General features: G+C 62.0%; 54 protein-coding genes and 1 tRNA gene (1 of these 55 only partly in view). 23 read left to right on the top strand and 32 right to left on the bottom strand.

Annotated features, from left to right (window positions below; translation table 11 throughout):
- The first annotated feature begins 46 nt into the window (after positions 1–46).
- The 4 genes from OYT13_RS19015 to rfbC are packed head-to-tail and all read left to right on the top strand — an operon-like array spanning position 47 to position 3,211.
- A complete protein-coding gene (locus OYT13_RS19015) occupies positions 47–628 on the top strand; it encodes a peroxidase-related enzyme (protein ID WP_268566820.1) in 582 nt (193 codons plus the stop codon).
- Between the two features lie 31 nt (positions 629–659).
- Complete coding sequence (gene rfbB, locus OYT13_RS19010) at positions 660–1,724, top strand: dTDP-glucose 4,6-dehydratase (protein ID WP_268566819.1); 1,065 nt, start codon at positions 660–662, stop codon at positions 1,722–1,724.
- Between the two features lie 7 nt (positions 1,725–1,731).
- Positions 1,732–2,619, top strand: coding sequence for a glucose-1-phosphate thymidylyltransferase RfbA (gene rfbA, locus OYT13_RS19005; protein ID WP_017232855.1), 888 nt, complete (start codon positions 1,732–1,734; stop codon positions 2,617–2,619).
- Between the two features lie 43 nt (positions 2,620–2,662).
- Entirely contained in the window at positions 2,663–3,211 is a 549-nt protein-coding gene (gene rfbC / locus OYT13_RS19000; RefSeq protein ID WP_017232856.1) for a dTDP-4-dehydrorhamnose 3,5-epimerase, read from the top strand.
- Positions 3,212–3,267: 56 nt separating this feature from the next.
- Here rfbC and OYT13_RS18995 read toward each other — a convergent pair whose 3' ends face one another.
- From OYT13_RS18995 to OYT13_RS18925, 15 genes are all read right to left on the bottom strand, one after another.
- Complete coding sequence (locus tag OYT13_RS18995) at positions 3,268–4,551, bottom strand: cation diffusion facilitator family transporter (protein WP_268566818.1); 1,284 nt, start codon at positions 4,549–4,551, stop codon at positions 3,268–3,270.
- Between the two features lie 30 nt (positions 4,552–4,581).
- On the bottom strand, positions 4,582–6,051 hold the full coding sequence (gene rng, locus OYT13_RS18990) for a ribonuclease G (RefSeq protein ID WP_017232858.1): 1,470 nt from the start codon (positions 6,049–6,051) through the stop codon (positions 4,582–4,584).
- Positions 6,052–6,096: 45 nt separating this feature from the next.
- Positions 6,097–6,696, bottom strand: coding sequence for a Maf family protein (locus OYT13_RS18985; protein ID WP_017232859.1), 600 nt, complete (start codon positions 6,694–6,696; stop codon positions 6,097–6,099).
- 214 nt (positions 6,697–6,910) lie between these two features.
- Positions 6,911–7,690: a glycerophosphodiester phosphodiesterase gene (ugpQ, locus tag OYT13_RS18980; RefSeq protein ID WP_017232860.1), complete on the bottom strand. Its 780-nt coding sequence runs from the start codon at positions 7,688–7,690 to the stop codon at positions 6,911–6,913.
- Entirely contained in the window at positions 7,687–8,784 is a 1,098-nt protein-coding gene (locus OYT13_RS18975; protein ID WP_017232861.1) for a sn-glycerol-3-phosphate import ATP-binding protein UgpC, read from the bottom strand. Before OYT13_RS18975 ends, ugpQ begins: the two co-directional genes overlap by 4 nt.
- A 2-nt stretch (positions 8,785–8,786) precedes the next feature.
- The gene (gene ugpE, locus OYT13_RS18970) at positions 8,787–9,632 is read right to left on the bottom strand and encodes a sn-glycerol-3-phosphate ABC transporter permease UgpE (protein ID WP_017232862.1); all 846 of its coding nucleotides are present in this window, start codon (positions 9,630–9,632) and stop codon (positions 8,787–8,789) included.
- Positions 9,629–10,525 (bottom strand): sn-glycerol-3-phosphate ABC transporter permease UgpA, encoded by an 897-nt coding sequence (ugpA, locus tag OYT13_RS18965; RefSeq protein ID WP_017232863.1) that lies wholly within the window; start codon positions 10,523–10,525, stop codon positions 9,629–9,631. Before ugpA ends, ugpE begins: the two co-directional genes overlap by 4 nt.
- Positions 10,526–10,682: 157 nt before the next feature.
- On the bottom strand, positions 10,683–12,014 hold the full coding sequence (gene ugpB, locus OYT13_RS18960; protein ID WP_017232864.1) for a sn-glycerol-3-phosphate ABC transporter substrate-binding protein UgpB: 1,332 nt from the start codon (positions 12,012–12,014) through the stop codon (positions 10,683–10,685).
- Between the two features lie 263 nt (positions 12,015–12,277).
- Positions 12,278–12,748 carry a 23S rRNA (pseudouridine(1915)-N(3))-methyltransferase RlmH gene (rlmH, locus tag OYT13_RS18955; RefSeq protein ID WP_017232866.1) on the bottom strand — a complete coding sequence of 157 codons (471 nt, stop codon included), beginning with the start codon at positions 12,746–12,748 and terminating at the stop codon, positions 12,278–12,280.
- A gap of 27 nt (positions 12,749–12,775) precedes the next feature.
- Positions 12,776–13,216, bottom strand: coding sequence for a ribosome silencing factor (gene rsfS, locus OYT13_RS18950; RefSeq protein ID WP_017232867.1), 441 nt, complete (start codon positions 13,214–13,216; stop codon positions 12,776–12,778).
- Positions 13,217–13,278: 62 nt separating this feature from the next.
- On the bottom strand, positions 13,279–14,010 hold the full coding sequence (locus tag OYT13_RS18945) for a nicotinate-nucleotide adenylyltransferase (protein WP_017232868.1): 732 nt from the start codon (positions 14,008–14,010) through the stop codon (positions 13,279–13,281).
- Positions 14,011–14,023: 13 nt separating this feature from the next.
- Positions 14,024–14,959, bottom strand: coding sequence for an oxygen-dependent coproporphyrinogen oxidase (gene hemF / locus OYT13_RS18940; protein ID WP_017232869.1), 936 nt, complete (start codon positions 14,957–14,959; stop codon positions 14,024–14,026).
- Positions 14,960–15,084: 125 nt separating this feature from the next.
- Positions 15,085–15,969 (bottom strand): mechanosensitive ion channel family protein, encoded by an 885-nt coding sequence (locus OYT13_RS18935; RefSeq protein WP_268566817.1) that lies wholly within the window; start codon positions 15,967–15,969, stop codon positions 15,085–15,087.
- Between the two features lie 303 nt (positions 15,970–16,272).
- Complete coding sequence (gene purD, locus OYT13_RS18930; RefSeq protein ID WP_017232871.1) at positions 16,273–17,550, bottom strand: phosphoribosylamine--glycine ligase; 1,278 nt, start codon at positions 17,548–17,550, stop codon at positions 16,273–16,275.
- A gap of 1 nt (position 17,551) precedes the next feature.
- Positions 17,552–18,277, bottom strand: a complete 726-nt coding sequence (locus tag OYT13_RS18925) for a YebC/PmpR family DNA-binding transcriptional regulator (RefSeq protein WP_017232872.1) — start codon at positions 18,275–18,277, stop codon at positions 17,552–17,554.
- Positions 18,278–18,744: 467 nt separating this feature from the next.
- Between OYT13_RS18925 and OYT13_RS18920 the strand changes: the two genes are divergently transcribed.
- Positions 18,745–20,241, top strand: a complete 1,497-nt coding sequence (locus tag OYT13_RS18920; RefSeq protein ID WP_261939841.1) for a DUF853 domain-containing protein — start codon at positions 18,745–18,747, stop codon at positions 20,239–20,241.
- Between the two features lie 118 nt (positions 20,242–20,359).
- The gene (locus OYT13_RS18915; RefSeq protein WP_261938081.1) at positions 20,360–21,295 is read left to right on the top strand and encodes a DMT family transporter; all 936 of its coding nucleotides are present in this window, start codon (positions 20,360–20,362) and stop codon (positions 21,293–21,295) included.
- Between the two features lie 53 nt (positions 21,296–21,348).
- Here the strand turns inward: OYT13_RS18915 and upp are convergent, their stop codons facing one another.
- Positions 21,349–21,999 carry a uracil phosphoribosyltransferase gene (gene upp, locus OYT13_RS18910; protein WP_017233957.1) on the bottom strand — a complete coding sequence of 217 codons (651 nt, stop codon included), beginning with the start codon at positions 21,997–21,999 and terminating at the stop codon, positions 21,349–21,351.
- Positions 22,000–22,210: 211 nt separating this feature from the next.
- Here upp and OYT13_RS18905 point away from each other — a divergent pair, with 211 nt between their 5' ends.
- The 3 genes from OYT13_RS18905 to OYT13_RS18895 are packed head-to-tail and all read left to right on the top strand — an operon-like array spanning position 22,211 to position 24,450.
- Positions 22,211–22,990: an SDR family oxidoreductase gene (locus OYT13_RS18905; RefSeq protein WP_017233956.1), complete on the top strand. Its 780-nt coding sequence runs from the start codon at positions 22,211–22,213 to the stop codon at positions 22,988–22,990.
- 19 nt (positions 22,991–23,009) lie between these two features.
- The gene (locus OYT13_RS18900; protein ID WP_017233955.1) at positions 23,010–23,423 is read left to right on the top strand and encodes a methylglyoxal synthase; all 414 of its coding nucleotides are present in this window, start codon (positions 23,010–23,012) and stop codon (positions 23,421–23,423) included.
- Positions 23,424–23,475: 52 nt separating this feature from the next.
- On the top strand, positions 23,476–24,450 hold the full coding sequence (locus tag OYT13_RS18895) for a quinone oxidoreductase family protein (protein WP_150562687.1): 975 nt from the start codon (positions 23,476–23,478) through the stop codon (positions 24,448–24,450).
- A gap of 133 nt (positions 24,451–24,583) precedes the next feature.
- On the opposite strand, the gene OYT13_RS18890 is transcribed toward OYT13_RS18895, so the two are convergent.
- Positions 24,584–24,874 (bottom strand): YkvA family protein, encoded by a 291-nt coding sequence (locus tag OYT13_RS18890; protein WP_017233953.1) that lies wholly within the window; start codon positions 24,872–24,874, stop codon positions 24,584–24,586.
- Positions 24,871–25,188: a hypothetical protein gene (locus OYT13_RS18885; RefSeq protein WP_232424617.1), complete on the bottom strand. Its 318-nt coding sequence runs from the start codon at positions 25,186–25,188 to the stop codon at positions 24,871–24,873. The genes OYT13_RS18890 and OYT13_RS18885 overlap by 4 nt, the downstream gene beginning before the upstream one ends.
- 35 nt (positions 25,189–25,223) lie before the next feature.
- On the opposite strand from OYT13_RS18885, the gene OYT13_RS18880 reads away from it, so the two are divergent.
- Positions 25,224–26,633: a gamma-glutamyl-gamma-aminobutyrate hydrolase family protein gene (locus OYT13_RS18880; protein ID WP_268566816.1), complete on the top strand. Its 1,410-nt coding sequence runs from the start codon at positions 25,224–25,226 to the stop codon at positions 26,631–26,633.
- 113 nt (positions 26,634–26,746) lie between these two features.
- Here OYT13_RS18880 and OYT13_RS18875 read toward each other — a convergent pair whose 3' ends face one another.
- Together OYT13_RS18875 and OYT13_RS18870 are read right to left on the bottom strand one after the other, a co-directional pair.
- Positions 26,747–27,907: a porin gene (locus OYT13_RS18875; protein ID WP_017233951.1), complete on the bottom strand. Its 1,161-nt coding sequence runs from the start codon at positions 27,905–27,907 to the stop codon at positions 26,747–26,749.
- Between the two features lie 832 nt (positions 27,908–28,739).
- Positions 28,740–29,972: a sigma-54-dependent Fis family transcriptional regulator gene (locus OYT13_RS18870; protein WP_157211460.1), complete on the bottom strand. Its 1,233-nt coding sequence runs from the start codon at positions 29,970–29,972 to the stop codon at positions 28,740–28,742.
- A 181-nt stretch (positions 29,973–30,153) separates the two neighbouring features.
- Here OYT13_RS18870 and OYT13_RS18865 point away from each other — a divergent pair, with 181 nt between their 5' ends.
- Positions 30,154–31,098, top strand: coding sequence for a LysR family transcriptional regulator (locus tag OYT13_RS18865; protein WP_017233949.1), 945 nt, complete (start codon positions 30,154–30,156; stop codon positions 31,096–31,098).
- A gap of 26 nt (positions 31,099–31,124) precedes the next feature.
- Here the strand turns inward: OYT13_RS18865 and OYT13_RS18860 are convergent, their stop codons facing one another.
- The 3 genes from OYT13_RS18860 to OYT13_RS18850 all read right to left on the bottom strand — a co-directional run bounded on the left by OYT13_RS18860 (position 31,125) and on the right by OYT13_RS18850 (position 34,880).
- On the bottom strand, positions 31,125–31,880 hold the full coding sequence (locus tag OYT13_RS18860) for an SDR family NAD(P)-dependent oxidoreductase (RefSeq protein WP_017233948.1): 756 nt from the start codon (positions 31,878–31,880) through the stop codon (positions 31,125–31,127).
- A gap of 102 nt (positions 31,881–31,982) precedes the next feature.
- Entirely contained in the window at positions 31,983–33,845 is a 1,863-nt protein-coding gene (locus OYT13_RS18855) for a TRAP transporter large permease (RefSeq protein WP_051060184.1), read from the bottom strand.
- 15 nt (positions 33,846–33,860) lie between these two features.
- Positions 33,861–34,880 carry a TRAP transporter substrate-binding protein gene (locus tag OYT13_RS18850; protein WP_017233946.1) on the bottom strand — a complete coding sequence of 340 codons (1,020 nt, stop codon included), beginning with the start codon at positions 34,878–34,880 and terminating at the stop codon, positions 33,861–33,863.
- 585 nt (positions 34,881–35,465) lie between these two features.
- Here OYT13_RS18850 and OYT13_RS18845 point away from each other — a divergent pair.
- The 4 genes from OYT13_RS18845 (at position 35,466) to OYT13_RS18830 (ending at position 39,235) form a co-directional block, all read left to right on the top strand.
- Positions 35,466–36,632 carry an acetyl-CoA acetyltransferase gene (locus OYT13_RS18845; protein ID WP_268566815.1) on the top strand — a complete coding sequence of 389 codons (1,167 nt, stop codon included), beginning with the start codon at positions 35,466–35,468 and terminating at the stop codon, positions 36,630–36,632.
- Between the two features lie 82 nt (positions 36,633–36,714).
- A complete protein-coding gene (locus OYT13_RS18840; RefSeq protein ID WP_254440925.1) occupies positions 36,715–38,292 on the top strand; it encodes an acyl-CoA synthetase in 1,578 nt (525 codons plus the stop codon).
- Complete coding sequence (locus OYT13_RS18835) at positions 38,289–38,825, top strand: hypothetical protein (protein WP_026131953.1); 537 nt, start codon at positions 38,289–38,291, stop codon at positions 38,823–38,825. The genes OYT13_RS18840 and OYT13_RS18835 overlap by 4 nt, the downstream gene beginning before the upstream one ends.
- Complete coding sequence (locus OYT13_RS18830) at positions 38,822–39,235, top strand: PPC domain-containing DNA-binding protein (RefSeq protein WP_017233942.1); 414 nt, start codon at positions 38,822–38,824, stop codon at positions 39,233–39,235. Before OYT13_RS18835 ends, OYT13_RS18830 begins: the two co-directional genes overlap by 4 nt.
- 80 nt (positions 39,236–39,315) lie before the next feature.
- Here OYT13_RS18830 and alaC read toward each other — a convergent pair whose 3' ends face one another.
- Complete coding sequence (gene alaC / locus OYT13_RS18825) at positions 39,316–40,533, bottom strand: alanine transaminase (RefSeq protein ID WP_017233941.1); 1,218 nt, start codon at positions 40,531–40,533, stop codon at positions 39,316–39,318.
- 175 nt (positions 40,534–40,708) lie between these two features.
- Between alaC and OYT13_RS18820 the strand changes: the two genes are divergently transcribed.
- Positions 40,709–41,038: a DMT family transporter gene (locus OYT13_RS18820; RefSeq protein WP_261938084.1), complete on the top strand. Its 330-nt coding sequence runs from the start codon at positions 40,709–40,711 to the stop codon at positions 41,036–41,038.
- Between the two features lie 60 nt (positions 41,039–41,098).
- On the opposite strand, the gene rocD is transcribed toward OYT13_RS18820, so the two are convergent.
- Entirely contained in the window at positions 41,099–42,316 is a 1,218-nt protein-coding gene (gene rocD, locus OYT13_RS18815) for an ornithine--oxo-acid transaminase (RefSeq protein WP_268566814.1), read from the bottom strand.
- A gap of 187 nt (positions 42,317–42,503) precedes the next feature.
- Here rocD and OYT13_RS18810 point away from each other — a divergent pair.
- A tRNA-Arg gene (locus tag OYT13_RS18810) sits at positions 42,504–42,580 on the top strand.
- A 129-nt stretch (positions 42,581–42,709) separates the two neighbouring features.
- Here the strand turns inward: OYT13_RS18810 and OYT13_RS18805 are convergent.
- From OYT13_RS18805 to OYT13_RS18790, 4 genes are all read right to left on the bottom strand, one after another.
- Positions 42,710–43,048, bottom strand: a complete 339-nt coding sequence (locus tag OYT13_RS18805; protein ID WP_268566813.1) for a hypothetical protein — start codon at positions 43,046–43,048, stop codon at positions 42,710–42,712.
- Positions 43,049–43,377: 329 nt separating this feature from the next.
- Positions 43,378–43,674: a hypothetical protein gene (locus OYT13_RS18800; RefSeq protein WP_268566812.1), complete on the bottom strand. Its 297-nt coding sequence runs from the start codon at positions 43,672–43,674 to the stop codon at positions 43,378–43,380.
- 40 nt (positions 43,675–43,714) lie between these two features.
- Positions 43,715–44,185, bottom strand: coding sequence for a hypothetical protein (locus OYT13_RS18795; RefSeq protein ID WP_268566811.1), 471 nt, complete (start codon positions 44,183–44,185; stop codon positions 43,715–43,717).
- 36 nt (positions 44,186–44,221) lie between these two features.
- The gene (locus tag OYT13_RS18790) at positions 44,222–44,770 is read right to left on the bottom strand and encodes a hypothetical protein (protein WP_268566810.1); all 549 of its coding nucleotides are present in this window, start codon (positions 44,768–44,770) and stop codon (positions 44,222–44,224) included.
- 413 nt (positions 44,771–45,183) lie between these two features.
- On the opposite strand from OYT13_RS18790, the gene OYT13_RS18785 reads away from it, so the two are divergent.
- A complete protein-coding gene (locus OYT13_RS18785; RefSeq protein ID WP_268566809.1) occupies positions 45,184–45,609 on the top strand; it encodes a transcriptional regulator in 426 nt (141 codons plus the stop codon).
- Between the two features lie 129 nt (positions 45,610–45,738).
- Here the strand turns inward: OYT13_RS18785 and OYT13_RS18780 are convergent, their stop codons facing one another.
- Entirely contained in the window at positions 45,739–46,692 is a 954-nt protein-coding gene (locus tag OYT13_RS18780; RefSeq protein ID WP_268566808.1) for a lysozyme inhibitor LprI family protein, read from the bottom strand.
- 297 nt (positions 46,693–46,989) lie between these two features.
- Between OYT13_RS18780 and OYT13_RS18775 the strand changes: the two genes are divergently transcribed.
- From OYT13_RS18775 to OYT13_RS18755, 5 genes are all read left to right on the top strand, one after another.
- Positions 46,990–47,136: a hypothetical protein gene (locus tag OYT13_RS18775; RefSeq protein ID WP_017232910.1), complete on the top strand. Its 147-nt coding sequence runs from the start codon at positions 46,990–46,992 to the stop codon at positions 47,134–47,136.
- Positions 47,137–47,255: 119 nt separating this feature from the next.
- The gene (locus OYT13_RS18770) at positions 47,256–48,221 is read left to right on the top strand and encodes a DUF932 domain-containing protein (protein WP_268566807.1); all 966 of its coding nucleotides are present in this window, start codon (positions 47,256–47,258) and stop codon (positions 48,219–48,221) included.
- Positions 48,222–48,298: 77 nt separating this feature from the next.
- Entirely contained in the window at positions 48,299–49,300 is a 1,002-nt protein-coding gene (locus OYT13_RS18765) for a YqaJ viral recombinase family nuclease (RefSeq protein WP_268566806.1), read from the top strand.
- Positions 49,301–49,315: 15 nt separating this feature from the next.
- Positions 49,316–50,218, top strand: coding sequence for a recombination directionality factor (locus tag OYT13_RS18760; RefSeq protein WP_268566805.1), 903 nt, complete (start codon positions 49,316–49,318; stop codon positions 50,216–50,218).
- Between the two features lie 971 nt (positions 50,219–51,189).
- Positions 51,190–52,331, top strand: a protein-coding gene (locus OYT13_RS18755; protein ID WP_181321408.1) for an IS3 family transposase whose coding sequence is annotated in 2 segments (ribosomal slippage) — positions 51,190–51,427 and positions 51,427–52,331 — 1,143 coding nt in all. Because the reading frame shifts where the segments join, the coding sequence is not laid out codon by codon here.
- A gap of 64 nt (positions 52,332–52,395) precedes the next feature.
- Here the strand turns inward: OYT13_RS18755 and OYT13_RS18750 are convergent.
- Positions 52,396–53,247 (bottom strand): HNH endonuclease, encoded by an 852-nt coding sequence (locus OYT13_RS18750; RefSeq protein ID WP_268566804.1) that lies wholly within the window; start codon positions 53,245–53,247, stop codon positions 52,396–52,398.
- A gap of 114 nt (positions 53,248–53,361) precedes the next feature.
- A protein-coding gene (locus tag OYT13_RS18745; protein WP_268566803.1) for a type I restriction endonuclease subunit R crosses the window boundary here: on the bottom strand, positions 53,362–56,224 show its 3' portion. Its footprint extends 218 nt past the window's final position; the window shows 2,863 of its 3,081 coding nt (coding positions 219–3,081); its start codon lies beyond the right edge, outside the window; it ends in the stop codon at positions 53,362–53,364.

Here is a 56,224-nt window from a genome sequence, read left to right as displayed (position 1 = left end):
CGTCGCGAACGTCAGCGCTTATCCGCCCGACCTGGAGAAGATCACGATGAGTCAGCCGCCGATCAGCCGTTTCCCTGTGCCCGACCTTGCCGCGTTGCCGGCCGATATTCGGGCACGTATCGACGACGTGCAGGAAAAGGCCGGCTTCATCCCGAACGTGTTCCTCACGCTGGCGCATCGCCCCGCTGAATTCCGCGCTTTTTTTGCGTATCACGATGCGCTGATGGCCAAAGAAGGCAATCTGAGCAAAGGCGAACGCGAGATGATCGTGGTCACCACGAGCGCGGTGAATCAGTGTCTGTATTGTGTCGTTGCACACGGTGCGCTGGTGCGCATTTATGAAAAGCAGCCGCTGCTCGCCGATCAGGTGGCCGTCAACTATCTGAAGGCGGACCTGAGCGCGCGTCAGCGGGCGATTCTCGACTATGCGATGAAGGTGTGCGAGCGCTCCCACGAAGTCGACGACGACGATTACGCGGCGCTGCGCCAACACGGTCTCGACGACGAGGACATCTGGGACATCGCCGCGATCACGGCGTTTTTCGGCATGTCCAACCGCATCGCCAACGCCATCTCGATGCGGCCGAACGACGAATTCTTTTTGATGGGACGCGTGCCGCGCAAGTAAGGCCGCTCCCGCCCTCCTTTATTTTCAGCCCATGATCTTTGTGACTGGCGGTGCCGGGTTTATCGGCGCAAATTTCGTTCTTGACTGGCTCGTGCAGCATGATGAGCCTGTGTTGACTATCGATAAGCTGACTTACGCGGGCAACCTCGCCAATCTTGCGGGTATCGAGCATGACCGGCGGCATCGCTTTGCCCAAGTCGATATCTGCGACCGCGACGCCCTCGGTCGGCTGTACGCCGCGCATCGGCCGCGCGCGGTGCTGCACTTCGCGGCGGAGAGCCACGTCGACCGTTCCATCCACGGCCCAGGTGACTTCGTGCAGACGAACATCGTCGGCACGTTCACGATGCTCGAAGCCGCACGCGCCTATTGGGGAACGCTCGACGGCGAGGCGCGCGATGCCTTCCGCTTCCTGCACGTCTCGACGGACGAAGTCTATGGCTCACTGAGCCCGAGCGATCCGGCCTTCACCGAGACCACGCCGTACGCCCCCAACAGCCCGTACTCGGCGTCGAAGGCCGGTTCCGACCATCTGGTGCGTGCCTATCACCACACCTATGGCCTGCCGGTGCTCACGACCAACTGCTCGAACAACTACGGCCCGTACCAATTCCCCGAAAAGCTTATCCCGCTGGTGATCGCCAATGCGCTGGCCGGCAAGCCGTTGCCGATCTATGGCGACGGCAGCAACGTGCGCGACTGGCTGTATGTCGGCGACCATTGCTCCGCCATTCGCGAGGTGCTCGCCAGAGGCGTCACGGGCGAGGTGTACAACGTGGGCGGCTGGAACGAGCAGAACAACCTGTCGGTCGTGAAGCACCTGTGTGCACTGCTCGATGAACTGTCGCCGCGCACCGACGGCAAATCGTACGGCGATCAGATCACGTTCGTCACCGACCGGCCGGGCCACGACCGCCGCTATGCCATCGACGCGCGCAAGCTCGAGCGCGAACTGGGCTGGCGCCCGGCCGAGACGTTCGAGACCGGCATGCGCAAGACGGTACAGTGGTACCTCGCCAACGGGGAGTGGGTGCGCCAGGTGCAGTCAGGCGAATACCAGCGCTGGATCGAAACGCACTATCAAAAGAACGACTGAGGCACGCATGAGTATCAAGCGCAAGGGCATCATTCTCGCGGGCGGCTCCGGCACCCGACTGTATCCGGCGACGCTCGCCGTCTCTAAGCAGTTGCTCCCGGTCTACGACAAGCCGATGATCTATTACCCGTTGTCCACGCTGATGCTGGCGGGGATTCGGGACGTGCTGATCATCTCGACGCCGCAGGACACGCCGCGCTTCGAGCAACTGCTGGGCGACGGCAGTCAGTGGGGATTGAACCTGCAATACGCCGTGCAACCGTCGCCGGACGGACTGGCGCAGGCATTCCTGATCGGCGCGGACTTCATCGGTCGCGACCCATGCGCGCTGGTGCTTGGCGACAATCTGTTCTACGGCCACGATTTCGCGTCACTACTTTCGGCAGCGAATAACCAGACGGAAGGGGCTTCTGTGTTCGCCTACCGCGTGCACGATCCAGAGCGATACGGCGTGGTGACGTTCGATGAAAGCGGCAAAGCCATCGACCTCGTCGAGAAACCCAAGGCGCCGAAGTCGCGCTACGCCGTGACCGGTTTGTACTTCTGCGACAACGACGTCATAGAGATTGCTCGCTCGATCAGGCCGTCGGCGCGTGGTGAGCTGGAAATCACCGACGTCAACAACGAATACCTGCGTCGCGGCAAGCTCAACGTCCAGATCATGGGGCGGGGTTATGCATGGCTGGATACCGGCACGCACGAATCGATGCTCGAGGCGAGCACATTCATCCAGACGATCGAAAGCCGTCAGGGCCTGAAGGTCGCATGCCCCGAAGAGATCGCATACCGGCGCGGCTGGATCGATGCCGCCGCCATCGAGGCACTCGCGCAACCGCTCGCCAAGACCGGTTACGGCCAATACTTGCTCTCGATGTTGCGCGAGCGGTTGTTCTGAGCTTGCCGCGACGCTTTCCTTCGATCCTAACCGGTATCTCGCTATGCAAGTGACTCCCACCGCCATTCCTGCCGTTCGCGTGATCGAACCGAAGGTCTTTGGCGACGCTCGCGGCCATTTCTTCGAGAGCTTCAACCAACGCGGCTTCGACAACGCGCTCGGCGAGGCGCTCACATTCGTGCAGGACAACCAGTCGCGCTCGGTCCGTGGCGTACTGCGCGGCCTGCACTACCAGGTCAAGCAACCACAGGGCAAGCTCGTGCGCGTGCTGCACGGCGAAATCTACGACGTGGCGGTCGATATTCGTGAAGGCTCGCCGACCTTCGGCAAGTGGGTCGCGGAGGTGCTGAGCGCCGAAAGTAAGAAGCAGCTATGGATCCCGGTAGGTTTCGCCCACGGTTTCGTGGTGACGTCGGAGACGGCCGAAGTGCTGTACAAGACCACGGATTACTGGGCGCCGCAGTTCGAGCGCTGCATTCGCTGGGACGACCCGACGCTTGCGATTCCCTGGCCGCTCGACGGCATCACGCCGATCGTCTCGGACAAGGATCGGCAGGGCATGCTGTTCTCGGAGTACCGGCACGAAGACTGATGTCGCCTACGGAACACCGTTCCGTAGGGGTACCCTCGGCCGCTGCGGCCCGGTCGTCAATCGACGGCGGGACCGGCGGCCGTGGCTTTTGCGGGCGGCGCTGCGCGGTTGGCGACGTCGGCCTCGCCCGGTGCGGCAGACGTGTCGCCCGTCACCCGCAGTACCCTCACCGCGCGCAGGCCAAAGCGCGCGGTGAGCGCATCGGCCACGCTCTGCGACGACGGTTCGATGCCGTCGTCGATGGGCACGCCCTCCGCGCCCGAACTTGCCGGTTCACGCAGCCCTTCGACAATCACGTCGGCTTCCAGTCCGTTGTTCAGATAGTGCAGTTTGACGTCGTGCAGCGCCAGCGCATTGGCGCGGCACAGCGCTTCTGCCGCGCCGACCACGACCGAGCGCGCGGGCCACTGCTGCAATGCGGTGCCCTTGGTGTCGCTCTCCGGATCGACGTGTACGAGTACATCGAGAATCTGCGGCTCCAGCATGACCGTCGCGCGCGCCTGTTCCGCGATGTAGTGTCCCTCCGAGACCGACAGACGCGCATCGACGAGGATGTGCACATCGACGACGATTTCATCGCCCATGCGCCGCGTGCGCAGCATGTCGATGGTGCGCACGCCGGGCGTCGCGAGTAGCCGTTCCCGAATGGTGACAGTCGTGGCGTCGTCCACGCCGCGATCGATGAGATCCTGCAACGCGTTCCAGCCGAACTTCCACCCGGTGCGTCCGATCATCAGTCCCACGAGGGCGGCGGCCAGCGGGTCGAGAATGCGATAGCCCGCAAGGTTGCCCAGAATACCGAACGCCACGACGAGCGACGAGAGCGCGTCGGAGCGCGCGTGCCACGCATTGGCCACGAGCATCGCCGAGCGCACGCGCTGCGCGGCGCGCAGCATATAGCGAAAGAGGCCTTCCTTGCTGACCAGCACCAGAACCGCAACGACCAGCGCGATCATGTGCACTTCCGGAATGTCTTCCGGATGCAGCAGCCGCTCGATGCCGCGCCAGAGCATTCCCGCCCCCACCACGAGCAGAATGACGCCAAGAAACAACGACGCCGCGTTTTCGTAGCGGCTATGACCGTAGGGGTGGTCGGCGTCCGGCGCACGGGCGCTGCCCCTTGCGGCGGCCAGCACGACGAAGTCCGAGACGATGTCCGAGAGCGAGTGAATGCCGTCGGCAATCAATGCCTGCGAACGGGCGAAGATGCCGATGACGATCTGCGCCGTCGTGAGCACGATATTGACCCAGATGCTGACCCAGGTTGTCTTGCGCGCGACAGCGTGTTTGTCGAGCGCCTCGCTCGATGCCGCCAGGTTGTCGTAGTTCGAGTAGGGCATGACGTCGGAACGTGGGAGCGTTGAGTGCGGTTACATCAAAATGATGTCGTACTGTTCCTGATGGAACGACGACTCCACCTGCAGCGAAATCGGCTTGCCGATGAAGTCGATCAGCATCGCGAGATGCTGAGACTCCTCTTCGAGGAACAGATCGACGACTTCCTGCGAGGCGATCAGGCGGAATTCGCGCGGATTGAACTGACGCGATTCGCGCAGAATCTCGCGCAGAATGTCGTAGCACAGCGTGCGCGGCGTCTTGACCTGTCCCTTGCCCTGACAGACGGCACACGGCTCGCACAGCACATGGGCGAGCGACTCGCGCGTGCGCTTGCGGGTCATTTCGACGAGTCCGAGCTGGGAGAAGCCGTTCACGGTAATGCGCGTCCGGTCGCGGGCGAGCGCCTTCTTCAGTTCGGCGAGCACCGAATCGCGATGCTCGGTGTTCTCCATGTCGATGAAGTCGATGATGATGATCCCGCCCAGATTGCGCAGCCGCAACTGGCGCGCGATCATCAAGGCCGCTTCGAGGTTCGTTTTGAAGATCGTGTCGTCGAAGTTGCGTGCGCCGACGTAGCCGCCGGTGTTCACGTCGATGGTCGTCATCGCCTCGGTCTGATCGATCATCAGATACCCGCCGGACTTCAGATCGACGCGACGCGACAACGCCCGCTCGATTTCCGTCTCGACGTTATACAGGTCGAACAGCGGCCGCTCGCCGGTGTAATGCGTGAGCTTGCCGAGCACCGCCGGTGTATAAGTGGTCGCGAATTCGGCCAGCTTCTGGAACGTCTCGCGCGAGTCGACCAGGATTTTGCCCGTCTCCTCGTGCACGAAATCGCGCAGCACGCGCTGGGCAAGGTTCAGATCCTGATACAGCAGGGCAGGCGCAGGCACGCGCGTGCTCTGCTCGCCGATGGTTTGCCAGGACTTGCGCAGATAGGCGATGTCGTTCGCCAGTTCGGCGTCGGCCGCGTCTTCCGCGATGGTGCGCACGATGAAGCCGCCTTTCTCGTCGGCCGGCACGAGCGCCTGGATCTTGCTGCGCAGCGCCTCGCGCTCCGCTTCGCTCTCGATGCGCTGCGAAATGCCGATGTGGGGCTCCTGCGGTAGGTAGACGAGCGTGCGCCCGGCAATGCTGATCTGCGTCGACAGGCGCGCGCCCTTTGTGCCGATCGGATCCTTGATGACCTGCACCATCAGCGTCTGCCCCTCGAACACCGTTTTCTCGATAGGCGGCTGCGGATGCGGCGTGGAGGTGTCGTTGTTCGTACGCGGATGCCAGATATCGGCCACGTGCAGGAACGCCGCTCGCTCCAGCCCGATATCGATGAACGCCGATTGCATGCCTGGCAGCACGCGCACGACCTTGCCCAGATAGATGTTGCCGACCAGGCCGCGCGAGAGCGTGCGCTCGATGTGCAATTCCTGCACGGCACCGAGCTGCATGAGTGCCACACGGGTTTCCTGTGGCGTGATGTTGACCAGAATGTCTTCGTTCATAGAGTGTCGACCCGACTCAATAAGGCTTGGCAAATTCGGTAAGCGTCAGAAGTCGACGCCGGCCTGGCGCAACAGCGCGGCGGTCTCGCACAGCGGTAGCCCCATGATGCCGGAGTAGCTGCCATCGATGCGCAGCACGAATTCGGCGGCCTTGCCCTGAATACCGTATGCCCCGGCCTTGCCTCTCGGCTCGCCCGAGGCGACGTAACGCTCGATCTCTTCACGGCGCATCGGCCGGAACCAGACATGCGAGATGTTCACTGCCTGATGGATCTGGCCGTCGGCGCAGACGGCCACGGCGGTCAGCACACGATGGCGTGTGCCCGACAGACGGGCGAGTACGGCACAGGCGTCGGCGTCGTCGAAAGGCTTGCCGAGGATGGTGCCGTCCAGGCATACCGTCGTGTCGGCCGCCAGAATGGGGGCGCCAGGCAGGCCTGCGCGGGCGAGGCGCGTGAGCGCCGCTTCGGCCTTGGCACGCGTGACGCGCTGCACGTAGTCGTCCGGTGGCTCTCCCGGCAGCACGGCTTCGAGTGCTTCGGCGTCCTCGTGGGCGCCCGGCAGCAGCAGCTCGAAACGAACGCCGAGCTGTTGCAACAGTTCCTGGCGGCGGGGACTTTGCGACGCGAGATAGATGTACGGCATGGCGGCTTGGCTTGAATTCGTCCAGCCCGGCACACGGCTTCGCAACGACTGGCAAGCGCGTGCACCGGGCCGCGGGATGGGCTGGGCGAGGGGGAACGCCCTATTATGCCGCCTTGCGCTCACGCCCGCCAGCGCGCGCGGGGGGCAGACGGCGATGTCGACGGGAAAACGGGCGGATTGCCGCGGATTGCCGAGGACTCCGCGGGGCAAGCGTTCAAGCGTCGGCGAGGAAGTCGGCGCCGATCAGGTCGATGCGGTCGGTGCAGATGGCATCGACACCCCACGCCGCCAGTTCACGTGCACGGGCCGGATCGTTGACCGTGTAGACCAGCATTTGCAGGCCGGCCGCCTTGATCTGTGCGACCTGCGGGCCGTCGAGCGGCTGATGGCTCGCGTGCAGCGAGACGGTGCCGAGCTGGCGGGCGTCCTCGCGCCAATGCGCCGGAATGGCCTCGTACAGCATGCCGCGCGGCAGGTCGGGGACAGCGGCCGCCGCGGCTTCGAGCGCGTCGTACGAGAACGACGAGAGCAACGGCGGCTGGGCCTGTCCGGCCCACAGCGCCTGCACGGCCTGGGCGACCCGCTTGCCCGTTTCCGCCTCGCGGCCCGGGCACGGTTTGATTTCGACGTTCGCCGCCAGCCCCAGCGCAATACAGCGCTCGGCCACCTGGGCGAGGGTCGGCATCGCCTGACCCGCGAAGCGCTCGCCAAACCAACTGCCGGCATCGAGTTTTGCGATGTCGGCGTAGGTCATTTGCGCGGCAGCGCCGTGCCCGTTGCTGGTCCGATCGACCGTGTCGTCGTGCAGCAGGAAGACGGTGTTATCCGCCGAGAGCTTGGCATCGAACTCGACCATGCGCAGGCCGAGCGAGGCCCCCATCTCGAACGCGGCCAACGTGTTTTCCGGGGCCAGCTTACCGCCGCCACGGTGCGCGACGATGCGGGGATAGGGCCAGGCGGGCCACAAACGCGTCGGTGTCGAGGGGGCGGTCATGCTTCGACTCGCTTGCCGGTCGTCGGATCGAACAGGTGCAACGCCTTGGCCGAGATGGCCAGCGGCACCACCGTACCCGCCGCCGGCCGCATCTCGTGCGGCAGACGCACCGTGACGGGCTGCTCGCCCCAGCGGCCATGCGCCAGATTGTCGGCGCCGAGCAGTTCGAGCTGATCGACGAGGATGTTGGTCTGCGCGGCAAAGGCACCCAGGCCGTTGTGCTGCTCGGCGGGCACCAGATGTTCGGGGCGCACGCCGAGCATGAGTTCACGGTTGGCATACGCCATGCTCGTGGGCGGCAGACGCAGGGCCGGCCCGCCACCGTCGACCTCGAACGTACGGCCTTCCGAGTCTACGCGGCCCTTGAGCAGGTTCATGGCGGGCGAGCCCATGAAGCTCGCCACGAACAGCGATGCGGGGCGCTCGTACACATCCGTCGGGGTGCCGATCTGCTCGGCGTAGCCCTTGTTCATGACGATCACGCGATCCGCCAACGTCATCGCCTCGATTTGATCGTGGGTGACATACAGGCTGGTGGTCTTGAGGCGCGCGTGCAGCCGCTGGATTTCCAGACGCATCTGCACACGCAGCTTGGCATCGAGGTTCGAGAGCGGTTCGTCGAACAGGAATACCGCGGGCTCACGCACGATCGCGCGGCCCATGGCCACGCGCTGGCGCTGACCGCCCGAGAGTTCGCGCGGCTTGCGTGCGAGCAGGGGTTCCAGTTCCAGAATGCGTGCGGCGGTGAGCACGCGCTCGTCGATGATCTTCTTGTCGATGCCGCGGATCTTCAAGCCGTACGACATGTTTTGGCGCACATCCATGTGCGGATAAAGCGCGTAGTTCTGGAACACCATCGCGATATTGCGATCCTTCGGCTCCAGTTCATTGACGACTTGCGAGCCGATCAGGATGCTGCCTTCGCTGACCGATTCGAGGCCGGCCACCATGCGCAGCAGCGTCGACTTGCCGCAACCGGAGGGGCCGACGATGACCACGAATTCGCCGTCTTCGATGTCGATGTCGACACCGTGCAGGACATAGTTCTTCCGGTCGTAGGTTTTTTTGACGCGATGGAGTTTGAGATTTGCCATGATTACTTTTCCGAATCGACCAGACCGCGCACGAACCAACGCTGCATGAGCAGGACCACCGCGAGGGGCGGCAACATGGCGAGCAGCGTGGCGCTCATGACGAGTTGCCATTGGGTGGCGGTGTCGCCGCTGCCGATCATGCTCTTGATGCCGACCACGGCCGTCGTCATCGACGGGGCGTTGGTCACCAGAATCGGCCACAGGTACTGATTCCAGCCATAGATGAAGGTGATGACGAACAGCGCCGCGATGTTCGTTTTCGAGAGCGGCAACACCACGTCGACGAAGAAGCGCATCGGGCCGGCGCCATCGATGCGCGCGGCTTCGACGAGTTCGTCGGGCAGCGTCATGAAGAACTGCCGGAACAGGAACGTGGCCGTGGCCGACGCGATAAGCGGCAGCGTCATGCCCGTGTAGGTGTTGATGAGGCCGAGGGTCGAGATCACCTGTACCGTTGGGAAGATCCGCACTTCGACCGGCAGCATCAGCGTGACGAAGATCAGCCAGAAGAACAGATTGCGCAACGGGAAACGGAAATACACGATGGCGAAGGCCGACAGGATCGACACCGAGATCTTGCCGATGGTGATGACCAGCGCCATGAACAGGCTGTTGCCGAGCATTAGCCCAAACGGCATGGCGGAATCGCCCGTGCCCTGATTCCACACGGTGGCAAGGTTCTGGAGCAGGTGCGTGCTCGGGATGAGCGACAACGGAACGTTGAAGATTTCGCGCTCGTTCATGGTGGCGGCGACGAACGCCACATAGAGCGGGAAGACGACCAACAGCACGCCGATGACCAGCATGACGTGGCAGAAGATATCCAGGCCGCGACGATTCTCGATCATGCGTATTGCACCTTGCGTTCAATGAAACGGAACTGCACGACCGTGAGCACGATGACGATGACCATCAGCACCACCGACTGGGCAGCCGAGCTGCCGAGGTCGAGCCCCTTGAAGCCTTCCGAGTAGATCTTGTAGATCAGCGTCATGGTCGACTGACCCGGCCCACCGCCGGTCGCGGCATCGATCACCGGGAACGTGTCGAAGAACGAGTACACGAGGTTGACCACGAGCAGGAAGAACGTCGTCGGCGAAATCAGCGGCAACACCAGCCCGAAGAAGCGCCGGATCGGCCCGGCGCCGTCGATGGCCGCCGCTTCCACGAGCGAGCGCGGAATCGCCTGCAAACCCGCGTAGAAGAACAGGAAGTTGTAGCTGATCTGCTTCCAGATCGAGGCGAGCACGACGAGGAACATCGCCTGGCCGCCATTGAGCGCGTGATTCCACTCGATGCCGAGCTTCGCCAGGCCGTAGGTGACAAGCCCGATGCTCGGATTGAACAGGAAGGCCCACAGTACGGCCGCGATGGCCGGTGCCACCGCGTAGGGCCAGATGAGCAGCGTCTGGTAGGTGCGCTTGCCCCGCGTGACCCGGTCGGCCATGGCCGCGAGCAGCAACGAGATGACCAGTCCGCAGACCGTCACCAACCCGCTGAAGATCATCGTGGTGCGAAACGACGCGAGGTAGAGCGGGTCGCGCCATAGCGAAACGAAGTTGTCCAGGCCGACGAACTCACTGGACAGCCCAAAGGCGTCCTGCGCCGATGTCGATTGCCACAGGGCCTCGCCCGCGGGCCACAGGAAGAACACGACGGTAATGAGGAGCTGCGGGGCGACGAGCGCGTAGGGCAGCCAGCCGGTTCCGAAGCGAGGGCGTTCTCTGGAGTTATGCGCCATAACGTAATGAGCAGAAAAAACCAACCCGGCCCGTGTTGTCGACGGGCCGGGTGGTCATAGTAACGTCGCGACGGTAACGCCGCAATGCGCGCCGCGAACGCCATTCATTCGCCAATTCGCCGGCTTGGCGTTCGCGATCGTGCGTTTTGAGGACGGCTTAGCCGCCTTGTTTCTGGAAGCGGCGCAGCAGCTCGTCGCCACGCGCAACGGCCTTGTCCAGCGCGGCTTTGGGCGTTTGCTTGCCGCTCCACACGCCTTCGAGTTCCTCGTCGACCACCGTGCGAATCTGCGGCATGTTGCCCAGGCGCAGACCCCGCGTGAACGGCAGAGGCGGCTTGTTGAGCATCTGCTTGATGGCCACGTCGGCGCCGGGGTTCTTCGCGTAGAAGCCTTGCTTCTCGGTCAGTTCATAGGCGGCCTTCGTCACCGGCAGGTAACCGGTATCCTGGTGCCACTTCGCCGCCACCGCGGGCGACGCGAGGTAGTTCAGGAACTTGGCCACGCCCTTGTACTCGGCGGACGATTTGCCAGCGAGCACCCACAGGCTGGCGCCCCCGATCATGGCATTCTGCGGTGCACCCTTCACGTTGGCATCGTACGGCATCATGCCCACGCCATAGCTGAACTTGGCGTACTTGGCGATGTTGGCGAGGGCGCCCGATGAGGTGATGGCAATGCCGCAGTCGCCGCTGTAGAACTTCGAGGTCACTTCATCCTTGCGGCCCACATACGTGAACGTGCCTTCCTTGGCCATGTCGGCCAGGAACTGGATGTGCTTGATCTGCTGCGGGCCGTTGAAGTTCAGCTTGGCGTCAAGACCGTCGAAGCCGTTGTTCTTCGTGGCGAACGGCAGGGCATGCCAGGCGCTGTAGTTTTCGAGTTGCGTCCAGCCCTGCCAGCCGGTGCTGAAACCGCACGACAGGCCGGCGGCCTTGAGCTTCTCGGCGTCGGTCTTCACGTCGGCCCAGGTCTTCGGCGGGGTATTCGGATCGAGGCCCGCCTTCTTGAAGGCGTCCTTGTTGTAATACAGCACCGGCGTCGAGCTGTTGAACGGCATCGACACGAGATGGTTGGTCTTGCTGTCCGCGTAGTAGCTCGCCACGGTCGGCACGAACGCCGCTTCGTCGAACGGCTCGCCGGCGTCCTTCATGACTTGCCACACCGGCTTGACCGCCTTCTTGGCTTGCATCATCGTGGCCGTACCCACTTCGTACACCTGAAGAATGGCCGGTGCGTTACCGGCGCGGAACGCGGCGATACCGGCGGCCAGTCCCTGCTCGTAGTTGCCCTTGTAGATCGGGACAATCTTGTAGTCGCTTTGCGACGCGTTGAAATCGTTGGCGATCTGATTGACGCGATCGCCGAGGGCCGATTCCATCGAGTGCCAGAACTGAATCTCGGTTGCGGCCAGGGCCGACGTGCTCATGCCGAACGCCATTGCAGCGCCAACGCCGGCCAAAACGATACTTCGCAGGGACGGTTGCTTCATGCCAATCTCCGGTGGTTCACGAGAAGTCTAGTTGTTGTTCGCGGTGCGAACCTTGCAGCGCGGGCTAGACTACCACGTCATTGTGTTTTTTCCACCCGCAGCGCACAACGCGTGTTGCATGGCGGCGTCTAAGGGGATTGACAATCGTCTGGGGATGCCGGGCAGCGAGGCGTTGCGCGCGATTTGGCGTGCGGCGCAACGCGACGTTGCACCGCACAAGACGAATTGACTTATTTCCGACTTATTTCTGACCTGGTGTGTCGTCAGACGCGGTGATAGGGATGATTGGCATTGATGCTCCACGCGCGGTAGAGCTGCTCGGCGAGCAATACCCGCACCATACCGTGGGGCATCGTCAGGCTGGAGAGCCGGATGAGGGTGTCGGCGCGCGCCTTGAGGGCCGGGTCGAGGCCGTCTGCGCCGCCGATCACGAACGCCACGTCGCGCCCGTCTTGCTGCCAGCCGGTGAGCGATTGGGCCAGACGCATCGTCGTGAGGTCCTGTCCGCGTTCGTCCAGGCACACGAGGCGGCAGCCACGCGGCAGGGCCGCATCGATGCGCTGCGCTTCGGCCGCCATCACCGTCTCGGCCGTGCGGGAGTTGGAGCGTTGCTCCGGTTTGATTTCCTTGAGTTCGATACGCAGCTCGGGCGGCATGCGCTTGGCGTACTCGGCGAAAGCGGTCTCGATCCAGCCGGGCATCTTGTGCCCGACCGCGAGTATGAACAGACGCATGTCGGCTGAGTTCCGCGCAGTGCCGGCTTACTTTGCCTTGCGGCGTGCGGGGGCCGGCGCGTCGACGGCGTCGTCCTCGTCGTCTTCGTGATCTTCCGCGCTGGCCTTGGCGCCGGCCTTGGTACCGGCCGCTTTCAGGCGCACGGGCTTCTCGCCCCAGATCTCTTCGAGGTTGTAGTACTGGCGCAGGGCCGGCTGCATGATGTGCACGATGACGTCGCCCGTGTCGACCAGCACCCATTCGCCGACGTCTTCGCCTTCCATGCTGACGATGTCGCCGCCGGCGGCCTTGACCTTGTCCCGCACGCTTGCGGCGAGCGCCTTGGTCTGGCGATTGGACGTGCCGCTCGCGATGATCACGCGCTCGAACAGGGCGGTGAGGTGCTCGGTGTTGAACACCTTGATGTCCTGGGCCTTGACGTCTTCGAGGGCGTCGACGATCAGGCGCTGAAGTTTACGAATATCCATAGTGCGTCTTTTTGGTGAAACAGGGAGCGCCGAAGCGGCGACCGGGTAAGGGCCAAGGGCCGTCAGGCGCGATACAGGTGTTGCGCGCGGATGTAATGCCACACGGATTCGGGCAGATTCGCCGGGGGCGTGGCCGCGTCTCGCGCGTGCGCCAGCGTGGCGCGCAACTCGGTGGCGGAGATGTCGACAGCCAGTGAGTTGTCGATCAGTATGCCGCCGCATGGCGTGGATTGTACCCCGAGCGCGGACTTTTCCCGTTCGGCGAAGACTTGGCGCAGTTCCGAGGAGGCGGTGGCCCAGCGGAAACCGGGTCGCGCGGCCGCGCAGACGTGCGCGTAGTCGAACAGCTCGCGCCAGGCGTGCCAGGTATCCAGGCGCACCAGTTGGTCGGAGCCGATAAGCAGCGAGAGCGAGACCTGCGGGCCCAGGTCACGGCGCATCTCGCGCAGCGTATCGACGGTGTAGCTCGGCCCGGCGCGCTCGATCTCGCGCGTGCTGACGCGCAACCGGGTGGACGGTTGCGTGCGCGCGAGCGCTGCGGCGAGTTGCTCCGCGGCGAGGCGTGTCATGGCCAGACGATGTTCGGCCGCGGTGCTGCCTTGCTTTTGCGGCTGCTGGCCGGCTGGCATCAGGATCAGTTCGTCGAGGGCGAGTGTGCGCGCGAACAGTGCGCCGAGCGCGAGGTGCCCGGTGTGAATCGGATCGAACGTGCCGCCGAGCACGCCGATGCGCCGGATCGGACTGGCGGGCGACGGATGCGTGGCGTCGTGCCCAGTAGCGGAGGAGACGGTCATTCGCGGCCGGCCTTCACACCCACTCGCGGCGCACGAGGAAGTCGGTATAGAGCTTCGCTTCCGGGGTGTCCGGCTCGGGTTTCCAGTCGTAGTGCCATTTCACGATCGGCGGCATCGACATCAGGATCGATTCGGTGCGCCCCCCCGATTGCAGGCCGAAATGGGTGCCACGGTCCCAGACCAGGTTGAATTCGACATAGCGGCCACGCCGGTGGGCCTGGAAATCCCGTTCGCGCTCACCGTAGGGCATGCCGCGACGGCGCTCGACGATCGGGACATAAGCGTCGAGGAAGGCATCGCCCACACTTTGCATGACGGCGAAGCCCGTGTCGAAACCGCCGCCCGAGAAGTCGTCGAAGAAGATGCCGCCGATGCCGCGCGGCTCCTGGCGATGCTTCAGGTAGAAGTACTCGTCGCACCACGTCTTGAAACGCGGATACCACGCGGTGTCGAACGGATCGAGCGCGTCCTTGCAGGTCTGATGAAAGTGCCGGCAGTCCTCTTCGAACGGATAGTACGGCGTGAGATCCATACCGCCGCCGAACCAGAACGCGGGCAACTGGCCGGGAGCCGTGGCGATCAGAATGCGCACGTTGAAGTGCACAGTCGGGCAGTACGGATTGCGCGGATGCAGCACGAGCGAGACACCGAGGGCTTCGAAGCCACGCCCGGCCAACTCCGGGCGGGAGGCGCTGGCCGAACCTGGCAGCTTGTCGCCGACCACATGAGAGAAGTTCACGCCGCCGCGCTCGAAGAAGTCGCCATCGTCGAGCACGCGGGTGCGGCCGTCCCCGCGCAGTGCGCTATCGGCCGGACGTTGCCAGTCGTCGGCGAGGAAGCGTTTGCCGTCGAGGCGCCCGAGCGTTTCGACAATGCGGTCCTGAAGCCCGAGCAGATAAGTTCGCACTGCGCCCGTATCCGGCGCCGGTGCGGCGTCTTGCGCTGTCATTCTGTGACGTCCCGATGCGTGGTAATAACCGCGATTGTACCGGCAGCCACGCGGTCGGGGGCAGGCCGACGCGGCAAACGGTCGCGCCGAATGCCGCCCGAATGACCTGCATCAAGCGTTGGCGGTCACGGCGCTGGCGCGTTGGGCAGAGGACTGGCCGCTGGCGCGCCGCCCGCGGGCGCAATGGGCATGCCTTTGCCAGGGTCGCCCGGCGGCGGCATGAGGATCTGACGCGGCGCCGGCACCGGCCATTGAGCCATGCCACTCACCTCGGCGATGGCCCGGTTGGTATCGAAATATACCTGCCAGTAATCGCGGTTGTGGCAGTACGGACGCACCGCGAGCACCGGCCCGGCGGGATTGAATTCGAGAATCACCACATCGATCGCGGGCGTGCTCATCACGTTCGGGATCTGCGCGATGCGTGCCTTCAGGCGCGCTATCGCGTCCTGCACATCGACCGTGTGGGCGAGCTGCGCCGTCAAGTCGACGCGGCGAAACGCGTTGGCGTCGTACACCGTGATGTTGTCGCCGAAGACCTTCGTGTTGCCGACGTACACCCGCAGATTGTCCGCCGTCGTGAGCGTGGTGACGAACAGGCCGATCTCGTCGACCACCCCGGTCACGCCGCCTGCGCTGATCATGTCGCCGGTCTTGAAGGGGCGCAGCACGATGAGGAAGATGCCGGAGGCGAAGTTCGACAGGAGTCCGGACCAGGCCGCCCCGATGGCGATGCCGGCGGCGGCGAGCAGCGCGGCGAACGAAGTCGTCTCGATGCCGCAGACACTGAGGATGGAAATGATCAGCGCAATGCGCAAGGCGATGCGCAGCGTCGATTCGGTGTAACGAACGAGGGTGGGATCGATGGCCCGGCGAGTCATGGCGCTGCGCACGAGCCGCGCCACCACATTGATGACGATACCGCCGACGATCCAGATGACGACGGCCATCACAATCTTCAGGCCGAACGGCATCAGATAATCGTTGACCAGCTTGTCGAGATCGAACATGTAAGTCTCCGTCGAGCGAGGGTCTGTCGGGAAAACTGTATGCATTCCGCCGGGGCTGGCCGGACGCGCGGTGGTGACGCACCCGCGCCGTGTCAGCGTGCCAACTTGCTCCGCGCTTGTCAATCGCGACGCCGTGACGGCATTCGCGGTCGTGGTGCCGCCAGAACGGCCGCTAAAACGCCCGCCAAAACGACAACGGCCCGGACGACATGACGTCTCCGGGCCGTAGCACAACGATTTGGCGCTTCAAGGTCTGCCTTCAAGCGTGGCCGACCTGACGCCCGTTGCCTGACTTCGGCGGGCTTACTCCGGTTTGCGCGCCAGTGCGCGGTTGCCGATATCGTGACGATACTGCATACCGTCGAAATTGATTTGATTGACGGTCTGGTAGGCCACGCTCTGCGCGCCGCGCACGGTGTCGGACAAGCCAACCACGCACAGCACCCGCCCGCCCGTCACCGTCAGCACGTCGTTCTCGAGCTGGGTGCCCGCGTGGAACGTGACGCATTCGGCGGTCTCGGCCGGCACGTCGGAGATTCGGTCACCCTTGCGCGGCGTGTCCGGATAGCCGTGCGCGGCGAGCACCACGCCCAGCGCATAACGGCGGTCCCAGTCGAGTTCGACCTTGTCGAGCGTGCCCGCAATCGCGTGCTCGACCACGACTGAAAAGTCGCCCTTCAGGCGCGCCATGATCGGCTGCGTTTCGGGGTCGCCCATGCGGCAGTTGAATTCGAGCGTCTTGACGTTGCCTTGCGCGTCGATCATCAGACCGGCGTACAGGAAGCCCGTGAAGCGGATGCCGTCGGTTTCCATGCCGCGCACGGTTGGCAGAATGATCTCGCGCATCACGCGCGCATGGATCTGCGGCGTGACGATCGGTGCGGGCGAATACGCGCCCATGCCGCCGGTATTGGGTCCCTGATCGTGATCGAGCAGGCGCTTGTGATCCTGCGACGTGGCGAGCGGCAGCACGTTCTTGCCGTCGACCATCACGATGAAGCTGGCTTCCTCGCCTTGCAGGAACTCCTCGATCACCACGCGGGCACCGGCGTCGCCGAGCTTGTTGTCCGCGAGCATCATGTCGACGGCGTGATGCGCTTCGTCGAGCGACATCGCCACGACCACGCCCTTGCCTGCGGCGAGGCCATCTGCCTTGATGACGATCGGCGCGCCCTTGGCGTTGATGTAGGCGTGGGCGCTGGCCGCGTCGGAGAACGTTTCGTAATCGGCGGTGGGAATGCCGTGGCGCTTCATGAACGCCTTGGCGAAGTCCTTCGACGATTCGAGCTGCGCCGCTTCCTTCGTCGGGCCGAAAATCTTCAGGCCACGCGCGCGGAAGATGTTGACGATACCGGCGGCGAGCGGCGTTTCGGGGCCGACCACGGTCAGCGCGATGCCTTCGCGCGCGGCGAACTCGGCGAGCACGTTCGGATCGCTGATCGGGACATTGCGCAGGCGCTCGTCGAGCGCCGTGCCGCCGTTACCCGGGGCGACATAAACCAACTGAATACGAGGCGATTGGGCAAGCTTCCACGCCAGCGCGTGTTCGCGGCCGCCCGAGCCGACAACCAGAATCTTCATCTTATTCCTCGATGACGGCGTTGGTGAATACTTCCTGCACGTCGTCGAGGTTTTCGAGCGCGTCGAGCAGCTTTTGCATCTTCACGGCGTCTTCGCCAGTGAAGACCACTTCGGTTTGCGGTTTCATCGTGACTTCCGCGACTTCGGCCTTCAGACCGGCCGCTTCAAGCTTGGCCTTCACGGCCTGGAAGTCGTTCGCCGGGCAGATGACTTCGAAGCTGCCGTCGTCGTTGGTGATCACGTCGTCGGCACCGGCGTCGAGCGCCACGTCCATCAGCTTGTCTTCCGGCGTCTCCGGCGCGAACAGGAACTGGCCGCAGTGGGTGAAGAGGAACGCCACCGAGCCGTCGGTGCCCATGTTGCCGCCAAACTTGGAGAAGGCATGGCGCACTTCGGCGACGGTGCGCACGCGATTGTCCGTCATGGTATCGACGATCACCGCGGCGCCGTTGATGCCATAGCCTTCGTAGCGGATTTCTTCGTAGTTGGCGCCGTCAAGACCGCCAACGCCGCGATCGATCGCGCGCTTGACGTTGTCCTTGGGCATGTTCGCGTCGGCAGCCTTTTCCACGGCCAGGCGCAGGCGCGGGTTGCTGTCGACGTCGCCGCCGCCCAGGCGTGCGGCCACCGTGATTTCCTTGATCAGGCGTGTCCAGACTTTACCGCGCTTGGCATCTGCCGCCGCTTTCTTGTGTTTGATGTTGGCCCATTTGGAATGACCCGCCATGAATTTCTCCGTCGTGCCGCGCTGTGCGGCGAAGTAGCCTCTGCCGGCCAGCGCAGTGCGGCGCGGCCAACCATTGAAACAGGCGCGCCCGCCACCACTGGGGTCGCGGGCGCGAATTGCCGAATCGCCTCGTTGGCGCCCATGGGTCGTGTCGACCCATCGGTCCCCCCGTCGTTTCGGGGCCAGGGCAGTCCGAGCGGCATCGTGCCGCTATAATCGGAGGCAATTTTATCATGCCGCCGCACCGTGCCACGGGTGTTTGCTGCGCCGTGTCACGAGCCACGCTGCGTCTACCGCCGAGGTCTCTCATGCCCCAGAAGCCCGTGCCGCCGCAAGCCTCGTCGCTTGCCGCTTCCTCAACGGCATCCCCGCCCGCCTCCACCGGGGCTGCGAGCCCTGCCGGCGACCCCGGCGAACGGCTTCTCATCGCACGCAACGACCAGCACGTTCTTGGCCTGCTGCCCGCCATGGGCAATCGCCACGGGTTGATTACCGGGGCCACCGGCACGGGCAAGACCGTCACGCTCCAGGTCATGGCACAGGCCTTCTCCGACATCGGCGTGCCCGTGTTCCTCGCTGACGTGAAAGGCGATCTGACGGGCATCGCGCAGCCCGGCGCCGAAACGCCCAAGCTTAAGGAGCGCATGGCCCAGTTCGGCTTCGAAACGCCCGACTGGCATGGCAGCCCCGCCACACTTTGGGATGTGTTCGGCGAGCAGGGCCACCCGGTGCGCGCAACGGTCTCCGATCTGGGTCCGCTGTTGCTCTCGCGGCTGCTGGGCTTGAACGAGACGCAGACCGGCGTGCTCAATCTCGTCTTCAAGATTGCCGACGACAACGGCCTTCTGCTACTCGACAGCAAGGACCTGCGCGCGATGCTCCAGCACGTGGGCGAAAACGCCTCGACCTTCACCACGCAGTACGGCAACATCTCGGCCGCGTCGGTCGGCGCGATCCAGCGCGGGCTGCTCACGCTCGAGCAACAAGGCGCCGACAAGTTCTTCGGCGAACCGATGCTCGATATCGACGACTTCATGCAGACCGACGCGCAAGGGCGCGGCATCGTCAACATTCTCGCGGCGGACAAACTGCTGGCCGCGCCGCGCATCTACGCCACCTTCCTGCTGTGGCTGCTCGCCGAGCTGTTCGAGCGTCTGCCGGAGGTGGGCGATCCCGACAAGCCCAAGATCGTGTTCTTCTTCGACGAGGCACATTTGTTGTTCAACGAGGCGCCGAAGCCGTTACTCGAGCGGATCGAGCAGATGGTGCGGTTGATTCGTTCGAAGGGCGTTGGCGTGTACTTCGTGACGCAGAATCCGGTCGACGTACCGGACACCGTGCTCGGTCAGTTGGGCAATCGCGTGCAGCATGCGCTGCGGGCGTATTCGCCGCGCGATCAAAAGGCGGTCAAGGTGGCGGCGCAGACAATGCGCGCCAATCCGTCGCTCGATATCGAAACGGTGATCGGCGAGCTGGGCGTGGGCGAAGCGCTGGTGTCGTTGCTCGACGAGAAGGGGCGTCCCGCCGTGACGGAGCGCGCGTACATCGCGCCGCCGGCTTCGCGCATCGGACCGATTACCCCGCAGGAGCGTGCAGCGCTCATCGCCGCGTCGCTCGTGGCTGGCGTGTACGAAAAAACGGCGGATCGCGAGTCGGCTTACGAAGTGCTGGTCGGGCGCACCCGGACGCGCCAGGGCGACGTGCCGCCCGCCTCAGGCGGAGGGGCGGTGCCGCAGGCGCCGGACGCGCCGCCGACCACCGGCGAAACGGCCGGCGGTGGCCTGCTCGACGCGGTCAGGGACTCGCTCGGCGGTTTGCTGGGCGGTGCGGGCGGCTCGCGGCGCAAGGATACGGTCGTCGAAGCGATGGTCAAGAGTACGGCGCGCACCATCGGTAGCCAGTTGGGCCGCGAAATCGTGCGCGGCGTGCTGGGCAGCATTCTCGGCGGCAGCAGGCGGCGATGACCGGGCTTGTCTGCCGCCGCGACAACACCCCCGTCCGACGATCGGTGGCGAGTGGCGCACGCCTTGCCACTGACGTATCGCCGGCACCGCCTCCCCTACATCGAACGCTCGTCCCCTCATGTCGCTGAAATCTTCGCTGGAACCGGTGCGTACCGGTGTCGCCCACGACCCGTTGTGGCTGCGCGCCGCGCCGCTGATTTTTTTGTTTCTCTGGTCGGTCGGCTTTACCGTCGCCAAGATCGGCCTGACCTATGCCGACCCGCTCACGTTCCTCGCGCTTCGCTACGGGCTGGTGCTTGTTCTGCTCGCGCCGCTGGCCCTCGTCATGCGCCCGCCATTGCCGAAGACCGTGGCCGCCTGGGGCCATCTCGTCGTCATCGGTCTGCTCATTCAGGCGCTGTACTTCAGCATGACGTATCTGGCGCTACGCCTGGGCGTGTCGGCCGGCAGCGTGGCGCTGATCACCTCGCTGCAACCGATTCTCGTGGCGCTGGCCGTGCCGCACCTGGTGGGCGAGCGCGTGAGCGGGCTGAACTGGGTCGGACTGGTTCTGGGGCTGGCGGGGGCGGCGCTGGTCATTGTGGCGCGCTCGGCGGTGGAGGCGACTTCCGCGCTGGGGCTGGTACTGACGTTCGTGGCGCTTGGCGCGATCACGTGCGGCACGCTCTACGAAAAGCGCTTCGGCGTGGGCCAGCACCCGGTTACGTCCAATCTGGTGCAATACGCCGTGGGCTTCGCGGCGACGCTGCCGCTCGCCGCATGGCTGGAGCCGATGCACATCGAATGGACGTGGCAGCTCGGCGCGGCGCTCGTCTACCTCGTGATCGGCAACTCGATCGTCGCGATTTCGTTGCTGCTGGCGATGATCCGGCGTGGCGAAGCGTCGCGTGTCTCGGCGTTGTTTTTCCTGGTGCCGCCGTCAGCGGCGCTTGCTGCGTGGCTCATGGTCGGGGAGCACATGCCGCCGCTCGCGTGGGGAGGGATGGGGCTGGCAGCCGTTGGCGTGGCGATGGCCACGCGGCGCCCGGGCCGGGGACGCCGGGGAGAGCGGTAGGGCGGGGAGGGTCGCCCCGGCACCGGCGGGCCGGGGCGTGAGAGCCGCCTGCGTCAGTTCTTGGTGCCGAACAGGCGGTCGCCCGCGTCGCCCAGACCCGGAATGATGTAGGCGTGATCGTCCAGACGCTCGTCGAGCGACGCGACATACAGCTTCACGTCCGGATGCGCGTCATGCAGCACCTTCACCCCTTCGGGCGCGGCCACCAGGGCGAGAAACGCGATGTTTTCCGAAGCCACGCCGCGCTTGCGCAGCACGTCCACGGCGTGCACGGCCGAATAGCCGGTCGCCACCATGGGGTCGCACAGGATGAAGCGGCGCTCGGCGATATCCGGCAGGCGCACGAGATATTCGACCGGACGATGCTGCTCGTCGCGATACACGCCAATGTGACCGACGCGTGCCGACGGCACCAGATCGAGCAGGCCGTCGCTCATGCCCACGCCGGCGCGCAGCACCGGCACGATCGCGAGTTTCTTGCCCGCGATGACGGGCGCGTCCATGGCGACCATCGGCGTGTCGATGCGCTCGGTCGTGAGCGGCAGGTCGCGCGTGATCTCGTAGCCCATGAGCAAGGTGATCTCGCGCAGCAGGCCGCGAAACGTGCGTGTCGACGTTTCCTTGTCGCGCATGTGCGAGAGCTTGTGCTGGATCAGCGGGTGATCGCAGATAAAGAGATTCGGGAAGCGGAGATCTTGTTTCATGGCTGGCAATCTGGGGCAGGGCCGGTGTGGCCCGCATGGCCGCGATTTTAGCCGATGCGGGCGCCGTCGGTCCGGGTTTTGGTGTCGGCCCGTGCCGATTGCCCAAGCGATTGCCCCCATAAAGCGGCGCGCGCACGATTCCCTTAGAATCGCTGCAAGACGGCGGTGTCACCGCCGTTGTCCAACGTGTCACTTGTCTTGAAGGCTGAACATGGATCTGGGAATCAAGGGGCGCACCGCGCTGGTCTGCGGCGCGAGCAAGGGGCTGGGGCGCGCGTGCGCGCGGGCCCTGGCCGAAGCGGGCGCGAACGTCGTGATCGTCGCGCGCACGGCGCAGACGCTCAACGCGGCGGCCGACGAGATTCGCGCGGCCACGGGCGTGAGCGTGACCGCCGTGGCCTGCGACATCACCACGCCAGAGGGGCGCGCGCAGGCGCTGGCGGCGTGCGGACAACTCGACATTCTCGTGACCAACGCGGGTGGCCCGCCGCCGGGTGACTTCCGCGACTGGCAACGCGACGACTGGATTCGCGCGCTCGACGCGAACATGCTCACCCCCATCGAACTGATCAAGGCGTGCGTGGACGACATGATGGCACGCGGCTTCGGCCGCATCGTGAACATTACGTCGTCGGCCGTGAAGGCGCCCATCGACATTCTCGGGTTGTCCAATGGCGCCCGCTCCGGTCTGACCGGGTTTGTCGCAGGACTGGCGCGCACGACCGTTGGGCACAATGTGACCATCAACAATCTGCTGCCGGGCGCTTTCGATACCGACCGCCTCGCGGCCACCTTGCAGGCATCGGCGACCAAGAGCGGACAGACGGTCGAAGAAGTCCGCACCAAGCGGGCTGCCGCAATTCCGGCCCGCCGTTTCGGGCAGCCCGACGAGTTCGGCGCGACCTGCGCGTTTCTCTGCAGCGCGCAGGCGGGCTACATTACCGGACAGAACGTGCTGATTGACGGTGGCGCGTACCCGGGCACGTTTTAACCTTTTTGAGATCGCTTCAATGACTGTATCGACGGTACCCAGCGTCCGGATTGCGCTCATCGCGCACGACAAGAAAAAAGACGACATTCTGGCGGTGGCGCATGACTACGTCGACGTGCTGCGCCAGTGCAAGCTCGTCGCAACGGGCACGACGGGCGGACGCATCGCCACCGAGCTTGGCCTGGACGTCGAGCGCATGCTCTCCGGTCCGCACGGCGGCGACCTCCAGATTGGCGCGCAACTGGCGGAGGGGCGTGTCGACATGGTGCTGTTCCTGCGCGACCCGATGACGCCGCAACCGCACGAACCGGATATCAACGCCCTCGTGCGGGCGTGCGACGTACACAATGTGCCGTGCGCGACCAACAGCGCCACGGCGCGCATGCTGCTCGAGCAGTTGATCGTGCGTCTGGCCGCGCAGCCGGTGGCGTGACGCCGAGAACCGACAGTTCACAACACACTTCACACGAGTGAGAGGAGCGAGGATGACCAAGGCAATTCGCATCGAACAGAATGGCGGCCCGGAAGTGATGAAGTATGTCGACGTCGAAGTGGGCGACCCTGGGCCGGGCGAGGCGCGTGTGCGCCACAACGCCGTCGGGCTGAACTACATCGACGTGTATTTCCGCACCGGCCTGTATCCGCAGCCGCTGCCGGCCGGTCTGGGCATGGAAGCGGCCGGCGTGGTCGAGGCCGTGGGCGAAGGCGTGACACTCGTCAAGGCGGGCGACCGTGTCGCCTATGCCAGCCGTCCTTGTGGCGCCTACTCGCAGGCCCGCGTGATGCCGGTGGCCTCGCTCGTGCGTCTACCGGACAGCATCAGCGACGATCAGGCCGCCGCGATGATGCTGCAGGGCATGACCGCGCAGTACCTGTTGCGCCGCACCTACCCGGTCAAGGCGGGCGACACGATCCTCATCCATGCGGCCGCTGGCGGCGTGGGGCTCATCGTGTGCCAATGGGCCAAGGCCTTGGGCGCGACGGTGATCGGCACGGTCGGCTCCGACGAGAAGGCGGCGCTCGCGCGCCAGCATGGCTGTGACCATCCGATCGTCTATACGCGTGAGAATTTCGTCGAACGGGTGAAGGAGATCACGAGTGGCGAAGGTGTGCCGGTCGTCTACGATTCCATCGGCAAGGACACGTTCATCGGCTCGCTCGACTGCCTGCGGCCGCTGGGCATGATGGTGAACTTCGGGAGCGCGTCGGGGCCCGTCGCGCAGATCAACACGGCCGACCTTGTGTCGCGCGGCTCGCTGTTCTTCACGCGACCGACGCTCTTCAGCTACACGGCCAAGCGGGCCGACCTGGAAGCCACGGCCAACGACCTGTTCGATGTCGTCGCCAAGGGGGCGGTCAAGATCGAGGTCAATCAGCGTTACGCATTGGCCGACGTGGCCCAGGCCCATCGCGATCTCGAGGCGCGCAAAACCACCGGGTCGACGTTGCTCATGCCCTGAGTGGGGGCGAATGACGCTAACGCCAGCAGGCATCAATGCGATGTGCTCCCGGACGCCGGACGCTGGTCCAACGTTCGGGGAGACTCGGCCAAGGTCCGTTGCTCATGGCCGACGGCGTCGTCAACGTCCCGACTCAGGCTCGCTGCCTGAAGCCGTGGGCGCCGTGGGCGCGCGCATCCTCGCGCACCTCCTCGGGCAAACGGTTGATGAGCCAATGCGCGACCAGCCCGATCACCACGACATCGTCGAGCAGGCCGAAGATGGGCACAAAGTCCGGAATCAGATCGAATGGACTGACTAAATAGACGGCGAGCAGCGCCAGCGCGGGCAGCAACCAGCGCGGGCGGCGCGGATCGCGAGCCGCGTGCCAGAGAACCCGGAAATCGTGGCGCGCAACTTGCCACAGACGCAGAAAACGCTTCACTTGCAGGCTCCTGAACGAATATCGCCGCCGAATGTGGCAGGTGTCTTCATTGTATTGATGGAAACGTCGCTCATTGATTCTTTAAGTTGTCGCATCGCGCGCTTATCTCTCTGCCGTGCTGCATCGCCCGTAGCGTGCGGGCTCATACGCACGATGCGTGATATTGTGGTTCGACCCCGCCGAGGCGGGGTGGTTTCATCGTACATCGAGTCCTGTCCGGTGCCGGGGTGCCGGATCTGGCGGTCGATCGGCTTTCCCGGTTGCGGCAGGATCAGGCCGGCGGGATAATTTGCCAGCCGCAGTGGTCCATCCATTTTTCCCCCTTCGCGGACGCCATCCAAACGCCACCATGACTGACGCTCAAGATCCGAAATCGCCGCAGCCGTCGCCGCCGTCGAATAAGCCAGAGTCCGATACGAGCAAGAGCGCAACGCCACCGCAGACGCCGCCGTCCACCGACGCCGGTACGTCGCCAACGCCGGCCTCGCAGGGCGCGTCCGAGTACGTGGAGCCGCCGACAACGGCGACGTCTCATGCGACGGCGAAACCCGTTGCGGGCACGGCCGAGGCTTCGGGCAACATGCCAGCGAACCCCGACACGCTCACGCGTCCGGCGCCCGCGCCCGAGGCGCCGCCAGGGGCTCCTGCCTCGGCGACGAGCCCCTCAGTTCAGGCGTCGGCAGCCGAAGTGGCGGCCGACCGTAATCCGATTGGCACGCCGGCGCCAAAGCCGAGCGAAGCGACCAGCGTGCCCAGCGGCGTCGGTGGCACGGGCAGTGAGACTGCGACCGGCCGTGCCGGCAGCGACGAGCCGCCGCATCAGCCGACATTCGGCCCAGGTGCCGCGCGTCCTGGCAGCCCTGCCTCGATGGGCACCCAGCCGTCGTACCTGCAGGCGGGCGATTCGCCGTGGTCGGTGCTGCGTCGTATCACGTCGGCACGATTTCGCGCGTGGTACGACCGCGCGGGGCAGCGCATCACGCAGCGCACCCTGAAGATCGGCATTTCAGCGCGCATCTTTCATCCGGAGCCGGGGTCGAAGGGGCTGCGCAGCAAGACGCTTCAGTACCTTGAAGAGTCGATCGCGCACTGGGTGATGTCGCGCGATGTGCTGGTGTTCATGATTCCCACGGTCGACACGCAGGGGCTGCTGCACCCGAGCCATATCCGTCTGCACGATTACGCGAAGCATCTCGACGGACTGGTGTTGCAGGGCGGGGCGGACGTCTCGCCGCACAGCTATTCGGAAGTGGCGACGCGCCACGAATGGCAAGGCGATCGCATGCGCGACATGTACGAACTCGAATTGCTGCATGAGTTCGTGGAGCAGGGCAAGCCGATTCTCGGTGTGTGTCGAGGCTGCCAGCTCATCAACGTGGCATTTGGGGGCACGCTGCACCAGGACATTGCTACGGATCTGCCCGACGCGATCCCGCACGTGACCGATACCTACGAACACAACCGTCACACGCTGACGTTCCCCGAGGGGTCATCGCTCGCGCAGATGCTGGGGCCGGTCGACGTGCCGATCGTCAACTCGATCCATCACCAGTCGGTGAGAACGCTTGGGCGCGACCTGAGTGTGGAGGCGGTGTGCTCGGAAGATGGGGTGGTGGAAGCCATTCGCTATCGCAAGGCGCCGTTCGTGATGGGGCTGCAATGGCACCCGGAATTTCACCGGGCGGGTGGGCCGGAGTATCTCGATTGCACACCGGTGCTCGACAACTTCCTGCGCGCCGCGCGCGAAACGCGGTTCTGATTGGGCTTCTGATCGCACCGCGATCGACGCAATGAAAAATGGGCAGCCGCGAGGCTGCCCATTTTCATGTCAGGCGCACCGGCATCATGCCGCCGGTGTGCGCGCCGCGTCGATTAGAAGCGGTGACGGATGCCCGTGCCCACAACGGTTTGCGAGCTGGTCGACGACATACCGCCGGCAGCGCCGACACCGGCTTGGAGGCCCGTGCCTTCGTTGTCGGAGATGTGCTGGTACGAACCGGTCAGGTACACATCGGTACGCTTCGACAGACGGTAGTCGGCTTGCAGCGTCACGGTGTGGAACTTCGGCTTCTTGTCCGTCGAATCTTGCTTGGCCATCGTGTACGTGTACGCGGCGGACAGCGAGACTGCCGGGGTCAGCATGTAGCGACCGTTGACTTCGAAGTTGTCGAACTTCAGGCCGTCGTTGCCGAAGGCAACTGCGGTGCTGTTGAAGTTCAGGCCGGTCAGGCCTTGGAGTTGCGTGTGGGTGTACACCAGGCCGACGGTTGCCGGGCCGAAGGCGTAGTTACCACCGATACCCCAGACGCGTTGCTTCGAGGCGCTGAACACCGAGTCGCCGCCAGTCGACGTGTCGACTGCGCCGCTGGTGTTGTTGGCGCCCGTGTTGCCTTGGCGTTCCAGGTAGGCAGCGGCCACGGTCAGCGGGCCGTTCGCGTAGTTCACGCCGGCGCTGAAGGCGCGGTTGTTGGCGAAATCGCCAGCCTTGTTCGAGAAGCCATACAGGCCGCCGAAGGTCAGACCGTTGTAGTTGGCGCTCGAGTACTTGACCGAGTTGTTCACACGGAACGAGTTGTTCGTGTTGTCGTTATCGTACGGGTGCGCTGCGATCGTGCCGCCGAACGACGAACCGTTCAGGGTCAGCGGTGCCAGGTAGTCAACCAGCGAGTCGTATTGACGGCCGATCGTCACCGAGCCGAACTTGTCGTTCTGCAGGCCAACGAAAGCCTGACGACCGAACATGCGGCCGTTTTGGCCCGAGGTGCCGTTGTTGATCGAGAAGCCGTTTTCCAGCACGAAGATGGCCTTGTTACCGCCACCCAGATCTTCCGCGCCCTTCAGGCCCCAACGGCTGCCGTTGATCAGGCCGCTCGTTGCGCGGAAGTTCTTCGAACCCGAAGCCGTCGAGGTCGTCGAGTTGCTGGTGTAAGCGACGCCAGCGTCGATCAAGCCATACAGGGTGACGCTGCTTTGCGCTTGGGCGCTCGCGGAGAACGCGCCGACAACGGCAGCGGCAAGAAGAGTTTTTTTCATGGTTTAAGCTCCAGTAACGTGACACGAATCGCAGAATTCGCGTGTAAACAGAACGCGGCGAAACAGAACATGTCGAGGTGACGGTTTGTCATTCGCGGACCCGATCAAGTATCGGCACTGCTCTGTTGACAGGGGGCAGTGTATGAGTGAGCGAGACCCGCGCCTATTTCAGAATCCGCAAGAATCTATTTCAGATACGGGAAGAATCCGCCGAATGTGCCGAAAAGCGTTGTCCAATAAGGGATTGGCTTGATTAAGCCTAGGCGATAAATGACCACGCAAGCGACGTGTGTTGCGCTTGGGACACAGTGCAGAGGGCAAGCGGCATCGCTCGCGAAGCATTGCCAGCACTGGATCTACACGCGACATGGGGCAAGGCGTTAAGTTCCAGCGACACGTGATCTCCGCGATGGCGATCATTGACCCACGTCACGCGCCGAACGAAATAATGCCTTCGATAAAGGTACCTTCCGTTGCACGATCGGTGAGGTTTTGTGATGGCTATACGGCGAGGTGTAGGGGGGCGGTGCGGGTAGACCTCATGATCGCGTCATTGCGCGTACTGAAGCACACGCGATGAGGAAAATCCGAGATGCCGACAGGCGTGAACAATTGACTCGCGCCAAAAAGTCATTTGTTGATAGCGTTTTACGGACTATTGCGAGTCGCCGAATAATGCATTGCGCCGAATGATGAGAATGATTCGGGAGGCCAGACCCTATACTACGTTCCGCGAGAAGTAGACTTTTGCGTTGAGTGAAAAGTCTCCAAACCTTGGCGCGGCCTCATTGGCCGCGCTTTTTTTTGTCTGCGTTTTTTGCCGCGTGTTCGGCTACGCGTAATGGCTCGCGCCGAGGGCGTCGCCGCAATCGCGCACGTGCGGAATGCGCAACTGCTTGAGCTTGCGATACAGCGACGCCCGGCAGAAGCCGAGGGTGCGTGCCGCTGCGGAAATGTTCCAGCGGTGTTGCGCGAGCGCCTGCAGAATGCGGTCGCGCTCTCGGTGGTCGTGCGGCGATGCCTGCGCACTTGCTTCGTTCGGGGCGGCGACGGGGCTCGACGCCACGACATCTCGCGCTTCCAGGGCACGCATCGCGACATTGCCATCCACATTGCGCGCCGGCGACGGCATGACAAGCTCTGGCGGCAGGTCGTCCATCTCCAGCATATTGCCAGCCATTACCGCGCACGCGTAACGCAACGCGGCGCGCATCTGGCGCAGATTTCCCGGCCACGCGTGGGAGAGCAGGCACGCCAAGACGTGCGGCGCTACGCGAGCCAGTGCCTGATCAGCGCGCAATCCCGGCCACTCGTCGCATAGCATGCGCGCGATCAACTCGCGCTTGTCGTCGCGCTCGCGCAGTGTCGGCAGCGTGAGTACACCCACGGCGATGCGGTAGTAAAGATCTTCGCGGAACGTGCCCTGTGCCACTGCACCGGCGAGATCCTGATGCGTGGCGCAGATGAGCTGAACGTTGACGGGCACCGGGCGACTCGCGCCCAGCGGCGTGACTTCCTGCTCCGAGAGCACGCGCAGTAGCCGCGTTTGCAGCGCATAAGGCATGTCTCCGATTTCGTCGAGGAACAGCGTGCCGCCGTCTGCCTGCTGCAACTTGCCTTTCATTCCGCCGGGCAGGGCGCCCGAAAACGCGCCGCGCTGATAGCCGAACAATTCGCTCTCGACGAGATGTTCCGGCAGCGATGCCGTATTGATCGCGACGAACGCTTGCGCGCGCCGCGCGCTGTACTCGTGCAGCGCGCGGGCCAGAAACTCCTTGCCCGTTCCCGTCTCGCCGAGGATCAATACCGGCAGTCCGCGATCGACGAAGCGCTTGCCGCGCGAGAGCAACGCGCGCATTCGGGCGTCGGTGCCGCACAGATCGTCAATGGCGAGATAGTCGGGGCGCATCTGAGGTGCGGCGGCGGGGGCGGCCGGTACCCGATGGATGCGCTCGGCGAGCGCGGTGACGTGGCTGAAGGCGGTACTGGCAGTGGCGGCGCCGAGGGGGGCGGCGGGGCCGACAGGTCGAGCGGGGGCTGACGCTACAGCAAGGTGAGCGGGCATGACTTGTCTCCTTCTCGTATCGGTACGAAAGGGCGCCGTCGGTGGCTTGTGGCCTGGCGATTCCTGACGTCTCTTTATGTCGCAGCCAGCTCGGGTGGCCAACCGCTGATGCAGGATACGACTGCCCAGTCATAACATCCAATACAATATAGATGCGCCATTAATACCTTTGGGGTATCAGATGATTGAGCTGCGCCATTTCCAGTACTTTGTGGTGCTCGCCGAGACCCTTCACTTCGGCCGAGCCGCCCAGCAATTGCATATCTCCCAGCCGCCGCTGTCGCGCCAGATTGCGCTGATGGAAGCAGAGCTGGGTGTGCAGCTTTTCGAGCGAACGCGCCGCAGCGTGCGCCTCACGCGCGCCGGCACTCGCCTTTATCAGGACGCGGTGGAAATTCTCAACTCGGTCGATCGGGCGCGCCGCAACGTCGTGGCGGCGAGCCGGGGAGAGGATGGCGCGATCACCGTCGGCTTCATGATGTCCTCGGCGTACAACATCCTGCCCGCGCTCACGCGCACGTATGCCGCCGCATATTCGCGCGTCGACATGAAATTGGCGGAAACGTTACCGAATCTGCTCGCCGAATCCGTGCGAGCTGGGCAGACCGACGTCGGCATCATGTATCGCCCCGAAGACCTGACCGGGCTCGATACGGCGACCGTGTTTCGCGAGGAGATGGTGGCGGTGCTCCCACGCACGCACCCGTTGGGGAAGGCGCGGGTGCTCGACGCCGCGCAACTGGCCGAAGAGTCGTTCGTGAGCATTCCGCGTGAAATCGCGCCGCTTGTCTATGACCTGGTCGTCGACCATTGCCGTCGCGCGGGATTCTCGCCGCATATCCGGCTCGAAACCAACCTGCAGCAGACCATCATCAACCTGGTGGGCGAAGGGCTGGGCGTGGCGATGGTGCCGATGTCGATGAGCAGCACGAGCGCGTTCGGCAATGCGGTTTTCAGACCGTTGCGCAACGCCCCGGTGGCGGAAGTGGCGCTACTGTGGAGCCGCGACAATCACAATCCGTGCGTCGAGACGTTTGTGGAGAACGCGCGAGCGGTGTGGCGCGACATGCAGCGCGCGCCGGGCGCTCGGCTGGTGCCCGATGGGCCGGACACCAGCGCGCGCTGAAGGCGGCGCGAGAGACAAGCGGGACGTCAGATTTCCAGAATGCCGGCGGCCACGAAGCCGCCGTCGACCGGCAGGATATGGCCGGTCACATACGAGGCATCGTCCGACGCGAGAAAGCTCACGGCGCCAGCGATCTCACGCGGCTGCCCATAGCGGCCGAGCGGTGTCGTCTCCGTGTAGTGGCGACGCGAAATGTCGGAATGCAGTGCCTGCGTGAGCGGCGTGTCGACGGGACCGGGAGCGATCGCGTTGGCGGTGATGCCGAACGGTGCCAGTTCGATGGCCATCTGACGCGTGAGCCCGATGACGGCGGCCTTCGACGTGCCGTAGGCGGTGCGTCCGGCGCTGGCCAGAATGCCCGCCACCGACGCCAGATTGACGACGCGCCCCCAGCGTTGCTCACGCATAAGTCGTGCGGCGTGCTGCCCGCACAACAGCGTGCCCGTGAGGTTCACGGCCATGACCTGATGCCAGTGATCGAGTGGGTAGTCGAGAAACGGAAACGTCTTGGCGATACCGGCATTGTTCACGAGCACGTCGCAGCGGCCATGGCGCTGCGCAATCTTTGCGAAGCCGTCGGCAATCGACGCCGCGTCGCCCACATTCATGCCCAGCGCCCACGCCGTGCCGCCCGCCGCGCTCAGTTTCTCCGCCGTTTCGGCGGCGGCGCCTTCGTTCAGGTCGGCGACCACCACGGTCATGCCGTCATTCATCAATCGTTCGCAGATGGCGGCACCAATGCCCATTCCGCCGCCCGTCACCACCGCCACTTTCCCCATCATAATACGGACTCCTAAATGTAATGATTTTTACAGTCCGGGCTCCGCCGCCCGCAGTGCGGCGGAGCCCGTCGGTGAGATTGCGAAACCGTTAGCGGATTTGCGTTACTTCAGAAAGCCGATCGAGATCCAGGGGACGAGTACCACGAGCAGCAATGCGATGAACAGCGCGCCCATGTAGGTCCACATCCGGTTGAAAACCTTGTCGGGCGATGTCTTGCCGATGGCGCACGCAGCGTAGAAGCCAACGCCCAGCGGCGGGGCGAACAGTCCCATGCCCATCGAAAGAATTACGACCATCGCGTAATGCACGTCATGAATGCCCAGGGAGCGTGCCACCGGGAACAGCAGCGGTCCGAACAGCACGATGGCCGGAATGCCTTCGAGCACGCTGCCCAGGATGATGAACACGACCATCGAGATGAGCAGGAAGCCGACCTGACCGCCGGGCATGCCATGCATCAGACTGACCAGCGCGGCGGAGAACCCGGATTGCGTGAGCGCCCAGGCCATGGCCGTGGCCATGCCGATAATCAGCAGGATCGCGCCGGAGAGCGCGGCCGTTTCCGTCAACAGCGGATACAGACGTTTGAAGTTCAGGTGCTTCTTGAACGCATGCACGATCAGGCCGATCACGACCGTGTAGGCGATACCGACGGTCGAGACTTCGGTGGCCGTGGCGGCCCCCTCGATCACGGCCGTACGGATGAGAATCGGCAGGGCGAGCGCCGGCAAGGCCACGATGAACGTCTTGCCGATCACGCGCCACGGCGCGCGGCGGGCCGCACTCGGCGCTTCCTTGCGCGAACGTGCGAAACACACCACGACGATGGCCAGCGTTGCGATGACCGCGGGCAGCAGGCCGCCGACGAAGAGCGAGGTGATCGACACACCGCACACGGCGCCGATCGTGATGAGCACCAGGCTCGGGGGGATCGTCTCCGTCATGGCGCCGGTCGACGAGAGCAGCGCCACGAGATCTTCCGGCTTCGAGCCGCGTCGCTGCATCTCGGGGAAGAGCGCGGGCGCGACGGCCGCCATGTCGGCCGCTTTCGATCCGGAAATGCCCGAGACCAGGAACATGGCGCCGAGCAGCACATATTGCAGGCCACCGCGCACGTGCCCGAGTAGCGCGGCCATGAATTCGATCAGGCTGCGTGCCAGCCCGCTCATTTCGATGAGCGCGCCGAGCAGTACGAACAGCGGCACCGACAGCAGGATGAGGCCTGACATTCCTTCGTCCATGCGGCTGACGACGATCTGCAGCGGGGCGTCGGTCACGAGCGCCAGATACGCCAGTGTTGCCGTCCCGAACGCAAACGCAATCGGAATGCCGCCGGCCACGCAGACGCCGACGATCAGCACGAAGAACACCAGCAGGTTGTAATTGCCCATGGCGATGAGCGCGGGGCGCCCAAGCCAGAGCGCGGCACCCAGCGTGGCCACGACCAGCACACCGAGTCCGAGCTGGCGCAGGCTCGAACAGCGCGCCAGGCGCGAGACGGCGGCAATGAGCATCAGCACCGCGCCCACGGGCAGGGCCGCGGCGCGCAGCCCGTCGGGAATTTCCAGCGCGGGCGTGGTGATGTCCATCTGCTCGATGGCATGCGAATACGCGGGCACGATAATGAGTGCGACGAATACGCAGACCGTGAGCGCGGCCATGGTCTGAAACCAGTCACGCCATGCCGCCGGGAGTTTGTTGACGATGGCGGACAGCCGCATGTGCTCGCCCCGGTCGAGCGCGAGCACGGCACCGAGCATCGATAACCAGATGAACAGGATCTGTGCCAGTTCGTCCGACCAGGTGAGCGGATTGTCGAACCCATAACGCGAGATCACCCCCGCGAGCAGGATGAGCGTCTCGGCCACCACCAGCAGCACGGCAACCGCTTCGGTGACTTTCATCACCGCGCGGTTGACGTGGCAGAAGAGGCGGGCAAGCGCGTGCGTCGGCTCGGCCGTCATCGTCAACGTTTCCATTTACGCAAGCTTCCCGGTGTACTTTTCGAGCATCGACCACGCCTCATCGCCGAACTTCTTGTGCCATTCGGCATAGAATCCGGCGGCGCGAAGCTTGTCGCGGAACTGCTCGTTGTTCGGTGCATTGAACACGAGGCCCTTCTGCTTGAGTTCGGTCGTCACGCTGTCGTTGAGCTTGCGCACATCGTCGCGTTGCGCGAGCGCGGCGGCGTTCACGTTGGCGGTGACGATCGCCTGCAGGTCCTTCGGCAGTTTGTCCCACTTCTGCTTGTTGCCAAGGAACCAGAAGCCGTCCCACATGTGGTTCGTCATCGACACGTACTTCTGCACTTCGTACAGCTTGGCCGTGGTCAGAATGGCCAGCGGATTTTCCTGGGCTTCGACGATGTGCGTCTGCAGGGCCGAATACACTTCGGAGAAGTTGATCGACGTGGGCGCGGCGTCGAAGGCGCGGAACATCGACGTCCACAGCGGGCTCGTCGGCACGCGGATCTTCAGGCCCTTGAGGTCGGCCGGCGAATTGATCGGGCGGCTGCTGGTGGTGATCTGGCGATACCCGTTTTCCCAGATCTTGTCGAAGGCGAACACCGAGGTCTTTGCGATCTGGCTGCGTACGTGGGCGCCCAGGTCGCCATCCATCGCGGCCCATACCTGACCGTAGTCCTTGAACGCGAAGCCCACGCCGGAGATCTGCGCCGAGGGCACGAGCGTGCCGAGAATCAGCGGCGAGAGCGTGAAGTAGTCGATGGCGCCCGAGCGAACCTGGCTCAGCATGTCGCTGTCGCTGCCCAATTGATTGTTCGGGTAAATCTGGAAGTCGATGCGACCTTTCGACTGCTCCGCAATCTTTTGCGCCATCTCTTTGGCGCGAACGTTCATCGGGTGGCTGACGGGAAGATTGTTGGCGAACTTCAGCGTGAATTCGGCAGCGTGCGCTTGCGTCTGATACAAGCCCGTGGCGGCGGCGGCCGACGTGGCGGCCACGACTTTGATGAAGTGGCGGCGATCCATGTTGCTCATACTGCATGTCTCCTGTTTTTAGGTTTGGTGACTGCGTCTGAAGCGCGAGGTGGGCGGACGTGTTGCCCTGCAACGCCTCGGCCATCTCGTAAGGCGAGCGTGAAGTGGCTCGCAAGTGGCTTGGCTATCTTACGCAAATCGAGTGCCAGATCGTCGTTCGAACGGGAAAACCCTTACGTTATTAAGGATTGTTGACCTCCCGCGCCGCGGACATTGTTTGGTTGGCCGACAGATCGTGCGACACCTGTCGCATCGGCCGCCCGTGCTGCGACACCTGTCGCATGCGGCAGGCGACAACGATGCGACAGGTGTCGCTGGGTTTCAGGTACGAGATATCGCGTTGCGGTGCAGCAAACAGCGCTGACCCGGCGCGCCGACAAATTCGCTTGATGGGCCATCGACGGCGGCTTTACGCTTGCGTCAACGGCGAGTGCGCCACGCACGCGAACGCGGCGAGGAGGACGCAACGAGACGGCGATGGAGCGCGGGCGCTCGTGCGCCACGCACGGCGGGGCTGTGCCGCACAGGTCTGGCATTGAAATTGCTCACCGGAGCGGGATGACCTCATTTTTCCGGAGACACTTCATGGTTGCTGCATGCCTCACCGGCTGGGCCCACTCCCAGTTCGGAAAACTCGATAACGTCGATGCCGAAGTCCTGTTGGCCGATGTCGCCCAAGCCGCGCTCGACGACGCGGGTCTCGCGCCCGAGCAGATCGATTCCATTCACGTCGGCACGTTCAACGGTGGCTTCCTGTACCAGGACTTTCCGTCGTCGCTCGTTTTCAATCGCATTCCTGGACTACGTTTCAAGCCGGCCACGCGCTACGAAAATGCGTGCGCAACGGGGTCGGCGGCCGTGCACGGCGGTTTGCAGTCCATCGAGGCGGGCAAGGCCACCCACGTGCTCGTGATCGGGTTCGAGAAGATGACCGAATTGGCGACGCCGCAGGTTGGCGAAGTCCTGCTCAAGTGTTCGTATGCACGCGAAGAGGCCGACATTCCGGGCGGCTTCGCAGGCGTGTTCGGCACGATCGCGCAGGCCTATTTCGATCGCTATGGCGATCAGTCCGATGCCCTGGCAGGCATCGCGGCGAAGAACCATCGCAATGGGTCGGTGAATCCTTACGCGCATATGCGTCGCGACTTCGGTTACGACTTCTGCCGCAACGTCTCCGAGAAGAATCCGTTCGTGGCCGGGCCGCTCAGGCGCACCGATTGCTCCATGGTGTCCGACGGCGCGGCGGCGCTCGTGATCTCGAAGGCCGACGTGGCGCGCACGATGCCCAAGGCGGTCGGTTTTCGCGCGGCGGTGCAGGTCAACGACTACCTGCCGCTCTCGCGGCGCGATCCGCTGGCGTTCGAAGGCGGCCAGCATGCGTGGCGTCAGGCATTGGGGGTGGCCGGTGTGTCGTTGAAGGATCTGTCGCTGGTCGAGACGCATGATTGCTTCACGATCGCTGAGCTGATCGAATACGAGGCGATGGGCCTGGCCAAACCGGGGCAGGGTGCGAGCCTGGTCGCCGAGGGCGTGACGGAGAAGAACGGTCTGCTGCCGGTCAACCCGTCGGGGGGCCTGAAGGCGAAGGGCCATCCGGTCGGCGCCACGGGCGTGTCGATGCACGTGATGGCCGCGATGCAACTGACGGGGACCGCGGGCGAGATGCAGATTCCCAACGCGCGGCTCGCGGGCGTGTTCAACATGGGCGGTGCGGCAGTGGCCAATTACGTGAGCATTCTCGAAGCGCGCTGATGCTTCGCTTGAACGGTGGTGAGGCAGGCTGCCCGGCATTTGCCGGGCGGGACTGAGCGAAAAGAACGAGGAGACGAGCGACATGCTCAAGAAGGTCATGAATCTCGGCCGCCTGCTGGCCGACGTTGCCCGACGTCATCCGGACGAGCCCGGCCTGATCGTCGGCGACAAGGTCAGCACATGGGGCGAGATCGATGCGCGCGTGAACGCCGCCGTCGATGCGCTGCGCAAACTGGGCGTGGGCAAGGGCGACAAGCTGCTGGTTCACTCGCGCAACAACCTGCCCATCTTCGAGAGTGCATGGGTCGCCTTTCGACTGGGCGCGGTGTGGGTGCCGACGAACTTCCGTATTACCGCACCGGAGGCGGCGTACCTGGGCCAATCGAGCGGTGCGTGCGTGATGATCTACGACGCTGGCTTCGAGGGGCACGTCGACGCCGTGCGCGCCGCATCGCCCGCGTTGCGCCATGTGATCGCGCTGGGCGAGCCACGCGCAGGGGAATTGCATTACGAGACGCTGGTCACGGAACATCAAGGCGCGCCCGGCTACGAGGCGGAAGTCGAGTACGAAGATCCACTGTGGTTCTTCTATACGTCGGGCACGACCGGGCATCCGAAGGCGGGCGTGCTCTCGCATGGGCAGATGGCGTTCGTCGTGACGAATCACCTGGCCGACCTGATGCCCGGCATCACCTATCGCAGCCGCTCGATGGTGGTGGCGCCGCTCTCGCACGGTGCGGGCATTCACGCCATCGTCAATACGGCGCGTGGGGCGGCCAGCGTGCTGCTGCCGGGCGAGAAGATGGATGCCGAACAAGTTTGGCAGGCGATCGAGCGTCATGGCGTCGACAACATGTTCACGGTGCCGACCATCGTCAAGATGCTGGTCGAAGACCCGGCCGTCGATCGCTACGACCATCGCTCGCTGCGGTTCGTGATTTACGCCGGGGCGCCGATGTATCGCGCCGATCAGAAATATGCGCTGCGCAAGCTGGGGCGGGTGCTGGTGCAGTACTACGGGCTGGGCGAGGTGACGGGCAACATCACCGTGTTGCCGCCGTGGCTGCACACCGATGACGACGACGCACCCGACGCGCGCGTGGGCACCTGCGGCGTGCCGCGTACCGGTATGGAGGTGGCGATTCTCGACGAGCGTGGCGAGCGTCAGCCGCCGTTCGCGTCGGGCGAGATCTGCGTGCGCGGTCCGGCGGTCTTCATGGGATATCACAATAATCCGGAGGCGAATGCCAAGGCGTTCAAGGACGACTGGTTTCACACAGGCGATCTCGGACACGTCGATGCGCAGGGGTTCCTGTACATCACGGGCCGCGCGTCGGACATGTACATCTCGGGCGGCTCGAACGTCTATCCGCGCGAGATCGAGGAAGCGTTGCTCACGCACCCGGCCGTGTCGGAGTGCGCGGTGCTTGGCGTGCCCGACCCCAAATGGGGCGAGAGCGGGCTTGCCGTGGTGGTCGCCCGGGAAGGCATGGCCGCTCAGGCCGATGAACTGCTCGGACATCTCGAAGCGCGTATCGCCCGCTACAAGTGGCCGCGGCGCTTCGTATTCTGGAATGCCATGCCCAAATCGGGCTACGGCAAGATCGTGAAGAAGCAAATCAAGACGATGCTCGAAGAGCAAGGAGACTATCGACTATGAAACCTGCGCTTTCACGGATCTATCGACATGCAGGCGCCCCCACGTTACCCCGTGTGGAAGACTGCGTGTTGAGCGGGCAGCACGAACTGCGCGTCACGATCCGGTCGGGTGCGAATCTCGGCGAGTCCTTACGCGAAGCGTTATCCCGCTATGCGTATGGTGGCGGCGTCGGCCGTTTCTGCGCGGGCACCGCGCGAGGTCTGCGGTATCACATGATCGAGACCACCGCCGACGCGGAGCGTCCCTTTGGCTATGGGGCACCGGTCGACGAAATCCGGGAGGTGGATCTGATCGGTGGCGCGATCACTGTGGGCCGCACGGCCGACGGCGCCACGCTGCTGCATTGCCATGCGGGATTTTCCGACCCGAGCGGCGAGTTGCATGGCGGCCATCTGATTCTCGATCACACGTGGGCCGGCGACGAGCCGGTCGTGATTCGCCTGTGTTTGTTCGAGCGCGGCGGCTACGTGAGCGCGGATGACGAGGAGACGCGTTTCCGTCTGCTGCATCCCATCGCGGGAGATCTCTCATGAGCGCCGAACTGGATATCCCGGTCGACATCGAGAACGGCACGCTGGGCAGGTTGGTCGTGGCGCGTCTCAAACCCAATCAGGACTTGACGGAAAGCATCGAAGCGCTGTGTGTGGAGCATGCCATCTCGCGCGCCATCGTGCGCGGTGCCGTGGGAAGCCTGATCGACGCGCGGCTGGCGTTTCGCGCGGGCGACGGCTGGCGCGAACAGCGGGTGAGCGGCCCCGGGGTGGAAATCCTCAATGTGTTCGGTGAGGTCGACGTACGGCCCGAAGCCGTGAGCGAGCTTCCCACGCTGCACGGGATGGTCGCCGATACCGACGGGCGCATGTTCGCCGGGCGCTTCGTGCGCGGCGGCAACCTCTCGTTCATCACCATTGAAGTGACGCTGCAGGAGTGGTTGCCCGCATAGGGGGCGTAGGCATCGATCAGGGCAAGGCAAACGGGGAGTCTTCGGACTCCCCGTTGCTTTAGGGCGTACGCCGTAGCGGCTCAGGCGACCGTCGGGTGCACCAGCCCGTCTTCACGGAACATGTGCTTGACGCCGCGCACGGCCTGACGAATGCGCGACTCGTTCTCGATCAGGGCGAAGCGCACATATTCGTCGCCGTACTCGCCGAAACCGATGCCTGGTGAGACCGAGACCTTGGCCTGCGCGAGCAGCTTCTTCGCGAATTCGAGTGAGCCGAGCGCGCGATACGGTTCGGGAATGCGCGCCCAGATGTACATCGACGCGCGCGGCAGATCGACGTCCCAACCCGCTTCCGTCAGGCCTTTGTAGAGCACGTCGCGGCGGCGCTGATACTGTGCGCGAATCTCTTCGACGCAGTGTTGATCGCCTTCGAGCGCGGCGATGGCGGCGACCTGCAGCGGCGTGAACGTGCCGTAGTCGTGATAGCTCTTGATGCGCGCGAGCGCGGCGACGAGTTCGGCATTGCCGACCATGAAGCCGATGCGCCAGCCGGCCATGTTGTAGCTCTTTGAGAGCGTGAAGAATTCGACGGCCACGTCCTGCGCGCCGGGCACTTGCATGATCGAGGGCGCTTTGTAGCCGTCGTAGACGATATCGGCGTAGGCCAGATCGTGCACGACGAGAATGTCGTGCTTGCGCGCGAGGTCGACCACCCGCTCGAAGAACTCGAGTTCGACGCACTGGGCGGTGGGGTTCGACGGGAAGCCGAGGATCACCATCTTGGGTTTCGGATGGCTTTCTCGAATGCCGCGCTCAAGTTCGGTGAAGAAGTCGATGCCGGGCGTCATCGGCACGGAGCGGATGTTCGCGCCCGCGATGACCGCGCCGTAGATGTGAATCGGGTACGACGGATTCGGCACGAGCACCGTATCGCCTTGATCGAGCGTGGCGAGCATCAGGTGAGCGAGGCCTTCCTTCGAGCCGATCGTGACGATGGCTTCGCGCTCGGGATCGAGGTCGACGTCGTAACGATCCTTGTACCAGCGTGTGATCGCGCGGCGCAGACGCGGAATGCCGCGCGACGTCGAATAACCGTGGGTGTCGGGGCGTTGCGCGACTTCGACGAGCTTGTTGACGATGTGCGGCGGGGTCGCGCCGTCGGGGTTGCCCATCGAGAGATCGATGATGTCCTCGCCACGGCGGCGCGCGGCCATCTTCAGCTCGGCGGTGATATTGAAAACGTAAGGGGGAAGACGATTGATGCGCGTAAAGCTGCGCGAGCCCTGAGAGCTGGACATGAGAATCCTGGAACGTAAGCGCCCGGAACCGTCCGAGCGACGCCGGTGTGCTGGCCACACCGTGACGGTGACTGTAGCGCGACGCGGGGCGCTTGGGCAAGTGAATTTTGCGGGGCCAGGCGGAGAACCCGTCGGTTATGATGATCGGCCGCGAATTCGAGGAAAAGGAGTGTCGATGGCGTATCTGTACCTGCTGGTGGCAATCGTGGCGGAGGTGATTGCCACGTCGGCGCTGAAGGCCTCGGAGGGATTCACGCGCGTCGGGCCGGTGGCGCTGGTGGTCGTGGGCTACGGCGTGGCGTTCTACATGCTGTCGCTCACACTGCGCACAATTCCCGTGGGCGTGGCTTATGCGATGTGGTCGGGGCTCGGCATCGTGCTCATCTCGATCACCGCACGCGTGTTGTTCGGTCAGAAGCTCGATGCCCCTGCGCTGATCGGCATGGCGCTCATCATCGCGGGCGTGTTGGTGATGAATCTCTGGTCGAAGTCGTCGACGCATTGACGGGCGCGGTGCTTGAATGCACGAGCGCTCCGGCGCGCATGCGCCTGACCTGGCCTCGCGTCAGGCTTCGTGTCGGGCCTCGTTTTCCGCTTCGGCCAGCACGGCCTTGAGGGCGGAGATGCAGGTGTCGATCTCCGAGCGTTCGATGACGAGCGGCGGTGCGAGGCGCAGCACGGTCGCGCGCGTTTCCTTGGCGAGCACACGACGGCGCAGCATGCGCAGGGACAGGTCGTGTGCGTCGGCGCGTGCGGGATCGATTTCGATGCCGGCCCAGAGGCCGCGGCCCCGGACTTCGCGAATGAGCGGCGAGTGAATCGCGTGTAATCGCGAGAGCAGGTATTCCCCCATCTCGGCACTGTGTCCCGGCAGGTCTTCGTCGGCTATGACGTCGAGCGCTTCGAGCGCGACGGTGGCGGCGAGGGCGTTGCCGCCGAAGGTCGAGCCGTGGCTGCCGGGCTCGAACAGGTCGATGATGTCGCGTCGTGCCACGAAGGCCGACACAGGGAGCAGGCCGCCGCCGAGTGCTTTACCGAGCATCACGCCGTCGGGCACGATGTCTTCGTGCTGATAGGCAAACCAGCGACCGGTGCGTCCGAGGCCCGACTGGATTTCGTCGAGCAGCATGAGCACGTTGTGTTCTGTGCAGAGCTGTCTCAGGGCGCGCAGGAAGCCGTCGGGCGGGACCACGATGCCGCCTTCGCCCTGAATCGTTTCGAACAGGACGGCGCAGGTGTTGGGGGTGATGGCGGCGCGCACGGCGTCGATATCGCCGAAGGGCACGCGCACGAATCCGGGCGCAAACGGGCCGAAGTCGGCGCGATAGGCGGGCTCGGACGAGAAGCCGACGATGGTGGTGGTGCGACCGTGGAAGTTGCCGTCGGCGACGATGATTTCGGCTTTGTCGGCGGGAATGCGTTTGGCGCTGTAGCCCCAGCGGCGGGCGGCCTTGATGGCGGTTTCGACGGCTTCCGCGCCGGTGTTCATCGGCAGTGCGCCGCCGAGTGTGGTGAGGTCGCACAACCGTTCGAGGAAGGCGCCGAGCCGGTCGGTGTAGAAGGCGCGGGAGACGACGGCGAGGCGTTGTGCCTGCGCGGTGAGCGCGGCGACCAGGCGAGGATGCGCATGACCGTGGCTGACGGCGGAGTAGGCACTCATCATGTCGAGATAGCGGTTGCCCTCGACATCCCAGACCCAGACGCCCTTGGCGTGCGAGAGCACGACGGGCAGCGGCGCGTAGTTGTGGGCGCCAAAGCGTTGTTCGCGTTCGATTTCGTTCATGCTCGCGCTCCTCCACGTTGCCAGTCTAAAGGCGAACGAGACGGCACGCAAAGGGGGACATCTCCTGAAGCGATGCCGATGAAATTGGCATGCGCGTGCGCTATAATCGTCGATTGCTTGGGCGTGATGCGTTATCTCGCCACAGCAAGACCCGCCGGCAGCGACGTCTTGTCGCCGCCATCACGCACTGCCCATAGCTCAGTTGGATAGAGCATCGGCCTTCTAAGCCGACGGTCGGGGGTTCGAATCCCTCTGGGCAGGCCAGTAAATCAAAGGGCTGTGCTGTGTTGTACTCGCGGCGTGGCTCGGTTGTGCTACCGATGTGCTACCCAATCTATCCAATTCGATCAACTATCGATAAATCCGAACAGGAGCAGTCGAGGGGGCAATTTTTCACGCCGCAGGGGCTTGTTTGCCGGCCTCAGAAACTACGTCATTGATCTTCACCCTTGCCAACGGGTTGTGTAAGTACGTGCGCAATAATTCGTACAACTGCACGTTACCAGTCGAGCCACCGGACAGGTTGCAGGCCAGCACGAGTGCCCTGACAGCATTGTCAATCTGTCGATCGGACAATGATGCAAACTGCGTCGCCGTTACTTCCTTCGCCGGTGGCTCTACATAGAACTCCGGCCAACCTCTCTTGATTCCGTTCAGGATCATCGCTTGAGCCTGTTCAATTGCTCGCTTTTCAAGCGTCGCAGCCGACTCTTCACTGATATGCTTGGTCACCGCGTCCCTCGCAGCAGTTGAATATCGATTCCCGATGCATTGGCAATAATTCTTGCTCGATCGATATTAGGAATTCGACCTGCATTCAGCCATAAATGGACCGTGGCGTTGCTCACTGAGGCAGCGTGGGCTGCTTTAGTCGCCCCACCGATCCTTTCGACTGCTACTCTCACGTGGTTTTGTGTAATGTACATACGCTATTTTTCCTTTTTATTGATAAGCGTGCGACAATTTATTGATTACTTCTTGTCTATATTTATTTTAGTGTGCCGACTGTCGGTGGTGGGGCGGGGACGATACTTTTTTGATGATGCCCCCACATTACATGTTCAACGCAAGAATCGTTGACACCCGTTGACGGCGATCCGATACAGCTGGGCAGGAGAATAGTTCGGCGTTGCGTAAACGATGGTCAAAACTTCGTTTTCCGCTGCACCCGGTGGCTGCCCCCATTGCTCGGCATAGCCGACCTCGTAATCGTGTCGAGGAACGCCCTTGTCCCTAATTTCTGCTGTTGTCCGAATTGCATTTGCGCGGGCCATGCAGACGTTGAACATGGCTTCGTCAGCGTGGGCAGAAACAGTGATGCTGAGCAACAACCAAATCAACAAATTTCGGCTAAACATATACTCTACCTCGACACGTTGCTCGCATTGAGTGAAGTCATCATTCTCGTTTGGCTGCCGGATCAATCACGGCAATTACCCCGATGTCGGCATAGGTACCGACGGCTCTCCCGATAACTGCGGCGTACCTGTGATCCTTTTCCAGGCCGAGCAGTACCTCCCGCACGTTATCAGAGGCCACGACAATGAGGTCCCCCCCGTTCGTTCTGCAGGTTACGGACGGGTATCCGTCTCGCAGGCGAGGTGCATAACAATAATGCGCGGGGAAAAGGACAAGCTTTCGCTTTAAGGTGCCCGCCTGCAAACCGAGCGTGAGATTTAGCACGTCCCTCTCTGTTGCAGAAACGTCAGGGTCTTTGACATCCATAAGCCGGATGGGGACATCCTCAATATTTTTCACGGAATCTCTACCGATCCATACCCAGTCATTCGCATGGCTTCGGTGCTTAAAAGCATACGCACCAGCTACGAGCAAAAGACCAGCCAGCAATATTGTGTGTGTTTTTCGCATTGCATCGTCTCGCTCGTTAAGCAAGCGCAAATTTCCCTAAAAAACCAACGCCTTTATCTGAGCAATGTCGTCGACCAAAAGCACTTGACTTTTTATTAGTGGAATCAATGCTGTCAAAAAATCGTCGGTTGGTTCCCGAGGGGGGAATTCGCTAAGCGAGATAATCGCCTTTTGTTTCCTATCCGCAAACTCCGACTCCGTTAATAATCCATTCGATGAGAGGTTGTGAAGCTTGCGAATGTTATCGACGAACTCTTGAGCTGAAGTGGTTTTTGCTTCAATCTCGGCCACCTCAATTTCTGCTTTTCGTTTCAAAAATGCATCATCTTCAGATTTTTTATTCTTATTTTGAGCGGTGACGTACGCATCATATGCAGCGTATCCGATGAGAGGGATCACGAGCAGCCACGCGGCGATGCCGAACATAATTCCAGCCAGCACGGCGGCGAAGAACATGACGAGACCTTTAGGAGCGTCGTCGTTATACAACTGTCCTGCACCGACGCACACAATGCTCAGCACGCATGCAAGCGTCGGATTTTTCGGCCTAGCCAACTCCTCGACTTTGGGCATAATCGTGCTCAAACTGCACCTCCATCGTTGTTCTTTCGATACCACTGTGCAAGCTTGTAACCGCCATAGCCCAAGGCAGCGGCTGCCACTATGGGTGCGGCAGCGGTTATAACCACGCCAGCGGCCATCCCACCACCTGCCATGCTCCCGACTGCGGCAAGACCTGATGTGATCCCTGCCGCCCCCAAGCCGGCAACTGAGCCACTAGCCGCAACAGCGGCAACTGCACCCCCAGCCCCCGCAACAGCGCCAACACTGGCACCAACGGCTGCTCCCGTTAGTTCAGTAGGCGAGTTCTCTTTTTCTTTAGACACAGTCTGGCTCCTTCCAACGTGTAGGTACTGATGCGAAAGAATAAACCATTGAGTTGTTAACAACAACCAAACGGTTATCACGACGACGAACGTCTATTCCACACTCGGCAGATGCCGACACTGGACGAAAAGAAGGCGTTCGCCGCCCGCCTCAAGCAAGCCCTGAAACGCAGTCCGAAGAAGATCGAGACTGCGTCTGAACTCGCCACGCAGTTCAATCTCCGTCACCCAGTCGAGCCGATCACCCCTCAAGCGGCACAGAAGTGGCTGACCGGAACGGCACGACCCACGGTGGACAAGATCAAGACGCTTGCCGAGTGGTTGGATGTGTCCGAGCAATGGTTGCGTTTCGGCGTGACGGATATGAAGCGCCCTCGCCCCGCGAAGGGTGCGATGGCGGCGGAAGAGGAAGTTAGGCCGACAGTGAAGGAACTTGAATTGCTTCGCCGATTGCGCAACCTTTCAGACTACCGCCGGCAACTCGTTGAAGGCCTTGTCGAGCAACTATCACTCGACGGCGAGGTTTGGAAGGGTTGATTCTTTGACTAGGGCCGGGGAAGGAGTCCACCGGGACGCCCACTTTCGCAGTGTCAACCTCAGCCTAGCCGATCCTTCTTGGGGATCGATTACCACACTGAGGCCTTGCCGCAATTGGTCTTGGAACAGTTACTGAGCCGTTTGTGACAGACTTTGCTGTACTGACGCCTTCAACACCTGCGTTCGGTCGATGGTCATCTGTACTTCACAGTTCAACTTGTTGATCTGGAATTCGGCGGTATCGGCCGCGCCGCTATCGAGTGCCTTAATTTTGCACTCGTTTTCTCGTTGAGCCAGCCACAAACGCTGCTCCGGCAGCAGGCTTTGTCGCCATTCTTTACTACCTGCGTTCCAAACCACGTTGATCGCATCGTTGGCCGCCTTGATATCGGCCTTCGCCTTTTGTAGCTGAGCACTAGTAACCGCAGCTTGCGCTTGGGCGATTTCGGCCTGTTGCTGTTGAGCTTGCAACGCCTGTTGCTGCTGCTCCTTCGCTTGCTCAGCCTTCTTCTGCTCCAACACGGTTTTCAGCAACGACTGATCGATGAGTGTTGAGGTAAACGTAACTGCCGCATTTGATCCGTCGGTACTGCCATAGATTTTCTTGCCATCATCGGTAGGCTGCACGCTGTAATCGAGCGATGACTTCACAGTGTTGGCGTCGAATTCCACGCCAGCACGCAACGCATCCTGATGCGTGTTTGTCAGGGAAAGCATGCTACGAGTCGCGTCTGCGCTGGCGACGACATCGGATGGCACCGAAACCTTCATCGTTGCAGAACAGAATTTCTTCGTGCTGTTCGGGTCACTCTTCGTGGTGAGGACGTCCTCAAGGGTGAAGGTAAGTTTTTCGATGGTGGCCCGAATCGACGCGCTATCGATATTGAGATTGGCGTTTTGATTGGCGAAATCCGAGGTTACCTTCTTGACAATCGCATCCTTTAAAATCGAAGCGACTACGGACTTTGAGTCGTCACTGCCGCAAGCGACTTCTTGCTTCTGAGAGCATGCCGCCAATGTAGCGATCAACAACAGTGGAACTAGCTTTTTCACGATTTTTCCTTTTTTTATTGCTTTGAGCATCCAGCAAGTTCCAATGCCTCTTCCCCGGCCCCGAAACATGGCTGTGCGGTTGTACGCCCTTTTGTGTGCCATCGCCGCATAGATTAGCAAATAGTGTCGATATTTTGTGTCGCCCAGATCGAAAATATCCCGTCAGTTGAAGCTCTGCGGGATACGTTCGGGAAAATTACTCGAACAACACTGCTGCAGACCTCGGCACGCGCAGGTTGCAGCCAGCGCCGTCAATTTCAGTACTCACCCTTGGTACAAGAACAATACGGGAGCGCGTCAGCCTTCCGCCTTAACCAAGGAGCCGTCATGCATAAATCTGCTTTCAATCTTCTGCTGGTCGTCCTTATCGAGGCCATCTGCGCCGTCGCGGCCTATCTGAAGGACCGTCTAATGGGAAGCCTTCACCGCTCCGGTGACGACGAGCCGTGGGCGAATCACCCCGAGTTCGCCTAACACTTTCCGCAACTCCCCGTAGCCGGTTCTGGCTGCATCGCTTCTCATCCCCGCATTCAATCGTAGCCTCGCCCGGTTCTGACCTGGCTGGATGCGCACGTCTATTCAAGGAGTTCCAAATGCACCTCGTGCAATCGATGGCCTATACCGGAGCCGAACCTTGGCACGGACTCGGAAATCAACTTGCGCCGCACCAGCCGCTCGAAGTCTGGGCCCAACAGGCGGGTATGGATTGGAAAATCGAAGAATCCGAAGTTCGCTTCGTTGCCGGCACCGGTGGTCTGGGCTCGATCCACGCCTTCCCCGACCAGAAGGTCTTGTATCGAAGCGACACGAAAGACCCGCTCTCGGTGGTGTCGAGCCGTTATCAGGTCGTGCAACCGCAGGAAATCCTGGAGTTTTATCGAGACCTTACTGAAGTGGGTGGCTTTCAGCTCGAAACAGCAGGTGTACTAAAAGGCGGACGTAAGCTCTGGGCACTGGCACGCACCGGACAGTCCGTCGCCCTCAAGGGCAGAGACGTGGTGGACGGCTACTTGCTCCTCGCCACCGCCTGCGACGGAACACTAGCGACAACTGCACAATTTACGTCCGTCCGTGTCGTTTGCAATAACACATTGGCCGTAGCACTCGGCGACAGCACTGGAGCGATCAAGGTGCCTCATCGAAGCCAGTTCGATCAGCAAACCGTTAAGCGTCAGTTGGGGATCGCCATCTCGTCATGGGATGAATTCCTGGTGCGGATGAAAGCCCTGTCCGAGCGGAAGGTCAAGCATGAAACGGCGGACGCCTACTTCCAGCGTGTGCTGACCTACCCGACAACCACGGATTCCGGCAACGCAACGACAACGACCAACGAGCGGGCTATCAAGGCCGTGCATGAGCTTTTCTCTGGCCGTGGCAAAGGTGCGGACCTTGCTTCTGCGTCTGGCACTGCGTGGGGTCTCGTCAACGCTGTTACCGAATACGTCGACCACCAACGCCGAGCCAGAAGCGAAGACCACCGTCGAGACGCTGCATGGTTTGGTGCCGGTGCCACCTTGAAAGAAAAGGCTTGGGACGAAGCCCTTCGCTTGGTCGCATAGCCGCTCCCCCCACCGCAATACCGAAGCCCAGTTGAACCTCGTGTTCGCCGGGCTTTTCTTCATTGAAGGAGCTGAACATGAGCACTGCAATCAGTATTGAAAAGCCTGCCAGGAATCGGCCCGCTCTGCGACTTGTAAATACGCTGAATCTGGACCGTGAAGACTGGCTCGCTGTTCGCAAGACAGGGATCGGTGGATCCGACGCAGCCGCCGCAGTTGGCTTGAATCCGTACAAATCGATGTTGGAACTCTGGCTTGAGAAAACGGGGGGAGACGCCGAGCTCGAAAAGCCGAATCCCAATGACACCACTCATCCAGTCTTTTGGGGAACGCTGCTCGAACCCATCGTTGCAGCAGCGTACAGCCAACAGACTGGCAACCGCGTCCGCAAGGTCAATGCCGTGCTGCGACATCCGACCGTACCGTTCATGCTGGCCAACTTGGACCGAGAAGTTGTCTCTGCACCCGGCGTACAAATCCTCGAATGCAAGACCGCTGGCGAGTTCGGATCTCGACTGTGGCGAAATGGTGTGCCGGAATACGTACAGTTGCAGGTACAGCATCAACTCGCCGTGACCGGAAAGCGAGCCGCTCACGTCGCTGTGTTGCTTTGCGGTCAGAAGTTGGACGTTCATCGCATCGAGCGTGACGACGAGCTGATCGCAAGACTGATCGAACTCGAGGCCCGGTTCTGGCAATACGTGGAAAGCGACATGCCACCACCGGCTGACGGTTCGGAATCTGCCGATCGTGCCTTACGTTGCTTGTTTCCCAAAGACGCCGGAAACACCGTCGACTTCAGCGACGATCGGAACCTGTCCGCCACGTTCTCCGACCTTGTTACGGTCCGTGCCGAAATCGAATCACGGGAACAGCTCGAATCGAAGCTCAAACAATGCCTCCAGCAGGCCATGGGAGACGCGTCACGGGCGTTGTTTGAGACCGGCGAGGTCACGTTCAAGCGTAGCAAGGATGGCTCCAGCGTCGATTTAAAGAGGCTTCTCGCCGATCACCCCGAGCTTCAACAACAGTACGCCATCACGAAGCCCGGCTCTCGTCGGTTCCTGGTATCAGTCTAGTCAACGGAGGTAATTATGTTGAAAGGTTTGGCGATTACGCCGCCTGTGGTCGGGCGAATTTCTATCGGTCGGATCGTAGAGAAGAACGGCAAGCGATTGCCTGAGAAGGACGACCAGTTCACGATCACGACGCAGATGCAGAACCGAGACGGGTGGATACTTCATCCTTTCGACGAAGCTTTGCGAAAAGCGGGTAGTGGCAAGCTGAGGTCGATCCCGGTTCGTGTGTTGTTCAACGACCCGGATCTAAATCTGCGTGCTGAGTACTCGGTGTTTGACCGGCAAAACGGACGGCCAGTATGTGTTGGTAACGGCGAGACTTGCCGGCGTGTCGGTGACGAGGGCGTCGCAACATTGCCATGTCCGTCTCCCGACGGCTGTGCATTTGGGCAGACCGGCGGTTGCAAGCCCTATGGCCGACTGAACGTTGTCATTGGCGACGAGGATGAGCTCGGTTCGTTCATTTTCAGAACCACGTCGTTCAACTCCATTCGCACGTTGGCCGCACGGCTGCATTACTTCAACGCCGTGTCAGGTGGATTGCTGGCGACGATGCCGTTGGAACTGAAGCTACGTGGAAAATCGACAACGCAAAGCCGTAGGTCTGCAATCTACTATGTCGATCTCGTCGTTCAGTCTGGGCTTACGTTGGAAGACGCCATTGCTCGGGCTCGAGAGTTGGACGGGCAGCGCAAGGCTTCAGGCTTCGATCAGGCTGCGCTCGACGATGCTGCTCGGGTCGGATTTGCCAACGGCGCGTTCGAGGAATCTGGGGAAGACACGCAGGCAGTCGTGGATGAGTTCTATCCGGACAGCGACGGTACCGAGAATGCCGAAGTCGACAAGCGGGCCGATAACGTAAGCCTGAAGGACAAGCTCGAACGCAAGGCTACGAGAGCGCCGGGAGACTCGTCATGATCTTCATCGAAGTCATCCTGATCCTGACCGTTGCGCCGTTTCTTCTGATTGTGGTCGGGTTGGTGTGGCTGTGGGGCGGCCACAAGTTGCTGGCCTGTATTTTGGGACGCTGATGCGCCCCTTGGCTCCCGCAGGCGTGGGGGCTTTTTTAGCAGTCCGACATCGCTGCATTTCTCTACTATATATTAGGAAATGCTCGAAGCCTAAAACGAAGCACTGGTGCAGCATTCCTGCATTCGGTCGCCCACCAGTTTTGAAATTTCGTGGGCAAGGCAGAGTGGATGCGAGAACTACGGAGCATCCAGGCGGCAAGGCAAGCCGCAAGTGTAGCGGGCCTAACGTCGCCGGCCTGTCCCATAGCTCCCCGGCAGCATGAGACGAGAGTCCATCAGGTCATAGCTCACTTTTTCTTCAGGACCTTCTTTGCGGGCTTGGCCGCAGTAGCTTTGCTAGGTGCGGACTTAGGTGCAGTCGATTTGACGGCGACTGGCTTGGTTTGGGCCTGCTTCGCTGCCTTGGCTATCTGCTCTGGGGTGGCCTCTTGAACTTGCGAGGCTTCATGTCGGTGACGACAAAGTTGAGCTTAGGACGAAGGGCGGCAATGAAGGTGCCGGTACCTGTCAGATCGAGTTCAGGTTAATACATTTCATCCGAGCATAAGTATCACTCGATACGGCGACCGACTTGCGGTGCACCGATCCGACATTCGTTCCGTAGTATTCGCCAGTCAGTCGGACGCTCTTGCTCAAGGGGCCGACTTCGCAATACAGTGGGTTGATCTCGTCGGGTCAGATCTGCTAAGGGATTCCTCGTAAGTTCCCACCAGCCGCACTGCAAGGACCAAAATAACTCAAACAGGCAGGTGCAGCCGTCGAAATTCCGACAATGGCCCGACAAATATGTCCCCGTGGACCGGCCAGCCTTTCGTAGACATCTTCGAGCCATAATTTATGGCAACCGAGGAGGTCAGTATGAGTGGCAAGCGGTATACGGATGAGTTCAAGATCGAGGCAGTTAAACAAGTGACCGAGCGCGGTCATTCGGTGAGGGATGTGGCACAGCGACTGGGCATCACGACACACAGTCTGTATGCGTGGAAGCTGAAGTTCGGCCAGCCCGATATCGTGCGGCAGACAGAGTTGGATCAAAGCGCCGAGGTTCGGCGACTGAAGGCCGAGCTTAAGCGCGTGACCGAGGAGCGCGACATTCTAAAAAAAGCCGCCGCGTACTTTGCAAAGGGGTAACGGCAAGGTACGCATTCATGCGATCCCATATCGGCGAGTTCTGTCTGAAGTCGATGTGCCGGATACTTGGCGTGCATCGCAGCGGCTATTACGTGTGGCAGCGTCAGGCGGTCAGCGCTCGCAAGCGCGAGGATGATCGATTGCTTGGTCTGATCAAGCACTCCTGGTTGGCCAGTGGTGGCGTCTATGGCTATCGCAAGATTACAGTGGATCTACGTGAGTCAGGCGAGACGTGCAGCCGTCACCGTGTCCATCGGCTCATGAAGGGCGAGGGTCTGCGGGCTGAGGTGGGCTACGGCAGCAAGCCACGTTATCGCGGCGGCCCCGTCGGCGTGGTTGCCAACGTGCTAAACCGCGAGTTCACACCGACTGCCCCGAACCGGGTCTGGGTGACGGACATCACGTACATCCGGACCTACGAAGGCTGGCTATATCTGGCGGCCGTGATGGACCTGTACTCACGCCAGATCGTCGGCTGGGCTGCGCGCTCGACGATGACCAGCGATCTGGTTTTACAAGCACTGTTGGCGGCGGTCTGGAAACGAAAGCCCGGACCCGGTGTCATGGTGCATTCGGATCAGGGCAGTCAGTTCACCAGCGATGACTGGCAGTCATTCCTGAAGGCGCACCACATGGTACCGAGCATGAGTCGTCGCGGTAATTGCCACGATAACGCTGTGGCCGAGAGCTTCTTCAGCGCCCTGAAAAAGGAGCGGATCAAACGACGTATCTACCCGAGTCGGGCAACCGCCACCTCGGACTTGTTCGATTACATCGAAATGTTTTATAACTCGGTTCGTCGGCATGGCTCCGCCGGCGATCTTTCACCGATTGAGTTTGAACGGCGCTACGCGCCAAACGGCTCGTGAGTGTCTATGAAACTCTGGCCGGTCCACCGTTCTTCGGCAGCGACATCGCTCGAGTACGTGCAGGCTACCGGAGCAAGGCACGGTGCTCTGCCAAGTACGCGGCAAAGCGAACCTGGGCACCGTCCGCCATGCCCTCAAGGTTCAAGCAACTTTGAGGCCCAAGCCCAATAGCGGCAAGTCCATCTGTGGCGTCTCGGTTATCTAACAACGTCGGCCCCATTACGATCCGACCGTCGTCGAGGAAAGAAATGAGATGTTGGTCGAACAGTCTATCGAGGTGTGCACACAGTAGAACTCCGTTTGCACCGTCCAGCCTCTCGTTCGCCGTTTCGCACCTACGCCATGGACGCACATGGGACGCCACAAGCATAGGTCGAATGGCGATTCCGGTGACTGCACATGCGTCTCCCAAGCCCCATGTTTCGATCACGTTACTTCGGAAAAGTCCTTGACCGATACGAGCGAGGGCTAGCGTTTCTCGCTCCGTCGCTTCCAGCGGCAAGATATGAAGCATTTCAAGGTCTGCGACGACTTCCCCCGCATCATCAGTCTCAAGTCCTTGAAGCATCGTATCAAATCGCTCGATGTAGTCCTGCCGAACTGACCCCATGCTCTGGCCGGACGTAAACCGATTGTGAAACTCCCTGTTGTCAAACCATGGCTCGGTCGATATCGATAATTTAGCCGTTGGCCGTGCTTCGGCTCGTAAGTTCAGCCTTCGTGCATTGTTTTCTGGAGGATCAATGGATACGACCTCATATCGTCCCTCAAGAAAGTATGTCGGCTGATTCGGGCGATCTCCTGAGATGACATAGAGACGGTCACCTGCCTGCACATTGCGTTTCGTCGTCCAATAGTAGGTGTGCCAGAACTCACCGTGCTCGTGTGTCTTATGGTATGCAAAGATCTTTTTCATGTATTCGTCGATAAGCTTTGGATACAGTGGATGGGCTTGGCGGCAGTGCCCTGGTATCGGCAAACGTTTGATTCGCAATCTGCCTTCTTGTCGAACGTATTCGCCCTGCTCCTCTCACGCCCACTCAGCACTTAGTTTCTCCGCCTGCTGGAGCACCGTCTGAATCGCCTCTTCCTGCTGATCCGGCGGGTATTTGTACTTGCGCAGGATTCGCTTCACCATCAGTCGAAGCTTCGCTCGAACACTTTCCCGCTGTGCCCAGTCGACGCTGACGTTCTGCCTGAGACTTTCGGTCAACTCGTGGGCGATCTTCTTCAGCGTCTCGTCACCGAGTAGCCGGACCGACGCTTCGTTGTTAGCCAAGGCATCGTAGAAACGAAGCTCATCCTCACTCAGACCGAGTTGCTCACCTCGGTTCGCAGCCTCACGAAACTTCTTCGCCATCTCGATCAGCTCTTCGATGACCTGCGCTGTCTCGATCGACCGATTTTGGTAGCGAGTGATAACGTTGGTGAGCAATTCCGAGAACTTCTTCTCCTGCACAACGTTACCGCCGAAGCGACTCTTGATTTCCCCTTCCAGCAAGCGCTCCAGCAACTCCACGGCAAGGTTTCGCTCTGGTAGGTTCTGCACTTCGGCCAGGAATTCGTCGTCGAGGATGCCGATATTCGGTTTGTCGAGACCCACCGACTCAAAAATGTCGACAACGTCTTCCGACACGACGGCGGAACCGATGATCTGCCGGATCGCCAGCTCCCGCTCCTCGTCTGTGCGCTTCTTCTCGCTGATTTCTTTCTTCGTCAGCAGAACCTTCACCGCCTGGAAGAAAGCAACCTCCTCTCGTACCGCCTTCGCCTCATCAAGCGTGCAGCACAGTGTGAATGCTTTGCTCATCTGCAGGGCGACGTCGGCGAAGCGCTTCTTGCCGTCCTTCAGTCCCAAAACGAAGTTGGCAGCACCGGCCAGCAACTTGTGCCCACCAGTCAGGAAGCTGCTGTAATCGAAGCCATGCAGCATGGAACGCAGCACGTCGAGTTTCTCTTCCAACACCGCATACGCTTCGTGCGCATCAACGGTCGGACGGCCTCGGCCATTGCTGGCGCTGTATTCCTTCAAGGCCTGCTTCAGGTCATTGGCGATGCCGATGTAGTCGACAACCAAGCCCCCTTGCTTATCCTTGAAAACCCGATTGACACGGGCAATGGCCTGCATCAGATTGTGTCCCTTCATCGGCTTGTCAACGTACAGGGTGTGCACGCAGGGAGCATCGAAGCCGGTCAACCACATGTCACGCACGATTACCATGCGAATCGGGTCAGCAGGATCTTTGAAACGTTTCTCAAGCCGCTTCTTTACCTGCTTCGAGTAAATATGGGGGCGTAGCAATGCCTTATCCGAAGCCGAGCCGGTCATAATGACCTTGATCGCACCTTTTTCTGGATCGTCGTCATGCCAGTCCGGACGCAGCTTCACGATCTCGTCGTACAGGTGGACACAAATTTCCCGGCTCATAGCCACAACCATGGCCTTGCCTGACATCGCCTTGTTGCGCTCTTCGAAATGAGCTACAAGGTCTGCGGCAACGCTTTTGATCCGAGGTTCCGCACCGACCACCTTCTCCAGTGCCGCCCACCGGCTTTTCAGCTTCGATTGCTCTTCGTCTTCCTCGTCCTCGGCGAGCTCATCGACCTCGGCATCAATGTCGGGCAATGCTTCGGCCTTCAGACCGAGCTTGGCAAGGCGGGACTCGTAGTAGATCGCAACCGTTGCACCATCGTCACGAGCCTGCTGCATGTCGTAGACGTGGATGTAATCCCCGAACACGGCACGCGTATCACGATCCTCACTGGAGACAGGGGTGCCAGTGAATGCGACAAACGTGGCGTTCGGTAGTGCGTCACGCAAGTGCTGGGCATAGCCAACCTGGTAGCCCTTCTCGTCGCCTTTGAACTTCGCTTCAAAGCCGTACTGTGTGCGATGGGCTTCGTCGGCGATCACGACGATGTTGTGGCGATCGGAGAGAACTGGGAACGTATCTTCGTCTTCCCCAGGCATAAATTTTTGGATCGTGGCAAAGACAATCCCGCCGGAAGGCCGGTTGGACAACTTGGCCCGAAGATCTTGTCGAGTATCCACCTGTACCGGTTGCTCACGAAGCAGATCCTGCGACAACGAGAACACACCGAACAGCTGGCCGTCTAGGTCGTTGCGGTCGGTAATGACTACGATGGTCGGATTCTCCATCGCTGTTTCCCGCATGACCCTAGCAGCAAAGCAGGTCATCGTGATCGACTTCCCACTACCTTGGGTATGCCATACGACCCCGCCTTTGTGACTGCCACCGGGCTGAGACGCTGCGACTACTTGAGCAATGGCAGCACGGACAGCATGGAACTGGTGGTAGCCTGCAATCTTCTTCACCAGCCCACCGTCGTCTTCGAACAGCACGAAGAAACGAAGAAAATCGAGCAAGTATGCGGGATCAAGGACACCACGAATCAGCGTTTCGAGTTCATTGAACTGTCCAAGCGGATCGAGTGTTTTGCCATCGATTGTCCGCCAGGCCAAGAAGCGCTCTGCATTGGCGGATAGAGAGCCCATCCGTGCTTCACTACCATCCGAAATTACAAGAATCTCGTTGTACTGGAAGACGTCGGGAATCTGCTCCTTGTACGTCTGGATCTGGTCGTATGCTTTCCAGATATCTGCGTTCTCATCGGCTGGGTTCTTAAGTTCCAACAGGACCAGCGGCATCCCGTTCACGAACAGGACGATGTCCGGGCGACGGGTGTGCTTCGGGCCCTTGATACTGAACTGGTTGATCGCCAACCATTCGTTTGCAGAATCGTCCGTGAAGTCAATCAGCTTCACGAAATCACCACGCGTCTCGCCGTCCTTCTGATATTCAACCGGAACGCCGTTGACCAACACGTTATGGAAGATTCGATTGGCGGATACCAGAACCGGGGTGTCGAGA

It is taken from the genome of Pandoraea sp. XJJ-1 (assembly GCF_026802345.1).
In the GTDB taxonomy this organism is placed as follows: domain Bacteria; phylum Pseudomonadota; class Gammaproteobacteria; order Burkholderiales; family Burkholderiaceae; genus Pandoraea; species Pandoraea cepalis.
This window is presented reverse-complemented; position numbering and strand designations above follow the sequence as displayed.

What these genes read in the sequence shown, in the direction of transcription:
- rfbB (WP_268566819.1), top strand. Translation starts at nt 660, where the DNA reads ATGATCTTTGTGACTGGCGGTGCCGGGTTTATCGGCGCAAATTTCGTT.
- rocD (WP_268566814.1), bottom strand. Translation starts at nt 42,316, where the DNA reads ATGAACGAAATCGAACGCGAACAACGCTTTGGCGCCCACAACTACGCG.
- OYT13_RS18905 (WP_017233956.1), top strand. Translation starts at nt 22,211, where the DNA reads ATGGATCTGGGAATCAAGGGGCGCACCGCGCTGGTCTGCGGCGCGAGC.
- OYT13_RS18855 (WP_051060184.1), bottom strand. Translation starts at nt 33,845, where the DNA reads ATGACGGCCGAGCCGACGCACGCGCTTGCCCGCCTCTTCTGCCACGTC.
- OYT13_RS19015 (WP_268566820.1), top strand. Translation starts at nt 47, where the DNA reads ATGAGTCAGCCGCCGATCAGCCGTTTCCCTGTGCCCGACCTTGCCGCG.
- OYT13_RS18840 (WP_254440925.1), top strand. Translation starts at nt 36,715, where the DNA reads ATGCTCAAGAAGGTCATGAATCTCGGCCGCCTGCTGGCCGACGTTGCC.
- OYT13_RS18765 (WP_268566806.1), top strand. Translation starts at nt 48,299, where the DNA reads ATGAGCACTGCAATCAGTATTGAAAAGCCTGCCAGGAATCGGCCCGCT.
- OYT13_RS18750 (WP_268566804.1), bottom strand. Translation starts at nt 53,247, where the DNA reads ATGAAAAAGATCTTTGCATACCATAAGACACACGAGCACGGTGAGTTC.
- OYT13_RS18920 (WP_261939841.1), top strand. Translation starts at nt 18,745, where the DNA reads ATGGGCAATCGCCACGGGTTGATTACCGGGGCCACCGGCACGGGCAAG.
- OYT13_RS18975 (WP_017232861.1), bottom strand. Translation starts at nt 8,784, where the DNA reads ATGGCAAATCTCAAACTCCATCGCGTCAAAAAAACCTACGACCGGAAG.
- OYT13_RS18795 (WP_268566811.1), bottom strand. Translation starts at nt 44,185, where the DNA reads ATGCGAAAAACACACACAATATTGCTGGCTGGTCTTTTGCTCGTAGCT.
- alaC (WP_017233941.1), bottom strand. Translation starts at nt 40,533, where the DNA reads ATGTCCAGCTCTCAGGGCTCGCGCAGCTTTACGCGCATCAATCGTCTT.
- OYT13_RS18885 (WP_232424617.1), bottom strand. Translation starts at nt 25,188, where the DNA reads ATGGATGGACCACTGCGGCTGGCAAATTATCCCGCCGGCCTGATCCTG.
- ugpB (WP_017232864.1), bottom strand. Translation starts at nt 12,014, where the DNA reads ATGAAGCAACCGTCCCTGCGAAGTATCGTTTTGGCCGGCGTTGGCGCT.
- OYT13_RS18945 (WP_017232868.1), bottom strand. Translation starts at nt 14,010, where the DNA reads ATGACCGTCTCCTCCGCTACTGGGCACGACGCCACGCATCCGTCGCCC.
- rsfS (WP_017232867.1), bottom strand. Translation starts at nt 13,216, where the DNA reads ATGGATATTCGTAAACTTCAGCGCCTGATCGTCGACGCCCTCGAAGAC.
- ugpA (WP_017232863.1), bottom strand. Translation starts at nt 10,525, where the DNA reads ATGGCGCATAACTCCAGAGAACGCCCTCGCTTCGGAACCGGCTGGCTG.
- ugpQ (WP_017232860.1), bottom strand. Translation starts at nt 7,690, where the DNA reads ATGACCGCCCCCTCGACACCGACGCGTTTGTGGCCCGCCTGGCCCTAT.
- OYT13_RS18880 (WP_268566816.1), top strand. Translation starts at nt 25,224, where the DNA reads ATGACTGACGCTCAAGATCCGAAATCGCCGCAGCCGTCGCCGCCGTCG.
- purD (WP_017232871.1), bottom strand. Translation starts at nt 17,550, where the DNA reads ATGAAGATTCTGGTTGTCGGCTCGGGCGGCCGCGAACACGCGCTGGCG.
- rfbA (WP_017232855.1), top strand. Translation starts at nt 1,732, where the DNA reads ATGAGTATCAAGCGCAAGGGCATCATTCTCGCGGGCGGCTCCGGCACC.
- OYT13_RS18900 (WP_017233955.1), top strand. Translation starts at nt 23,010, where the DNA reads ATGACTGTATCGACGGTACCCAGCGTCCGGATTGCGCTCATCGCGCAC.
- OYT13_RS18870 (WP_157211460.1), bottom strand. Translation starts at nt 29,972, where the DNA reads ATGCCCGCTCACCTTGCTGTAGCGTCAGCCCCCGCTCGACCTGTCGGC.
- OYT13_RS18995 (WP_268566818.1), bottom strand. Translation starts at nt 4,551, where the DNA reads ATGCCCTACTCGAACTACGACAACCTGGCGGCATCGAGCGAGGCGCTC.
- OYT13_RS18835 (WP_026131953.1), top strand. Translation starts at nt 38,289, where the DNA reads ATGAAACCTGCGCTTTCACGGATCTATCGACATGCAGGCGCCCCCACG.
- OYT13_RS18915 (WP_261938081.1), top strand. Translation starts at nt 20,360, where the DNA reads ATGTCGCTGAAATCTTCGCTGGAACCGGTGCGTACCGGTGTCGCCCAC.
- rlmH (WP_017232866.1), bottom strand. Translation starts at nt 12,748, where the DNA reads ATGCGTCTGTTCATACTCGCGGTCGGGCACAAGATGCCCGGCTGGATC.
- OYT13_RS18830 (WP_017233942.1), top strand. Translation starts at nt 38,822, where the DNA reads ATGAGCGCCGAACTGGATATCCCGGTCGACATCGAGAACGGCACGCTG.
- OYT13_RS18895 (WP_150562687.1), top strand. Translation starts at nt 23,476, where the DNA reads ATGACCAAGGCAATTCGCATCGAACAGAATGGCGGCCCGGAAGTGATG.
- rng (WP_017232858.1), bottom strand. Translation starts at nt 6,051, where the DNA reads ATGAACGAAGACATTCTGGTCAACATCACGCCACAGGAAACCCGTGTG.
- OYT13_RS18770 (WP_268566807.1), top strand. Translation starts at nt 47,256, where the DNA reads ATGCACCTCGTGCAATCGATGGCCTATACCGGAGCCGAACCTTGGCAC.
- OYT13_RS18820 (WP_261938084.1), top strand. Translation starts at nt 40,709, where the DNA reads ATGGCGTATCTGTACCTGCTGGTGGCAATCGTGGCGGAGGTGATTGCC.
- OYT13_RS18760 (WP_268566805.1), top strand. Translation starts at nt 49,316, where the DNA reads ATGTTGAAAGGTTTGGCGATTACGCCGCCTGTGGTCGGGCGAATTTCT.
- OYT13_RS18985 (WP_017232859.1), bottom strand. Translation starts at nt 6,696, where the DNA reads ATGCCGTACATCTATCTCGCGTCGCAAAGTCCCCGCCGCCAGGAACTG.
- OYT13_RS18775 (WP_017232910.1), top strand. Translation starts at nt 46,990, where the DNA reads ATGCATAAATCTGCTTTCAATCTTCTGCTGGTCGTCCTTATCGAGGCC.
- OYT13_RS18865 (WP_017233949.1), top strand. Translation starts at nt 30,154, where the DNA reads ATGATTGAGCTGCGCCATTTCCAGTACTTTGTGGTGCTCGCCGAGACC.
- OYT13_RS18780 (WP_268566808.1), bottom strand. Translation starts at nt 46,692, where the DNA reads ATGCTCAAAGCAATAAAAAAAGGAAAAATCGTGAAAAAGCTAGTTCCA.
- OYT13_RS18875 (WP_017233951.1), bottom strand. Translation starts at nt 27,907, where the DNA reads ATGAAAAAAACTCTTCTTGCCGCTGCCGTTGTCGGCGCGTTCTCCGCG.
- OYT13_RS18935 (WP_268566817.1), bottom strand. Translation starts at nt 15,969, where the DNA reads ATGTTCGATCTCGACAAGCTGGTCAACGATTATCTGATGCCGTTCGGC.
- OYT13_RS18785 (WP_268566809.1), top strand. Translation starts at nt 45,184, where the DNA reads ATGCCGACACTGGACGAAAAGAAGGCGTTCGCCGCCCGCCTCAAGCAA.
- OYT13_RS18845 (WP_268566815.1), top strand. Translation starts at nt 35,466, where the DNA reads ATGGTTGCTGCATGCCTCACCGGCTGGGCCCACTCCCAGTTCGGAAAA.
- OYT13_RS18800 (WP_268566812.1), bottom strand. Translation starts at nt 43,674, where the DNA reads ATGTTTAGCCGAAATTTGTTGATTTGGTTGTTGCTCAGCATCACTGTT.
- OYT13_RS18860 (WP_017233948.1), bottom strand. Translation starts at nt 31,880, where the DNA reads ATGATGGGGAAAGTGGCGGTGGTGACGGGCGGCGGAATGGGCATTGGT.
- OYT13_RS18925 (WP_017232872.1), bottom strand. Translation starts at nt 18,277, where the DNA reads ATGGCGGGTCATTCCAAATGGGCCAACATCAAACACAAGAAAGCGGCG.
- rfbC (WP_017232856.1), top strand. Translation starts at nt 2,663, where the DNA reads ATGCAAGTGACTCCCACCGCCATTCCTGCCGTTCGCGTGATCGAACCG.
- ugpE (WP_017232862.1), bottom strand. Translation starts at nt 9,632, where the DNA reads ATGATCGAGAATCGTCGCGGCCTGGATATCTTCTGCCACGTCATGCTG.
- upp (WP_017233957.1), bottom strand. Translation starts at nt 21,999, where the DNA reads ATGAAACAAGATCTCCGCTTCCCGAATCTCTTTATCTGCGATCACCCG.
- OYT13_RS18850 (WP_017233946.1), bottom strand. Translation starts at nt 34,880, where the DNA reads ATGAGCAACATGGATCGCCGCCACTTCATCAAAGTCGTGGCCGCCACG.
- hemF (WP_017232869.1), bottom strand. Translation starts at nt 14,959, where the DNA reads ATGACAGCGCAAGACGCCGCACCGGCGCCGGATACGGGCGCAGTGCGA.